The 57,671-nt window shown below is 56.3% G+C and carries 46 protein-coding genes, 2 tRNA genes and 1 pseudogene (1 of these 49 running past the window's edge); 17 read left to right on the top strand and 32 right to left on the bottom strand.

Annotated features, from left to right (window positions below):
* The 4 genes from DIT72_RS12305 to DIT72_RS12290 form a co-directional block, all read right to left on the bottom strand.
* On the bottom strand, positions 1-165 hold the 5' portion of the coding sequence (locus DIT72_RS12305; RefSeq protein WP_228260810.1) for a PQQ-dependent sugar dehydrogenase. The gene continues 1,182 nt to the left of window position 1, outside the view; only the first 165 of its 1,347 coding nucleotides appear in the window; its start codon is at positions 163-165; its stop codon lies off the left edge, out of view.
* Positions 166-455: 290 nt separating this feature from the next.
* Entirely contained in the window at positions 456-758 is a 303-nt protein-coding gene (locus tag DIT72_RS12300; RefSeq protein WP_135955547.1) for a BON domain-containing protein, read from the bottom strand.
* Positions 755-4,255, bottom strand: coding sequence for an AsmA family protein (locus tag DIT72_RS12295; protein ID WP_135955546.1), 3,501 nt, complete (start codon positions 4,253-4,255; stop codon positions 755-757). Before DIT72_RS12295 ends, DIT72_RS12300 begins: the two co-directional genes overlap by 4 nt.
* 268 nt (positions 4,256-4,523) lie before the next feature.
* Positions 4,524-5,078, bottom strand: coding sequence for a response regulator transcription factor (locus tag DIT72_RS12290; protein WP_135955545.1), 555 nt, complete (start codon positions 5,076-5,078; stop codon positions 4,524-4,526).
* A gap of 380 nt (positions 5,079-5,458) precedes the next feature.
* Between DIT72_RS12290 and DIT72_RS12285 the strand changes: the two genes are divergently transcribed.
* The gene (locus DIT72_RS12285; protein ID WP_168355055.1) at positions 5,459-8,158 is read left to right on the top strand and encodes a cytochrome c peroxidase; all 2,700 of its coding nucleotides are present in this window, start codon (positions 5,459-5,461) and stop codon (positions 8,156-8,158) included.
* 130 nt (positions 8,159-8,288) lie between these two features.
* Here the strand turns inward: DIT72_RS12285 and DIT72_RS12280 are convergent, their stop codons facing one another.
* Genes DIT72_RS12280 through DIT72_RS12260 form a run of 5 tightly spaced genes read right to left on the bottom strand, consistent with a single transcriptional unit; the run spans position 8,289 to position 11,206 of the window.
* The gene (locus DIT72_RS12280) at positions 8,289-9,236 is read right to left on the bottom strand and encodes an AEC family transporter (RefSeq protein ID WP_135955543.1); all 948 of its coding nucleotides are present in this window, start codon (positions 9,234-9,236) and stop codon (positions 8,289-8,291) included.
* An 11-nt stretch (positions 9,237-9,247) separates the two neighbouring features.
* Positions 9,248-9,523 carry an acylphosphatase gene (locus DIT72_RS12275; RefSeq protein WP_135955542.1) on the bottom strand — a complete coding sequence of 92 codons (276 nt, stop codon included), beginning with the start codon at positions 9,521-9,523 and terminating at the stop codon, positions 9,248-9,250.
* Positions 9,524-9,567: 44 nt separating this feature from the next.
* The gene (locus tag DIT72_RS12270; protein WP_135955541.1) at positions 9,568-10,167 is read right to left on the bottom strand and encodes a DUF938 domain-containing protein; all 600 of its coding nucleotides are present in this window, start codon (positions 10,165-10,167) and stop codon (positions 9,568-9,570) included.
* Between the two features lie 3 nt (positions 10,168-10,170).
* On the bottom strand, positions 10,171-10,509 hold the full coding sequence (locus DIT72_RS12265) for a branched-chain amino acid transporter permease (protein WP_135955540.1): 339 nt from the start codon (positions 10,507-10,509) through the stop codon (positions 10,171-10,173).
* Positions 10,502-11,206, bottom strand: coding sequence for an AzlC family ABC transporter permease (locus DIT72_RS12260; RefSeq protein ID WP_135955539.1), 705 nt, complete (start codon positions 11,204-11,206; stop codon positions 10,502-10,504). Before DIT72_RS12260 ends, DIT72_RS12265 begins: the two co-directional genes overlap by 8 nt.
* Before the next feature lie 116 nt (positions 11,207-11,322).
* Between DIT72_RS12260 and DIT72_RS12255 the strand changes: the two genes are divergently transcribed.
* The 4 genes from DIT72_RS12255 to pgsA all read left to right on the top strand — a co-directional run bounded on the left by DIT72_RS12255 (position 11,323) and on the right by pgsA (position 14,768).
* Positions 11,323-11,583 (top strand): YheU family protein, encoded by a 261-nt coding sequence (locus tag DIT72_RS12255; protein WP_135955538.1) that lies wholly within the window; start codon positions 11,323-11,325, stop codon positions 11,581-11,583.
* A 93-nt stretch (positions 11,584-11,676) separates the two neighbouring features.
* On the top strand, positions 11,677-12,342 hold the full coding sequence (gene uvrY, locus DIT72_RS12250) for a UvrY/SirA/GacA family response regulator transcription factor (RefSeq protein WP_135955537.1): 666 nt from the start codon (positions 11,677-11,679) through the stop codon (positions 12,340-12,342).
* Positions 12,326-14,203, top strand: coding sequence for an excinuclease ABC subunit UvrC (gene uvrC / locus DIT72_RS12245; protein ID WP_135955536.1), 1,878 nt, complete (start codon positions 12,326-12,328; stop codon positions 14,201-14,203). The genes uvrY and uvrC overlap by 17 nt, the downstream gene beginning before the upstream one ends.
* Before the next feature lie 7 nt (positions 14,204-14,210).
* Positions 14,211-14,768 carry a CDP-diacylglycerol--glycerol-3-phosphate 3-phosphatidyltransferase gene (gene pgsA / locus DIT72_RS12240; protein WP_135955535.1) on the top strand — a complete coding sequence of 186 codons (558 nt, stop codon included), beginning with the start codon at positions 14,211-14,213 and terminating at the stop codon, positions 14,766-14,768.
* A gap of 6 nt (positions 14,769-14,774) precedes the next feature.
* On the opposite strand, the gene DIT72_RS12235 is transcribed toward pgsA, so the two are convergent.
* From DIT72_RS12235 to DIT72_RS12220, 4 genes are read right to left on the bottom strand one after another with little or no spacing between them, the layout of a single operon-like run.
* Positions 14,775-15,392, bottom strand: coding sequence for an ABC-type transport auxiliary lipoprotein family protein (locus tag DIT72_RS12235; protein WP_135955534.1), 618 nt, complete (start codon positions 15,390-15,392; stop codon positions 14,775-14,777).
* Positions 15,389-16,327 (bottom strand): MlaD family protein, encoded by a 939-nt coding sequence (locus DIT72_RS12230; RefSeq protein WP_135955533.1) that lies wholly within the window; start codon positions 16,325-16,327, stop codon positions 15,389-15,391. The genes DIT72_RS12235 and DIT72_RS12230 overlap by 4 nt, the downstream gene beginning before the upstream one ends.
* 18 nt (positions 16,328-16,345) lie before the next feature.
* Complete coding sequence (locus DIT72_RS12225) at positions 16,346-17,152, bottom strand: ABC transporter ATP-binding protein (RefSeq protein WP_135955532.1); 807 nt, start codon at positions 17,150-17,152, stop codon at positions 16,346-16,348.
* On the bottom strand, positions 17,149-18,273 hold the full coding sequence (locus DIT72_RS12220; protein ID WP_135955531.1) for an MlaE family ABC transporter permease: 1,125 nt from the start codon (positions 18,271-18,273) through the stop codon (positions 17,149-17,151). The genes DIT72_RS12225 and DIT72_RS12220 overlap by 4 nt, the downstream gene beginning before the upstream one ends.
* Positions 18,274-18,455: 182 nt before the next feature.
* Here DIT72_RS12220 and DIT72_RS12215 point away from each other — a divergent pair.
* Both DIT72_RS12215 and DIT72_RS12210 read left to right on the top strand, forming a co-directional pair.
* A tRNA-Gly gene (locus DIT72_RS12215) sits at positions 18,456-18,531 on the top strand.
* A gap of 66 nt (positions 18,532-18,597) precedes the next feature.
* Positions 18,598-18,671 (top strand) — tRNA-Cys (locus DIT72_RS12210).
* A gap of 153 nt (positions 18,672-18,824) precedes the next feature.
* Here DIT72_RS12210 and DIT72_RS12205 read toward each other — a convergent pair.
* The 7 genes from DIT72_RS12205 to DIT72_RS12170 all read right to left on the bottom strand — a co-directional run bounded on the left by DIT72_RS12205 (position 18,825) and on the right by DIT72_RS12170 (position 25,845).
* Positions 18,825-19,706 (bottom strand): DUF7281 domain-containing protein, encoded by an 882-nt coding sequence (locus tag DIT72_RS12205; protein WP_135955530.1) that lies wholly within the window; start codon positions 19,704-19,706, stop codon positions 18,825-18,827.
* Between the two features lie 10 nt (positions 19,707-19,716).
* Positions 19,717-22,488: an AAA family ATPase gene (locus tag DIT72_RS12200; RefSeq protein WP_135955529.1), complete on the bottom strand. Its 2,772-nt coding sequence runs from the start codon at positions 22,486-22,488 to the stop codon at positions 19,717-19,719.
* Positions 22,485-23,078: a condensin complex protein MksE gene (locus DIT72_RS12195; RefSeq protein WP_135955528.1), complete on the bottom strand. Its 594-nt coding sequence runs from the start codon at positions 23,076-23,078 to the stop codon at positions 22,485-22,487. Before DIT72_RS12195 ends, DIT72_RS12200 begins: the two co-directional genes overlap by 4 nt.
* On the bottom strand, positions 23,071-24,345 hold the full coding sequence (locus DIT72_RS12190; protein WP_135955527.1) for a hypothetical protein: 1,275 nt from the start codon (positions 24,343-24,345) through the stop codon (positions 23,071-23,073). Before DIT72_RS12190 ends, DIT72_RS12195 begins: the two co-directional genes overlap by 8 nt.
* A gap of 5 nt (positions 24,346-24,350) precedes the next feature.
* Positions 24,351-24,785 (bottom strand): type II toxin-antitoxin system VapC family toxin, encoded by a 435-nt coding sequence (locus tag DIT72_RS12185; protein WP_135955526.1) that lies wholly within the window; start codon positions 24,783-24,785, stop codon positions 24,351-24,353.
* Positions 24,785-25,021, bottom strand: a complete 237-nt coding sequence (locus DIT72_RS12180) for a type II toxin-antitoxin system Phd/YefM family antitoxin (RefSeq protein ID WP_135955525.1) — start codon at positions 25,019-25,021, stop codon at positions 24,785-24,787. Before DIT72_RS12180 ends, DIT72_RS12185 begins: the two co-directional genes overlap by 1 nt.
* Positions 25,022-25,359: 338 nt before the next feature.
* Positions 25,360-25,845, bottom strand: coding sequence for a hypothetical protein (locus DIT72_RS12170; RefSeq protein ID WP_135955523.1), 486 nt, complete (start codon positions 25,843-25,845; stop codon positions 25,360-25,362).
* A gap of 584 nt (positions 25,846-26,429) precedes the next feature.
* Between DIT72_RS12170 and DIT72_RS12165 the strand changes: the two genes are divergently transcribed.
* From DIT72_RS12165 to DIT72_RS12145, 5 genes are all read left to right on the top strand, one after another.
* On the top strand, positions 26,430-28,145 hold the full coding sequence (locus tag DIT72_RS12165; protein WP_135955522.1) for an NADH-ubiquinone oxidoreductase-F iron-sulfur binding region domain-containing protein: 1,716 nt from the start codon (positions 26,430-26,432) through the stop codon (positions 28,143-28,145).
* A gap of 12 nt (positions 28,146-28,157) precedes the next feature.
* Positions 28,158-31,019: a formate dehydrogenase subunit alpha gene (gene fdhF, locus DIT72_RS12160; protein WP_135955521.1), complete on the top strand. Its 2,862-nt coding sequence runs from the start codon at positions 28,158-28,160 to the stop codon at positions 31,017-31,019.
* Between the two features lie 106 nt (positions 31,020-31,125).
* Entirely contained in the window at positions 31,126-34,968 is a 3,843-nt protein-coding gene (locus tag DIT72_RS12155) for a DUF3427 domain-containing protein (protein WP_135955520.1), read from the top strand.
* A 149-nt stretch (positions 34,969-35,117) separates the two neighbouring features.
* Positions 35,118-36,215, top strand: a complete 1,098-nt coding sequence (locus DIT72_RS12150) for a flavin monoamine oxidase family protein (RefSeq protein ID WP_135955519.1) — start codon at positions 35,118-35,120, stop codon at positions 36,213-36,215.
* Positions 36,216-36,414: 199 nt separating this feature from the next.
* Positions 36,415-37,815, top strand: a complete 1,401-nt coding sequence (locus tag DIT72_RS12145) for an NADH:flavin oxidoreductase/NADH oxidase family protein (RefSeq protein WP_228260809.1) — start codon at positions 36,415-36,417, stop codon at positions 37,813-37,815.
* Here the strand turns inward: DIT72_RS12145 and DIT72_RS12140 are convergent.
* The 4 genes from DIT72_RS12140 to DIT72_RS12125 form a co-directional block, all read right to left on the bottom strand.
* The gene (locus tag DIT72_RS12140; protein WP_265937502.1) at positions 37,741-38,169 is read right to left on the bottom strand and encodes a CIA30 family protein; all 429 of its coding nucleotides are present in this window, start codon (positions 38,167-38,169) and stop codon (positions 37,741-37,743) included. The two genes, DIT72_RS12145 and DIT72_RS12140, sit on opposite strands and share 75 nt — an antisense overlap.
* A gap of 46 nt (positions 38,170-38,215) precedes the next feature.
* Positions 38,216-41,296 (bottom strand): D-2-hydroxyglutarate dehydrogenase YdiJ, encoded by a 3,081-nt coding sequence (gene ydiJ, locus DIT72_RS12135; protein ID WP_135955518.1) that lies wholly within the window; start codon positions 41,294-41,296, stop codon positions 38,216-38,218.
* Positions 41,280-42,626: an MmgE/PrpD family protein gene (locus DIT72_RS12130; RefSeq protein ID WP_135955517.1), complete on the bottom strand. Its 1,347-nt coding sequence runs from the start codon at positions 42,624-42,626 to the stop codon at positions 41,280-41,282. The genes ydiJ and DIT72_RS12130 overlap by 17 nt, the downstream gene beginning before the upstream one ends.
* A 109-nt stretch (positions 42,627-42,735) precedes the next feature.
* Complete coding sequence (locus DIT72_RS12125; protein ID WP_135955516.1) at positions 42,736-43,689, bottom strand: GlxA family transcriptional regulator; 954 nt, start codon at positions 43,687-43,689, stop codon at positions 42,736-42,738.
* A gap of 92 nt (positions 43,690-43,781) precedes the next feature.
* Here DIT72_RS12125 and DIT72_RS12120 point away from each other — a divergent pair, with 92 nt between their 5' ends.
* Entirely contained in the window at positions 43,782-44,708 is a 927-nt protein-coding gene (locus DIT72_RS12120) for an alpha/beta hydrolase (protein WP_228260807.1), read from the top strand.
* 51 nt (positions 44,709-44,759) lie between these two features.
* The gene (locus tag DIT72_RS12115; RefSeq protein WP_135955515.1) at positions 44,760-45,647 is read left to right on the top strand and encodes an amidohydrolase family protein; all 888 of its coding nucleotides are present in this window, start codon (positions 44,760-44,762) and stop codon (positions 45,645-45,647) included.
* A 59-nt stretch (positions 45,648-45,706) separates the two neighbouring features.
* Here the strand turns inward: DIT72_RS12115 and DIT72_RS12110 are convergent, their stop codons facing one another.
* From DIT72_RS12110 to DIT72_RS12080, 7 genes are all read right to left on the bottom strand, one after another.
* Positions 45,707-46,543 carry a nitrilase-related carbon-nitrogen hydrolase gene (locus tag DIT72_RS12110; protein WP_135955514.1) on the bottom strand — a complete coding sequence of 279 codons (837 nt, stop codon included), beginning with the start codon at positions 46,541-46,543 and terminating at the stop codon, positions 45,707-45,709.
* 87 nt (positions 46,544-46,630) lie between these two features.
* Complete coding sequence (locus DIT72_RS12105) at positions 46,631-47,521, bottom strand: glycine betaine ABC transporter substrate-binding protein (RefSeq protein ID WP_135955513.1); 891 nt, start codon at positions 47,519-47,521, stop codon at positions 46,631-46,633.
* An 87-nt stretch (positions 47,522-47,608) separates the two neighbouring features.
* Complete coding sequence (locus DIT72_RS12100) at positions 47,609-48,340, bottom strand: ABC transporter permease (RefSeq protein ID WP_135955512.1); 732 nt, start codon at positions 48,338-48,340, stop codon at positions 47,609-47,611.
* Complete coding sequence (locus DIT72_RS12095; protein ID WP_135955511.1) at positions 48,337-49,500, bottom strand: ABC transporter ATP-binding protein; 1,164 nt, start codon at positions 49,498-49,500, stop codon at positions 48,337-48,339. Before DIT72_RS12095 ends, DIT72_RS12100 begins: the two co-directional genes overlap by 4 nt.
* A gap of 33 nt (positions 49,501-49,533) precedes the next feature.
* Positions 49,534-50,178, bottom strand: coding sequence for an ABC transporter permease (locus DIT72_RS12090; protein ID WP_135955510.1), 645 nt, complete (start codon positions 50,176-50,178; stop codon positions 49,534-49,536).
* Between the two features lie 361 nt (positions 50,179-50,539).
* On the bottom strand, positions 50,540-52,315 hold the full coding sequence (locus DIT72_RS12085) for a protein adenylyltransferase SelO (RefSeq protein ID WP_135955509.1): 1,776 nt from the start codon (positions 52,313-52,315) through the stop codon (positions 50,540-50,542).
* A 46-nt stretch (positions 52,316-52,361) separates the two neighbouring features.
* Positions 52,362-53,144: an SDR family NAD(P)-dependent oxidoreductase gene (locus DIT72_RS12080; protein WP_135955508.1), complete on the bottom strand. Its 783-nt coding sequence runs from the start codon at positions 53,142-53,144 to the stop codon at positions 52,362-52,364.
* 720 nt (positions 53,145-53,864) lie between these two features.
* Here DIT72_RS12080 and DIT72_RS12075 point away from each other — a divergent pair.
* The 3 genes from DIT72_RS12075 to DIT72_RS12065 all read left to right on the top strand — a co-directional run bounded on the left by DIT72_RS12075 (position 53,865) and on the right by DIT72_RS12065 (position 56,727).
* Positions 53,865-54,842, top strand: a complete 978-nt coding sequence (locus DIT72_RS12075) for an EAL domain-containing protein (RefSeq protein WP_135955507.1) — start codon at positions 53,865-53,867, stop codon at positions 54,840-54,842.
* A 520-nt stretch (positions 54,843-55,362) separates the two neighbouring features.
* A complete protein-coding gene (locus tag DIT72_RS18270; protein WP_168355054.1) occupies positions 55,363-55,527 on the top strand; it encodes a hypothetical protein in 165 nt (54 codons plus the stop codon).
* Positions 55,528-55,794: 267 nt separating this feature from the next.
* Positions 55,795-56,727, top strand: a complete 933-nt coding sequence (locus tag DIT72_RS12065) for a formate/nitrite transporter family protein (protein ID WP_135955505.1) — start codon at positions 55,795-55,797, stop codon at positions 56,725-56,727.
* Between the two features lie 150 nt (positions 56,728-56,877).
* Here the strand turns inward: DIT72_RS12065 and DIT72_RS12060 are convergent.
* Positions 56,878-57,671 (bottom strand): annotated as a pseudogene (locus DIT72_RS12060) (carboxylate--amine ligase); the annotation flags it as partial.

Below are 57,671 nucleotides of genomic sequence, written 5' to 3'. Positions count from 1 at the left end.
AGTGGCGCCGTTTTTCCACCCGACCGCTGGCGCAATCTCAACGGTGGGAAACAGGTTGCCGGGCGGCTCGGGCAGCGCAGGATCAGAGCCGGTCCCGGCCTGCGCCGGCAACCGTGCGTGCCCCCCGCAGGCTGACAAAAGGACAAGCAGGGGTAGCAATGCCAATGCGAATGCCGTCCTTCTGAAGGTGCCGGCCCCGGCGCTGGATTGATATAGGCGGTGCCCAGGTTCGGCCGTCGGCAATCGGTGCCGTTCAATGATACGCATCGCCGGTCTCCAGGATTTTAAATTTTCCAGATCAATAACAATACTTGGCTCACGGAAACTATTTGGTAAGTCTTGGCCGCCGCACGCTCTTTTTCAAGCAAACAGTTCGAGCAGCGGATCTTGATTCTGCTCCCGGGTAATAATGTGGATCCCCGGTGGTCTTTCGATCGTGGGCGTCTTTACGTTCCTTACTTGACGATGATTCTGTTCTCAACCTCGCTGCCCGGACTGTGCTCGCGGGCTATGGCTTCGGCCCGCTCGCGTCCATCGCCGGTTTCGACGAAGCCCTCCAGAACGATGCGACCGTTGCGGATGTCCACGTCGATGGCCGCGCCGGCGAGGCCCGGTTCCTCCAGAAGCAGGGCTTTGATCCTCACCGCCTGGGGCGAATCCTGATGTTCGAGCCGCGCGGATTCGTTAACGGGGGCGTCGGCGCAGCCGCTGAGGAGTACCACTGCCACCAGAACGCCGGTCCAGTCGTGTCGGTTCATGGTCCGCCCTCCTTGCTCCGTATCGCCTCATGGGAGCGACTGACAAGCCCTTTACAATACTCCAGATCGGGATCGGTACCCGTTGTCAGCAAGGGCAGGAGTGCAGCAATGGGACCACTGAGGGCGCCGAGCACGGCGCCGATTCCGGCACGCACCCCGAGCTCCAGGCCACTGCCATGGACGCCTGGTTCAATATCATCGAAAGTGCCGCCCAGATGAAAGGGCGCACTCCCGGCAAGAACACTGGCATCCTTTGGGTGAGCGAAGACAGAGATATCCAGGCGCTCCGTGTTCAGGTCCATCTCTCCTCCGGCCGTGAAAGTGGTGTCCAGGGTATCGATAACGAGGGTGTCCAGTTTGGCGACACCGCTGCGCGCCTGGAGGTCGGCATAGGCGCACTCGATGGGAACAGGATCGCGCCGGCGCGCCCAACTGAGAAAAGCCTGGAGAGCGTCGAGTCCGGCCAGTTCCACGAGCACGGCATCGAGGCTGCCACCGGTCATCAGCAGAAGCAGGCCGCCATCAGCAGACGCCAGAAGCTCGGCGACCGATCGGCCCTCGATCCAGAACTTGCCACGCCCTCCTATAATGCCCATGTTGTCATCGGCGAGGTTCCAGTGCCGCAGGACATCGCTCAGCTCAACCCGTCGCATCTCCACCTGCATGGTGCCGACAGGGAGCCTGCTCCCGGCATCAAGGTCGAACACCAGATCGATGCTCCCTTTGCCGATGCCGAAACTGACCGGCTCAAAGCGGCCATGGCCGTTTTCCAGATAAAAATCAATGTCCACCTTGCTCAGAGGCAGATTCCCCGCCCGCACCGACTCTCCCCGATAGCTTATGTCGGCCGCCAGGGTTTGCCAGCCTTCGCCAACAAAGGGCGTGTCGGGCAGGATGAACCGGTCCTCGTTTTTCCGGGCGGTCTGTGTTGCTCCAATGATGAATCCCAAGTCGGCAATGTCGAGGGAGGCGGAACGCAGCTCGCCCGTCAGCCGTGGCGGACGGGGCTGCGTATCGAGGCTAAGCCAGCCATCGAGGTCACTGCCGCCGATTTCCCCTTTCATGTTCTCGAACGTCCAGCGCTGGTCATTCAGCTCCAGGTTGCCCGACAGTGAGTAAGGTGGCAACTGCGGCAGCGCCACCCCCAGCAGTCGGGTCAGGCGCTGGGGATTGGGGCCCTCCAGGGTGAATTTCAGGTTCTGACCCTGAAGGGCAAGAGGGCGCAGGAGTATGCCCTGCAGCCCGATCCGGCTACCGACAATTTCGGCCTCGAGATCCACGGCATAGGGACGATCGAGATAACGGGCGTGAAGCAGGGAGTCGCCCACCAGGGAGAGCGATGCCGGGTGGCCGTCGTAGCGCCCCGTTCCATCCAGGTGAAAACGGCGAACGCCATTCTCTCCCTCGGGGGTTGAAAGCCTCAGCGTGAGGTCAGTGTCAGCCTGAGGGGCCTCGAAGCGAAGTGTTGAGGGCTCCAGCGTCACCCGCCCGATGAACGGAAGCCAGAGGTCATTGCGCCTGTCGTCGGGCAGAGTATCGCGCATCTCAAGGTGCAGCTCCCCTGAAAATCTGCCCAGCCGGTCCTCCACCGGCGTGAAGGTCTCGACCAGCCCCGCCAGCGCAATATCGTCGAAGACTGCATCGAGGCTTCCAGAGGCCGTCTGACCGGTCACATCCAGAACCAGGCGACCCGTTATTGAGCCGTCGGCAAGACCAAAGCGCAGGGGATCGACTTCCAGCCTCCCCGCTTTCAGGCCAGCCGAGAGGGCAAGGCCCTGTAAGGTGGTGCCGTCGGCTAGCACCAGGCTGTCTGCCCGCAGCGCCAACTGCCCGTTAACGCCACGCAGCAGGTCCGGCAGGGAGTCCTCTTCAATTCCGGCACCTTCCGGAAGAAGGCGGGCAAGAACAATGTGCCCCGCCTCGAGGTCAGCCTGCACCTCTGTCCGCTCGACATTGTGAAATTCCACGCTGCCAGCGACAGAGGTCCCGCCTATCTCGCCCTTGAGCCCGGTGGCAGACCAGCGTTCGCTGTCCCGCTGCAGGCGACCTGCGAGGCGAAACTCGGGCAAGGAAGGCAGCACCGGTCCTACCCATGCCTCCATATCAAGAGCGCCCGAGGCGCCGAGCGCTACATCGCCGGCGAACGTTGAGGGATTCAGCAGCGAAGCGAGGCGGGTATCGACCCGGGCTTGCAGGTTTCCGGAGCTGGCCTCGGCCTCGAAGCGATAGTCCTCATCCAGCGCGATCAGGCCGGGCAGGGGCCCTCCCTTGATCGTCACGTTCAGTGGCCTGTCGCGGAGTGTGCCTTTTATGGCAAGTCGCAGTGGCGTCGACCTCCCGCTAGATAGTGTAAGATCGAGGTCGCCATCCAGGGTGTTACCCGGGGGAAGGGCGATGCCCAGCGTGTCCATGTCCAGCCCCTCGAATGTGACCTGCGCCTCTGACGAGAAGCTGTCGAGGTTGCCGGTCAGCTCGGCGTTGGTCTCGATCCTGCCGCCTGCGATGCTGGAGATGGCGTGCAGGCTCCCATTCAGCAGTGGAGCCTGGCCAGCGGTTTCCAGCTCGAGCTCACCGGTGATCCGGCTGTTGAGGGCGGAAACCTCGATGTTGTTGAGCTGCCATTCACTGCCATGGCGCTCAAGATGTGTCGCGAATTCGAGAGCGCCCAGTGACACAACAGGAAAATCCAGCCAGCGGGCCCAGTTGGCGGTTGCCGCCACGCTGAGCCCGGCTTCTGCCTGCAGGGACTTCAGCGATGGCGGATGGGGCAGAGTGAAGGTGCTCGTCAATCGGTCCCCCTCGGAGCCGACTGAGATCTCGCCACCGAATGGCTGCGTCTTGTCCAGCAGCCTCTCGAGTGGATCGGTCCTGGCCTCCAGATGAAAGCGGCGGTCTCTGAAAGTGAGTGTCGCCTCGGTATCGAGGAACGCTTGGTTACGCTGGATCTGCAGAGACTGAATTGTCAGTTCAGCCGGGGCATCGGCCTCCGGTGCCCGGTAGCGCACCTGCGCATCCGACAGGGAGAAATGGCGGATGATCACCGGTAAAGCCGGCTCTTCATCGGACGCAGATGACTGTACGGTTTCTCTCTCCGTCGTATCCCCGGATACCCAGTTGCCGGGGGCATCACGGCGTTGTTCCAGATGGAGGGTCAGGCCGGCCATCTCGACCACATCCAACACCAGCTTGCCAGTGAGCAGGTCGATAAGCGAAGGGGAGACGCTGAGACGCCGGGCCTCGAGCATGTGCGGTGAGGTCGCCCACTGCGGGTTGCCGATCCTGATCCCATGCAATGAAATCTCCGGGCGCGGGAGAAAATCGACCTTCACGTCGCCCTCGATGGCGACAGAACGCCCGGTCGTCTGCTCGACACGTTCGATGATGAGTGGCTTGAACATGTTCCATGACATCAGCCACACGGTGACAGCGACGAGCACCATGAGCAACAAGGGCGCGAGCCACCACCAGCGTAATTTCTTTGAAGATCCGTGCGACATTGGCTCAGCGACTCCCGGTCGACGTGGCGGATAACAAGCCCTATCCTTCGGTCTCCCACACGGGATTAACGCTGAAGTATAGCCTATCGTATTACGACTTCGATGATCAGATCTCCAAGTTACTGAACACCGAGTATCGCTGGAAGGATGCTGGTGACAGCCGTGAGGCAGCCAGACCGAGGATGCTCTGGTTTAAAGCCCTGTAACTGTATTTATTCAGATAATCCCTGCGGTGCGCAGTGCAAAGACGCCAATGGTTGCCGTCACGCTACTGTTTAGACAACCCGGGATCTCCTTCCGTCCGTGGGATTTTCTGGTTCGCCAGCACCAGTAACTCGAGTCGACTGGACACTCCAAGCTTCGAGTAGATGGCTGTCAGATGGTTTCTCAGCGTGTGTTCACTGATGTGCAGATCGTTGGCGATCAAGCGTGAAGGAGCCCCCGCACGGGTGATAATGGTTTTGTAGATAAACTGCTCTCTTTTTGTCAGCCGGTCCAGGATGCTCTCGGGCTTGACCTCACCAGCTGTTAGCCCCCGCAGTATTCGGCTGGTGACCAGACGGTCGAGCCAAAGCTCTCCCTGGTGAACAGCCAGAATTGCTTTTAGCAACGCATGGTCCGGTGCCTGCTTCTGAACCACCCCTTTGAGCCCCTTCAAAACCGCTGCATCAATCTGATCGTTGGTAGCAGTGCCCACCAGCGCGACGATGGAGACATGATCAACTTGGCCTAGCAGGCTTAAACACTCCTGACCGAGGGCGGAATCCAGATCCGTCACGATGACATTTGCGTCAAGCCCGTTCGCCTTTGCAAGGCTCTCCATATCCGATATGGCACCTTCCCACTCCAGATGAGGAGCGTTTGACCAGACAAGTCTCTCCAGCCCGAGATTAAGAATCGAGCAATCGGAAACTGCCAGTACCCGTGGGGCTGATCCAGTCCTTTGTGATGCCACGTCGCTTCCTCCGAGAGGGGGAGCCGGGAGGTATGTCCTGCTTTTCTGAAAATATTTTAGTCCTTTCTGCCTACAAAGATAGGGAGACGTTCCTCAGGCACGCCCATCGGGCATTACTTAACATTATTCAGGGCTCCTCCGAAATTGCATCTCGGGGTTATTCCGGACGACCTCAGAAACGGAGTCTCGGGACGCCCTTGGAAGGAACAGAAAACCGTCAGGGTAATCAGTGTGCTGGGAGAACTGATATGGAAGCTAAATCAAGGACAGTGCGGGCCCGCCATCACCGTTTGCGGTGCGTAGTGCTGGCGTCACTGTTGGTGCTGGGATCATCGGGTACACACGCCCAGGAAGTTGCGCCCCTGAACCAGGTTACAGTCCCCGATGTGAATATGCTGGGACTGCTGGATGGAACCGGCAACGGGGCATGGTTGCAGGTTACGGAACCGGAAAGAAAGGAGGCATTGCAGGCTCTGGGCAAAGCTCTGTTCTGGGATATGCAGGTTGGCGGGGATGGCGTCACTGCCTGTGCCACCTGTCATTATCACGCGGGCGCTGACCACCGCCGTAACAATCAGCTGAGCCCGGGATTCAAGGGCGGTGATTTTGTCCTTGACCTGTTGGCGGTCAATCAGGCCCTGACCTCGCCCCACTACGATGGCGCGAATGACGTGGGTACCATGGTTGGCTTTCCGGTCAATGAATCCCATCTTCTGGCTCTGGGCTGGAGTGTTGATGCCCCGGATGGAACACCAGGTCGTGGCCCGAAAGGAAATCCGAACCAGGACATCAATGATGTGGCCTCATCCCAGGGCGTCCGGGCCGGAACCTTTGCTGGGCTGTCAGGGGGCCGGGTGGATTATGCTCTGTTGGCGGACACTGATGAGGGCTTTGACGCCCTGTTCACTGCTCTCGGTCCCGGAATACCAGCCACTGCGAGAAGGGTTGAACCGCGCAATGCTCCGACCGTGATCAATGCCATCTATAACCTGAGAAACTTTTGGGACGGTCGAGCTGATACTTTCTTTAATGGCGTAAGTCCGCTGGGATTCCGCGATCCGGACGCGAGGGTGAAAATCTATGTAGACGGGCAGATTAAGGACGAAAAACTGCTGATTCCGTTCTCATCCCTGGCCTCTCAGGCCGTTGGCCCGCCCCTGAGTGATTTCGAGATGCAGTTCGCCAATCGGAAGTTTGCCCACATAGGGCGTAAGCTTGCCGGCCTCGTACCGCTGGCCGATCAGATGGTTGCCTGTAACGATTCGCTGCTTGGAGCGTTGTCGGATTGTAGTGGTACTGGGCGGGGCCTGACCGTTACCTATGGAGGCCTTATCCGGGATATCTTTGATGAACGGTTCTGGGGAGATGGCATTGGTGCGGATGTGTGCCTGGCTGTCGATGACACCCAAAACCCGCCCGTGTCTCAGGTTGCCTGCACGGACCCAAGAACGGACTTTACGCTGCTGGAGTACAATTTCGCTCTGTTCTTCGGTCTGGCCGTCCAGGCCTATGAGGCGACCCTGTTCACGGAAAATACCATCGTTGACCTGCTGGCAGGTGGTGTGGCTACGGGCAGTGTGACCAGTGGAGCCGGGCGGCGAGCGGTCACGATTGATGTCACCGGAATGCCGCTCGAGACCTGCGTTGACTTGCTTGCAGGCAACAATAATGCAGCCGCAGTCGACAATGCCGAGCAGATTTGCACCGCGCACTATGCGAAGTTCATTCATCCTGGGGCGGTTACGGGCGCGGAGTCTGGAAATACCGAATTTCCAGTGCCTTCAGGTACAGCAATTGGCGGTTGCATGGATCCTCTGACTTGCGCTGAATCACCTAATGAAGCCGTTGCGATCAATGCGTTGTTGAGCATCGAACGGGGTGCGGGACGGTTTTTTGCAGGGGCCACCGCGTGTGCGGTCTGCCACTTCAACCCGGAATTTACCGGAGCGACTGTCTCAGCATTGACCGGATTTGGGGCGGCGCCGGTTCCGCCGCTGCAGCCGGGCCAGTTGCGCAAGGAAGCCCTTGAAGTTCCCATGGAGCGCATGATTGCTTTCAACGGGCAGGCCCACGTATACGATGCCGGGTTCTACAACATTGGTGTGCGGCCCTCTGTCGAGGACCTGTCTCTAGGCGATGCGGTAAATGGAGTACCCCTGTCTTTTGCCAGGTTGCGGGAGGCGATCCTGCTGCTGCAAAGCGGGCAGAACCTGCCCGATAATCTGGACGAAACGGCGATCAGTAAGATTGCTGAAGTAATCGCCGCGGGAGAGCTGCTGATTCCGACTTCTCCGACCGATCTCACCCCGCGGGTATTCGATCTGGCATTAGCCTGTGGACCCGGACTGGTGGGCAATGGCAATGCACAGGAGCAGCGAAATGGCGATCCCAACAATAATCCTAATACCAATCAGTGCATCCCGGACGTGATTCCCGGGGAGAAAATCCTGATGAATGGCGCGTTCAAGACCCCCGGTCTGCGCAACGTGAAGTTTACCGGTCCGTACTTCCACAATGGCGCCAAGAAAAACCTGCGACAGGTGTTGGAAACCTACAAGACTGCAGGTCATTTCCCGACGATCAATTTCAACAATCTGGATGCGGGCATGAGGATTTTTGATCTTGGCCCTACCGACGAGGCCTCCGTGATCGAGATGATGGAAACCGGTCTGACCGATTGGCGTGTTGCGCATGATTCAGGCAAGTTTGATCATCCGGAGCTGTGTATCCCTCATGGGCATGATCCTGATACCGGCCAGACGTTGCTGGTATCCATTCCCGCGGTCGGGCAAGGCGGACATGGCGATCGGCTGCAAACCTTCGAAGAGCAGCTTGAAGATATACCGGGAGCACACAGCCTGCTTGAGCCGTGCTCAATGCCGGATATAGCCGATTTGGCGGGCAGATCATTGATCGATATCCCGCTCCAGCCTGTCGCGGTAGAGTAACAGGCAAATTGCCTGAATAGAAAATCAGTGCCAGGGTGGATCGAGCTGGCAGGCGCGGTCCGCCTTTTCTTGTCCCTCCAGCGGAGGTGCTGGCCCCTGCCATTATTGCGTTGATTAGCCGCAGCGGGGCCTATATCAGCCCTGCGCCGCGCAAGATGAATACCCCCAAAGTCACAGTAATGCTGGCCATCAGGGTTGTCAGAGCCACAATGTTGGCAGCCAGGCGATCGTTGCCACCCAGTGCCTTGACCATCACGAAGCTGGCGGCTGCCGTTGGGCTGGCAAAGAACAGGAACATCAGCCCGAGTTCCCGGCCTTCAAACCCGGCCAGCCAGGCGGCCAGCGTGCACAGTACCGGCAAGGTGACCATCTTCATGGCGCTGGCACTGATGGCCAGCTTGCGATCACTGCGCATGGCACTTAACGACAAAGTTCCGCCGATACAGAGCAGCGCCAGGGGCAGGGTCAGGGAGGCGAAATAATCGCCGCTGGTCATCAGCCACGCGGGCAGGGTGATCCCGGACCAGGCAAATGGCACGGCGACTACGACAGCGAGAATGAGGGGGTTGCGCACGATATCCCGGAGAATCCGTCTCCAGCTGGCAGCTTGCCCCGGTTGATAAGTGGTCAGCACAATGACCGAGAGAGCGTTGTAGGAAATGATCACCACGCCCAACAGCAGACCGCCCGCAGAAAGGCCGTAGTCGCCGTAAAGGCTGGCGGCCAGCGCGAGGCCGACGATACCGCAATTGCCCCGGAAGGCACCCTGGACATACACGCCCCGATCAGTCACTGGCACGGCTCGTAGCGCCCAGAGCCAGCAGAAAAGGAAGCTGGCCAGGGTGGCGATTACGAAAAATCCCAGCAGCGCAGGGTTGAGGGTAGTATCCAGGTCTGCACGTATGATGCTGAGGAATACCAGGGTGGGCAGAGTGGCCCGGAATACCAGTGCAGACGCGGTATTGATGAAGGTGGCGTCTATCCAGCCCAGGCGCCTGAGGCCCAGGCCGATAAACACCATGGCGAATACCGGCAGGGTGATCTCAAGGGTATTCAGGAAGGTGTCGAGGAGCGGCATCCTGGCGGTGGTTACCGGGTCTCAAAGCCGGTGAATTCACCAGTAGCCGGGCCCTCGGTGGCGTCGACCCTGTCCACGTCGGCCGCGGGCGGGCCATCGTTACACCATCGCTGCAGGGATGCCAATGCAGTCTGCGGCCCCTCGGCTATCACTTCCACACGTCCGTCAGGCAGATTTTTCGCGTAGCCGGTCACGCCGAGTTCCTCTGCCTTCTCTGCTGCCGAGGCGCGATAGTAGACGCCCTGCACCTTGCCGCTGATCCGCATTGTCAGCCTCTGATGGCTCATGGTCTGTTTCTCCCTTTTTCCGGTAAATGCTATACGGTGACTGTCTACAGTTTACGCCACACCAGCAATCGGTTGTTGGCGGGCATCTCATGGTCACTTTCGAGCCGGAATCCCGTCTGCTCTGCCAGTTTCAGCAGGTCATCCATATCGCGGATGCCCATGTGTGGTGCCTGCATGCGGAGATGCCGATCGAACTGACGATTGCTGTCGCTGGTATGCTTTGCACCGTAGCTGAATGGGCCATAAAGGCAAAATGGCATCCCCGTTCTCATCCGCTTTGCGAGGCCGGCGAACATCGCCTCCACTTCCTCCCATGCCATGATGTGGGCGGTGTTCGCAGAGTAAGCGCCATCGATACTGTCTCCTGGCCAGATCCCGGAAGCCACATCCAGCTCAACGGGCAGACGTAGGTTGTCCAGGGCGGCTTCCCTGATTCTGGCACGGCAGTGGGCGGTGGCACCAGGACGGTCGCTTGGCTGCCACACAAGATGAGGCAGTGCCGATGCGAAATGAACGGCGTGCTGGCCGGTACCCGTGCCGATTTCGAGTATTGTGCCCGGGGCGGTAAAGGTGTTCCTGATGCGGTCAAGTATAGGCTGCTTGTTGTTCTCGCAGGCCTGGGAGAAAGGCTTGTCGGGAGCCATGGTTTACACCTGTATCAGGTTCAGTTGCAGTATAGCCATATAGACTATCGTGCCAGAGGCGATGGATAAAAGCGCGTTGCGGCGCCATAGGTGAATCGCCACCACCAGGACAGCGGGTATCAATGCGTCAAAGCCCGGAAGAGTGTTGCTCCAGGTGGCAGAGCGCTGAAGATACACCGTCGCCAGCAGCGCCATGACCGCTGCCGGGAGATAACGGCCGAGGTGCCGGACCAGAGGGTGTTCCGTATGCCTATGGAAAAACAGGAACGGAATGACACGGGTGGCGAAGGTGGCAGCGGCGGCAACCGCAATGAATCCTGCCAGATACCAGCTATCAGCCATGGCCTGCCCCCTCAGCGTCCGGGGTACGGCGAAGATTAAGGTACTGTACCAGCAATACCACGCTGACAACCACGATGGCCCCGATCAGCTGGTGTGCCTGTGGCAGAACAAGAATGGCGAGTGCGGCGGCGGCAGCACCGGCGATAACCGGGAAGGCATCGCCAAGTGCCTTGTACTGTTCGATGGTCAGGACGATGAAGAGGGCCACGAGCGCAAACTCGATACCGGTGCTGTCGAACGCAACGTTGGCGCCAAGAAGGGCGCCGAGGGCGCAGCCCATGACCCAGTAGCATTGGTTGAAGAGAGTGATGCGGAAATCCACCGCCTGCTCATGATGCCTGTCTGCAGAGCGTGCGCGGCTCGTCAGCAGGGAATAGGTCTCGTCGGTCAGGCCGAAAATCAGGTAGGCCTTGCGCCAGCCCGCCCCGTGAAACTGGCCCAGCAGGGAAAGACCGTAGAACAGATGGCGGGCATTCAGCACGAACATGGCAATGAACACCTCCAGCAGCCCGGCCTGGGCTGCCAGCAGACTGACCGCGAGAATCTGCCCGGCACCGGCATAAATCAGGATGCCCATGACCGGGGCTGCCCACCAGGGATAATCCAGTTGGGTGGTAAACAGCACACCAAAAGCCATGCCCAGAGGCAGGTAGCCGAACAGGATAGGCAGTGTCAGACGGAAAACGGATTGGTTCATATCGTGCCCGATAACTGAAAGCAGGGATGATAGAGAATCCTTTGGGTGTTGAGAAGTCGGGCCTTCTACATCCGCCTCAAACCCATTACCATTGTCGGTTTGAGGCGGAGCACACAATGACCGACGACACAGGCCAGGAGCCCCAGGCGGATCCCCGCGAAGAGAAATTCGTGGTAGACGCGGAACTTCTCCCGGACGACCAGCTAGAGGGGCTTGTCGACGAGTACTGCACCCGCTATCACGGCCTCAACGATACTGAAAACCCCATGGCGGAGCGGGAGCGGGTGAAGTCGGCAGTCCGGCGTGGGGATCTGGTGGTCTGGTTTGACCCGGTTGAAAATACGGCAAGCCTGGGCAATCCGGACGCAAGCGCGTGACCTGGTCCCGGTATTGGTGGATGCATCTACCGCCGGGCACCCTTAACCGGTACAATCCGTGAATTCCAATAAATGCCGCGTGCGAGGTGAGTTTTGATCAGGGTATTGGTTGTAGATGACCATGAACTGGTCAGGTCCGGTATTACCCGGATGCTGGCGGACAACCCGGATATTGATGTCATCGGCGAGGCCGCTTCGGGTGAGGACGCCATTGATTTTGTGCGCAAAGACAGGCCGGACATCGTGTTGATGGATATCCGCATGCCGGGTATTGGCGGGCTGGAAGCCACACGCCGGATTCTGCGCATTGATGATGCGATCCGGGTAATCGTGGTAACCGCCTGCGCCGATGATCCTTATCCCACACGCGTGATGCAGGCCGGTGCATCGGCATACATTACCAAGGGTGCCGATATCAATGAAATGGTGCGGGCCATTCGCATGGCCCATTCGGGGCAGCGCTATATCAGCCCTGAAATCGCCCAGAAAATGGCGCTCAAACAGCTTGGAGGCGGGGATGCGCTGGACGAAAACGGTGAATTGACGCTCTTTGACCGGTTGTCCGAGCGCGAAATGCAGATTGCCCTGATGGTGGTGGACTGCCAGAAAGTGCAGGACATTTCCGACAAGCTGTGCCTCAGTCCCAAAACCGTCAACAGTTACCGCTATCGGATTTTCGAAAAACTGGAAATTTCCAGTGACGTTGAGTTGGCCCTGATGGCGGTCAGGCTCGGGTTACTCGATGCCGACAAGGCCTGACTCCCAAACTGAGGCTCCGGAGGCCGGGAATGGCAGGGAGTTCGATACCAAAAGCTTCCTCAAACAGCTGACCGAAAGGCCCGGCGTCTATCGCATGTATGACGCCAGCGGCAATGTGCTTTACGTGGGCAAAGCCCGCAACCTCAAAAAACGCGTCACCAGTTATTTCCGCAAGACCGGCCTGGCCCCGAAAACCGAGGCACTGGTTTCCAGGATAAATTCCATCGAGGTCACCATTACCAGCAGCGAAACGGAAGCGCTGTTGCTCGAACAGAACCTGATCAAGACCCTGCGGCCTCCCTATAACATTCTGCTGCGGGATGATAAATCCTATCCCTATATTTACCGCTCCTCACACGATGACTATCCATCGCTGACGTTTCGTCGTGGGCGCACCAAAAAAGGTGGCGGTACCTGGTACGGGCCGTTTCCAAGCTCCGGCGCGGTCAAGGAAAGTCTTAATATTCTACAGAAGATATTCCGCGTAAGGTCTTGTAGTGAAAGCTATTTCAGGAACCGGACCCGTCCCTGTCTGCAGTACCAGATCAACCGGTGCACGGCTCCCTGCGTAGGCTTTATTACGCCAGAGGATTACCAGGAAGACATGCGTCACGCCACCATGTTCCTGGAAGGCAAGAACCCCGCCATTCTGCAGGACCTGATGGCAGCGATGGAAACGGCGTCGAAAAATCTGGAATTTGAGAAGGCCGCTGCCTACCGGGACCAGATCAACCACCTTCGCCATGTGCAGGAACAGCAGAGTGTCCACGGCGAAGGAGGCGATGCGGATGTGGTCGCTATTGCCCAGGATGCCGGCGTGGTCTGCATCGTGGTTATTATCGTGCGCGGTGGCCGGGTGCTGGGCACCAAGGATTACTTCCCGCGGTACTCCCTTGAGCAGTCCGAGGGGGAGCTGTTAAGTGCATTCCTGGGACAGTATTATTTCGGTGGCAGCGCTCGGCGGGAAATCCCTCCGGATATCCTGGTGCCGGTGGATGTGGAAGGACAGGAGTTGCTGTCACAGGCGTTGACAGAATCCGCAGGACGGGACACCCGGGTCCGCAAGAATGTGCGGGGCGAGCGCCGGCGGTGGCTGGAAATGGCCATGACCAATGCCCGTCAGACTCTGCTGTCCCACCTGGCCAGCAAAGAGACTGTCTATCGTCGCCTGCTGGCGCTGCGGGATCTGCTCGACCTTCCGGAAACCCCGTCGCGTATGGAGTGTTTCGACATCAGCCACAGCCACGGTGAAAACACAGTCGCATCCTGCGTGGTTTTCGACGAGAATGGGCCGCTGAAAAGCGATTACCGCCTGTATAATATCGAAGGTGTAGCCGCCGGCGATGACTATGGTGCCATGCGTCAGGTGCTGACCCGGCGCTACAGGCGCATGGTGGCGGGTGAGGGTAAACGTCCCGACCTGGTGTTCATTGACGGTGGTAAGGGGCAGTTGAATATTGCCCGGGAAGTGTTTGATGAGCTTGGAATTAAAGATATTCCGCTGATCGGTGTGGCCAAGGGTGTTACACGACGGGCAGGGATGGAACAGTTGATCGATGGCATGACCGGCGACCTGTATCGGGTACCGGCGGATTCCCCGGCATTGCACCTGATTCAGCACATCCGGGACGAGTCACATCGTTTTGCCATTACTGGCCATCGCGCAAGACGTGACAAGAAGCGCCGACAGTCTACCCTTGAAGGTATCGAGGGGGTGGGGCCCAAGCGCCGCCGTGACCTGATTCGTTACTTTGGCGGCATCCAGGAGCTTCGCAAGGCCAGTGTCGACGAAATGTCCAAGGTTCAGGGGATCAGCAGGAATCTGGCGGAAACCATCTACGCAGTACTGCATGACGAATAGGGACAGCATGAATTTACCAAATATCCTCACTCTTTCCCGCATCCTGATGATTCCGGTTTTCGTGATCATCTACTACCTGCCGGCCGAGTGGAGCTATCTCGTCAGTGCTGGCCTGTTTGGCCTGGCCGCGGCTACTGACTGGCTGGACGGATATCTGGCGAGAAAGCTGGACCAGAGCACACCGTTCGGGGCCTTTCTGGACCCGGTTGCGGACAAACTGATGGTGGCGGTTGCCTTGACGGTGCTGATCGAGTCCCATGGCAGTTTCATTCTTACGGTCCCGGCCACAGTGATTATCGGCCGGGAAATCGTGATTTCGGCGCTGCGTGAATGGATGGCGGAAATCGGAAGCCGTGGGAGTGTGGCGGTATCCTACATCGGCAAAATCAAAACCACGGCACAGATGGTGGCGATTATCATGCTGCTGGCGTTTCCGCCAGGTGTTGTGTGGACCTATGTGGGAACGGTATTGCTGTATGTCGCAGCCGTACTGACCCTGTGGTCAATGATTCTCTATCTCAAGGCCGCCTGGCCAGACCTGTTTCCCGAGAAGGAAGCAGGCTGATACGGTTCAGAGCTGTTCGGCTGTCCATTCAATCACCTGCCTGGCCAGTTCATCACTGGCTTTCCCAAAAGCCTCTACCACACTTGCAACATCCTCGCCGTTGGCCGGGCGGGTAACCCCGAAGTGCTTGCTCGCGAGGGTTTCGCGAGAGCGCTCGTTAATCAGTTGCAGGTTCAGTTCAAGATGGACAACCGGGTTGCCATTGCGGTGCTCTCCACCCGGGTATTCGGCCTGGAACCGGGTCAGGTCGCCAGCCAGTGTCAGGTCGCTGCGCGCCGGACTGGTATTCCCCACCACCGTTGCCAGCCGCCCGTCCTGCCGGAACGATTCGAGCAGGTAGTTGCCAACAATGATTGGCGAACGATTGCTCCAGCGGGCTCCCTCGTAGGCACGGATCTCGTGGGCATCCGGTTTGACCAGAATACGGTTGCTGTCGATCGGCGCCACCGCCAGGGGGGTGGTAACACGCAGAGTGCGGTCGACGGATTCAGCCGCCGTCTCCTGCACTGCCGGCGCCGGCAGCTGAAAAATCTGATGAGCCGGCTGGTCCGGAAACACGGTACAGGCAGTCAGTGACAGGGTGGCCGCAGCGGCAATCACTCGTCGCATCAATGGGGCTATCACGGATTAAACTCCCTTATCGGGTCGCGGCCCAGCAGCAGGCCTGCCGGATCGTCTTCAAAGCGGTAGACGACATTGTTGAGGCTTCGCAGGGTGTTGCGCAACTCCCGCATAGCGGGAGCCAGTTCTGCCGCACCCCGCATGCCCTGGTCCAGAGCGCCCTCATTCCTGGCTGTAAGTTGCTCCAGCCTGGTGGTGGTGGCCTCCAGAGAGTCCATGGCGCTCTGGGCGGTGGTAAATAACTGCCGGCCTTCGTTGTCCAGCAGAGAATTGGCGGTAAGGCCGAAGCGTCGGAAGGTTTCCAGTGTAGCCTCGGTCTGACCGCTGAGCTGATCAAAACTGGCTACCAGCCTGCTCAGCTCTTGCCGCTGTTCCAGCAGGCCTGATGATATGGCCTCGATGTTCTCCAGGCTATCGGTGAGGTTGCGGGCATTTTCCGGCGAGATCATGGCATTGGCGTTCGACAATACCTCATCAAGTTTGGCGAAGAGTTTTTCGCTGCTGGCCATGAGTGTATTCAAGGCTGATGGCTCAGCCTGAATTTCAGGGGGGGACTTACGGTCGCCGTCCAGCGTACGGCTTTCGGGTTTTCCGCCCTTGAGTTCAATGCTCATGCTGCCGGTAATATTGGTCAGGGCGAGGCCCGCCCGGGTGTCTTCCTTGATAGGTACATCGCTGTAAACGCGGATAAGAGCCCTTACGTTGCGGGGATCCTCCGGATCGAGCCTGAGTTCGTAGACATCGCCCACCTCGATACCGCTGTATTTGACAGGGCTTCCTTCGGTCAGCCCGCTGACGCCACGATTAAAGATAACCTCGTACCACGAATACTCACGGTCTGCGCTGGTCTTGCCCAGCCAGAGTGCGAATAGCAGGGCGCTGGCCAGAAAGATCAGGGTGAACAGTCCAATCAGGACGTGATGTGCTCTGGGTTCCATCTCAGCATTTCTCCCGGTTCATTCAGTTTCCCCGCTGTTCGCTGTCCTTGTATGTTGGGCAGCCCGCCCACGTGGGCCATGGAAATAATCACGGATCCAGGGGTCGTCGGTGGATTCAACGGTCTCCAGTGTGCCGTCAACAAGTACCCGTTTATTGGACAACACTGCCACCCGGTCGCACGTGCTGTACAGCGTATCCAGGTCGTGGGTGACCAGAAACACGCTGAAGCCCAGCGCGTCCCTCAAGGTAACAATCAAGCGGTCAAACGCGGCCGCACCAATGGGGTCAAGTCCGGCCGTGGGCTCATCAAGAAACAGAACTTCCGGATCCAGCGCCAGTGCCCTCGCCAGTGCAGCGCGCTTCACCATGCCGCCGGAGAGCTGGGCGGGAACCATGGTGTATGCGTTTGCGGAGAGGCCAACCAGCGCCAGCTTCACCCGCGCCAGATGTTCGGCGTCTTCCCGGGACAGCCTGGCGTGTTCGATCAGCGGCAACGCAACATTTTCCTGCAGTGTCAGCGACGAAAAAAGGGCGCCACTCTGGAATAACACACCAAAGCGCCGCTCGACCCGGGACCGTTGATCCGGCGAGAGCGCCTGTAACTCCTGGCCAAAAACCTCAATGGCTCCTGAATCGGGCTGAACAAGCCCCACAATACTGCGTAACAATACAGACTTACCGGTTCCGGACCCGCCAACGACGCCCAGTATCTCGCGACGGTAGAGATCGAGATCCAGATTTTTGTGGACCTCGTTGTTACCAAACCGGTTGCAAAGCTTCCGGACCCTGATAACGATATCCTGTTGCGAGGACTGTTCGCTCACCAACCCATCTCCATGAAGAAAATTGCAGCAATGGAGTCCAACAGGATTACCATGAAGATCGACTGTACCACGGCAGAGGTGGTGTGCTCACCGACGGATTCGGCACTACCGGCTGCCTTGAAGCCCTCCAGGCAGCCGATCACTGCGATAACAAAGGCGAATACCGGAGCTTTTCCGATCCCCACCAGGAAGTGTATCGTGCTCACATCGCTCTCCAGGATGTTGACGATCTGGGGTATGGAAATATCCAGGACAATCACGCACACCAGTGAGCCGCCGACGATGCCACTGACCATGCCGACAAAGGTCAGTATCGGCAGGGAAATAACCATCGCCAGTACGCGGGGTATCACCAGAAGCTCAATCGGGCTGAGCCCGAAGGTACGCAGGGCGTCGATTTCCTCATTGGCTTTCATGGACCCGAGCTGTGCCGTAAAAGCACTTGCAGTGCGGCCGGCCAGGAGAATGGCTGCTAACAGCACGCCAAATTCCCGCAGGAAGGAAAACGCCACCAGGTTGACGGTGTAAATGGTCGCGCCGAAGTCATCAAGAACGGTGGCGCCCAGAAAAGCGACCACGGCGCCCACCAGAAAGGTAAGCAGGGCAACGATAGGCAATGCGTTGAGCCCGGTCTGGTGGATATGGGCGACCAGGGGTGTCACCCGCCACCGCCAGGGGGTGGGCAGAATCGCGGCCATCGTAGCAAGGATCTGCCCGGTAAAGCCCATCAGCAGGCGTTGCTGGCCCCAGTAATCCGCGACCTGTTGGCCAACCCTTGCAAGAAAAGCGGTTATTACAGATTCGTTCTGCGGCAGATCCTCGTCCGGCGCGGCCATGGCATCGGCGACCAACCGTAACAGGTCCCGGCGCTCGGCAGGCAGTTCAGATGCCTCGTCAGTCAGCTCCGCTAACCTTTGGGCCCCCAGGAGATCGGCCAACAGTGAGGCTCCTGCTGTATCGAGCGCTGCAATGGACGTGAGCTCCGGGCAATGGTCGTTCGCTTTCTGCGATGCCAGTGCAGCTGTTACCTCCTGCTTTAATCTGGCGTAGTTCGGCAGTGTCCAGTCGCCAGTGATGACGAGGCGATCAGCGTGATACTCGAGCTGGCCGGGTGAGGGCATCTGAAATTCCTGTGTCTGTGTTCAGGAAATGTCGTTGTGTGTTCCTGATACTAGCGGAAATTCTATCATTGGACTGCCTGTTCTTTGTGTGAAAAACGATCGGAATCTGAAGTAAAACAGAAAGTTGAAAAAAGTGGTTGACGAAAACAGTCGAATCCGTAGAATACGCTCTCGTTGATCAAGCGGGAATAGCTCAGTTGGTAGAGCACAACCTTGCCAAGGTTGGGGTCGCGAGTTCGAATCTCGTTTCCCGCTCCAATCGACACAGTCTCTCAATGCCCACCTGAGAGCATAAAAGTTACGAATCCCCTTCGGACTTTTCCCGGCGCGGTGGCAGAGTGGTTATGCAGCGGACTGCAACTCCGTTAACGCCGGTTCGATTCCGACCCGCGCCTCCATTTTTCACGATTAAAATCAACACATTACCTTTGTCGATTTTAGTTGCATTCCTGACCCAAAAAATACCCAAATTAAACCCAAAATATTATCCGCTTCAATGCATGGCAGAAGAGCGAATCACCGAATGCGCAAAGCATCTTGAACAAGCTTGGTTAGCTGTCGGATGTGACCAGAAAGACAGCCTCTTGTTCCAATGCTTTACCGCTTAGCTTGAGCGCCTCAAAAAGCTCCAGCACCTCCTCTGGCTCCTGATAGGAACCTAATTTCCCCTCGGCGTTGGCGACATATTTAAGAGTATTGCGCCACACTTCAGGATCGCCATAGCGTTGCAGTTTTCGTTTCCAGTCAGGCATTAGCCATAGTTCGATGTTTTCACCTAGCGCTATCCGCAGGCGAGCGTAGTTCTCGAGACCAACGCCATCATAGTCTGGAAAGAAAAGAATCCGTGGGCTTCGCATTTTACCGCATAACCACTCTACCAGCCGTTCGCTGATCTGGCCCTGATAATAGAGTACAGACCCATGCAGGTCCTTGGGCACCCAGCTGGTGTCGTCCAGCAGGCTCTGATTTTCCACCAGCCACAAGGGGCTGTCTGTGGTCAGGGAAGTTTCCACCTGACCGATATCGATGGCGAGGGCGCCGGCGAGATATGTCAGTTGCCATAAATCGAGTGCCTTTTCGTCACACTGCCACGTTATGCCTGGGGTTGTTGCTTTCAGTAGCCTGTAAGAAGCCTCGTGCGAGTTCTTTCGACCTTTTGTGGACCGGGTAAGCCCGAGGTTTTGTGCCCGAATTGGCACCGCCTGGTTGTCTAATTCAGCATCAGGTCTTAACTCCCGCAGGTTCTGCATAAAGACTGGTGGGTTGCTGATCCGGTAGACAGTGCCGTTGCCCTGACGCTTCTTGGTTATGCAAGCGGTCCTGATAATGAACTCATCAAGCACCCGTTTTTGTGAGGGGGTGAACCGTGAACCGAGGCATTCTCCGCCGGAATCCTCAAGTTTGATCAATGCTTCTCTGAGCGATCTGTTCATTGATGGAAGCTCATGCCTTGACAGCCTCAAGCGGCTGCAGAATCTGCCAGTGCTTACGGCTGATATGGTTCATGCCGTTGCTCATCTGCTGGATGGGCACGCAGTAGTGGGCGGTAATCAACGGCGAAGGCGAAGCAAACATTAGTGCGAAACCGAATTCGGAAGCTGTTTTGATCAGGCTTCTCTGGTTGGCGGCATCCAGCGCCAGGGCTTCGTCCAGGTAGCACAACGCCTGGACATTGCGGGTCTTGTCCTGCATCAGGTGCAGCATGGCCAGCCCGGTGACCAGCTTGGCCATCAGCACGGTGCCGTTGGAGGCTGCGCTGTCGATGTCATCAAAGCTTTCGATGGCCTGGTTCTCTTTGCCCAGTTCGAAGGTGAGACGAAACAGATCGGCAACCTTCAGCCCATGGCGAGCGCTACCTTCGTCGATCAGTAACTGGCGGGCTTGGTCCAACTGTCGGTCGTCCAGTACGCTGGTCTGATTGAATAGCTCGAAGGATTCGCCAGATTCCACTTTTTCTGACGTCTGGATCAGCAGGTCGATGGCTTCGACAAGGTGACTCTCGTGAACCGGCTGAATGCGGAATACCTTGAGGTCTGACAGTTTTCTGCGGCTGATCAGTCGGTTGAATTCATGCATGGCATTTTCGAACGACTGCAGGTTGCCGCGAAGATCCCGGAGGCTGGCCGTCACAGTGACCACGGCACTGCGGGCTTTCTTTTCCAGGGCTTCTGCTTCCCGGGCCAGATGGTGGCGAAACTCTACCATCAACCGGATTTCCTCTTCCGGATTGGGTGCATACTGGAACTTGGTCAGGCCACTGCTGTGGAGGGTGATGCGCCGGTGGTGCAGATCCCGGTCCAGGTCCTTCAGTTGATAACAGTCCCGCTGATAGTCCCGCAGCGTTTGCGCCAGTTGGTCGAGCGGTAGCTCCGTGTCGCCAACCCAGGGAGTATGGGGCAGGTCGGAGAGCCAGTTAAACTGGTCGTCTGAGTCGCCACGGTTCTGACGGATGCGATCTATTTCCTGGTGAGCGGTGTCCAGGGCCTGTCTCTTGTTGATCAGTTCCTGAATCTGATCCCTCAGCGTTTGCTGCTGTGCGCTGGCCTGTGTCTGGGCTTGATCAATCTCCGCCAGCTCCTGCCTGGCTACCTCCATTTCTTTTAAGCGATCCGGGCGGGATTTCTGAAGTTGAGTCAGCTCGTCAAACTGTTCCAGATCTTTTTCCAGGCTTTTTACTTCCTGCTCCAGTTCTGCCTTACGCTTCTTCTGGCTCTCCATTTCCCGGCTGGCTGCCTTCTGTTCCTGCAATTGCCGGAGCCGGCCCTGGCAATCCTCAATCAGTTGGGCAATCTCTTCTGCTGATCGCTGTTCATACTGTGGTGCCTGGTTTGCAACAGACAGATTCAGCCCGGGGAGTTCAAACCAGTCTTCGGGCATATCTTGCAGCCATTGTAGAAGCTGCTGAGACTCGAGTTGATAGTCCCCAGGGGACAGGGTAAGCAGTTGCCGGTTGAGCCCCCGGTTGAGAACACTGAGCTGCTCTTCGGAGAGGTGTTGTTTGAGCGTGAGGTAAAGGTTGTCCGACAGCGTTTCCTGTTCCTTGCGGAGTGCCGAGAGCTCCTGTTCCTCGCGCCGGAGCTGATGGTCAGTGGCGACAGCAGACTGTCCATGGGCATTGGTGAGCAGGGCGATCTGACGGTCGCGTTCTTCGGTAGCGCTGGCAAGTTGCTGCTCGAGCTGGCTGCGATCATGGATTAGAGTGAACCGGTTCTCCAGTTCGTCACAGCGCTGCTCATTCTTCTTCAATGCCGCCAGCTGCTGATTGAGTTCACTCTGGCGACGGGTTTGATCCCTGTCCCTCTGAAGCAAGTCCGCCTCCTGCTTTTGCAGGTTCTGATGCTGATGCTCGAGGCTTTCGCTTTGTGTCTGGTAATGGTTTTGCCAGCGTTGCAGGCCATCATCGATCAGCGGTCGTCGGGCAATGATTCGGCCTCTGGTGGCGAGTCGCTCGTCCTGTTGCCGCTCCAGCTCGTCGATCAGGGTTTGCTGGTTATGGGCTGCCCGATATTGTTCCCGGTCCTGGTTTACCTCAGCGAAGGCCTTGTCCCATTCCTGTTTGAAATCCACCACTGAGTCCGGCAGCTGGCGGCTGAAGATCTGCAGCAGATGACGTTTTACTTCGCCGGAACTGAGTTTGTCCAGGCGCAGGGTCCGGGTGAGAACCTGACGGTAAGCGTTGGCATCCTTGCGGTTCTCCAACCGGAACACGGTAAATTCGGAGCTGGTCTGTCCCCGCCTGCGGGCACCGCCGTAGACCATCTCGGCAAAATCAGCGGATGAGTAGAAACTGGCCGTCCGCCCGTGGTGAGCCAACTGCTCCAATAACTGTGGTTGTGTCACCAGCTTGCCATTGTCCAGCCTGTACTCCTCGATATGCAGAGGGCCCTGATAGGCAAAATAATTGTAGTCATGGCTAACTCCCTTGCCCACACACCCTAGCACCACAGAGCCAGATTCAGGCAAAGTGACTTCCAGCAGGATATAACTGCTGTTGGATGGGAAGTAGAAACGTCTCGCCTTGTCTTTGTCGTGGGCGCCAAAATCCAGGTGCCGCTTGTCGATAATCAGCAGGTATTGCAGGGCATTAATCAGGCTGGTCTTGCCAGTATTGTTGGGGGCAATCAGAGAAACTGACTCATCCAGAGGGAGCTCTGCTCGCTCATAGCCGGCGCTGTTGAGAAGTACCAGCTGCTGGAATCCGTAATCGGAACTCATAGGGAATTATCCTCGTCGTCCTGATCGCCTGCCCAGGACACATCTTCATCCTGATCCACCTGGCTGGCCAGTTCTTCGTAATGATCCAGGTAACGACACACAGCAGGCAACAGCTGCCAGGCTCCGCCATCGTAACGGGCAAAGCCGAAGTTTTCTGCGGTTCTCATCAGGCTCACCAGGCCGGACAGATCCAGCTCTTCTGCCTCCAGCAAGTCCTGGTGTTGCTCGAAAACCGTTGTCAGCAGGGTTTGATCGATTCGCCAATGCTCGAATTTCATCAGCGGAATACCGGCATCCGCTTGAGTATCAAAGATGACCATGAACAACAGCGCCAGTTGTCGTGTGGCTTTGTTGGTATTGCTGCTTCCGTCGTCCTGATGGAACCAGGCGAAGCCCCGGCCATCAAGGCGAAGGTCAGAACCCAATGCGCTAAAAATGGCGGTATAGTCGTCTAGGTTGCGCTCAAGTTCTTCCCATAACACCGGCTCCGCAATCCGGTTGAGGTGCCGGCCCCGGTTGAACCAGCGAAAAAGCAGGGCCAGATTCGGCAGGTTGTTGGCGATTTGCTGGAATTGGCTGGTATTACTCACGGATTTTGCTCATCGGTTGTGTCAGACGATAGGGCCAGTAATGCACTGAAACCTGGGAAAGGGCGGATGTTGTAGGCTGCGCTTCCAGCTCCACCTCCCATAGGTCCTCCCGTGCCAGGTCATGATAGAGCCGCAGAAGAACCTGGTCAGGTAGGGAGGGGTAGTGATGCTTCAGCCACTCAAGCAGGTTGCTGACTGGGAGTGCATCGGATAACTGTCGTCGGAGCTGGTCTTCGTCAATCCACTCAGCAATGGTTATGGGCGCTGCATCCACTTCGTCCGGGAACTCCCGTTCACTGGGCTCAAACTTCCTGGCTTCGGCCATGATTGTTTTCACCTCGTCGCCTACAGACACACTCCGGCTCTGATTCACGCGCCACACCGGCAGCCAGGAATGACCTTGGCGTTTGCGAAAGGTGCGGTTGAGTCCTTTTTTGCGAACCTGTCCCAACAGCCGACTGATGGCTGAGGAAAGATTGTTATGCTGGCGTGCTTCTTCTCGGAGGGGTAACAGAATATCAGCACACTGCTGAGCCGTGATTCGCCCCAGTCGGCGTAGTTCCTTGGCCTGATAACCAACGTGCCGGAGACGGTTGAGATGGCTGTAGAGTGCGCCTTTGGTGACCAGGCGATTGTAGCCGAGGTCGAGGGCGTCTTCCGCTGCGGCGAGGTGGTGGTAGAAAATGCCGGAAGGTCCGGAATCCATCATCTCGTTCATCGGTTCAACATACTGATCGTAGGCGTCGAGGACGGACTTGTAGCGTTTTGCTATGGGAGCCCGAGTGTCTGCTGACTTTGCTTGCTCGGCCAGCTCGGCAATCGCATGGCGGTCCTGCTCCAGCTGGCGGGCAATATCTCTGAACAGGGTAGAAAGTCGGTTAATAGCCTGGGTCTGCTGGCCGGTATCTCCGGCTTCGATGCCGGCGGTGAGAGCCTCAGTCGCGCCACGAATTGCTTCGATGCGCGCCTGAATGACTGAAGACAGTCCCAGTTCGTGTTCATGCGTCAGGCCACGCACAAACTCAAGTACATGGGCATTGACCACGAAGCTTTCAGAGCGACTTTGAACCTCCAGCACGCCACTTGCCAAAAGCCTGCGTAGAGCATCCCTGACTTGAACGTCGTCCAGGGCCGGTTGAGCCTGGCGAATGGCAGCAAGAACCTGCTCTTCGGAGAACGCCGGCATCTCCCGGGTGGCCCGCACCAGTGCCTCGACAGTTTCCCATTGCTCAAAAAGTGTTCGAGTGAGGTGTTTTGGGCTAGGCATGGTGCTCAGTCGCCCTTTGAAGCAAGGCGGGCGTCTAAGCCAAAGAAAACGGCCGCGTTCACCAACGCTTCATCCTCACTGATTAGTTGAGCCTGGTGATGTTCTGCGCATGCCAAGTGCAGTGCATCCAACGTCCTCAAGCTTGTCTTCCTTGTGCCAATCCAGTGGCTGGCCCGTTTATAGTGGGCCGTTTCAATGGGGCACAGGCTGAAGCGCCCATGGCTGACGTCATCATGGAATGCACTTTCGATCCGGTTCGCCTGGGGTTCGCTGAGCTCTCCCATCCGAACCCATCGGGCCAGTGCGCTTGCCACCTCGACTTCCGTCAGATGACTGATAAGAACCGGCTGGGTTTGCGACTCAAGCAATGTCTGAACTCGATCGCTAGCGTGCTCTTGTCTGTAGTAGGGGAGAACGGCGCTCGTATCGAAGTACAACATCAATAGCGCTCTTCATCTCTTAGTTCCCGTACCGCTTGCGCAGAGTTTTCCCTGGCAGGTGGCAGAGATGCTCTGAGTTCCGAACGGTCTGGAAACTGGATCTTTTCGGGCAGGGCCGCGGTCAGGCGTGCGGCAGGTTTACCGTGGCGCAGAATTACAACCTCTTCTCCTGCGGCCACAGCGTCCAAAAGATTTGAGAGCTTTTCCCGGGTTTCCCGAACATTGATCGTTTGCATGATTCTCACCCTATGCGTGTACACAAATAGTGTACTCCCAGTAGAAGTTCCATAGCAATCAGGACCGTCGAAGAATTTTCGATTTTACCTCGCTCACTCAGATACTTTCTGCTCCCGCTCAAATCTGATCGTTGTCCTCGCCCGCTTCGGCGGCTTGATCAACCGATAATGATTACGCATAGCTTCCGTTTCATGACCGTCTTTGTCATCTTCTCCCTGGCTCAGGAATTCTTCAGTCAGTCCCTTCTTGCAAGATCGCTGAGGTGATACATGCCGCCATAGCCGGCTTTCTTGCAGGCATCTCTCCATGCGGCATGCATCGTCCTGTGTTTAACTTGCTACCGATTCTGGTCTTGTGACGAGCAAAGCGGATAATCTCCACGATCAACGGGTTTGTCGTAAAGCTCGCCCCGGCTTTCCTTCAGATTAAACACGTCGATCGGCTGTTGACTCATCATATAGATGAGATCACAAATCTTTGCGCGCCAGGTTCCGTCCATGTCGCGTTTGTTGTGGCGGTGAACGCATAAATGCTCCGTGATCTTCCGGTAGGCTTCATCGGGGATCAGCACTTTGCGCTTTTCTTCGGCTGCCTTACGGATATCAATCATCGGATTTCTGTCAATAAGACCTTCCTGAACGGCATGGAGGAAGACACGGTTCAACGTGTTCTTGAGGCTATTGTAACGTGTCGGCATCGGCAACCATGGGGAGAGCAGTTTACGAATCTTGCGAAGAATTTGAGGGTCGGAAAGAGGAAATCTTGCGTCGTCACTCTGTTCCAGCTGCCGGGCGTCGCTTGCGTAATCAACTCTGGTTGGCATAGCGACAGGCGCTCCTTTGTTTGGTCCTCGTCGGGATAGGGCTCGGCACTCCGACCAAACTATGGGCTTGCCTTTTACTTGATGGCCAAGGACCTCCGTTCTCCATTTCTTCAGGTAGTCCTGGAGAAGGATGTGATCCCCTTTACTTGCCGGTGTCGAAAAACTATTCAATTTTTCAGCGAGGGAGTTGGTCTGCCACTCATGGACTTCTGCTTCCCACGATTGGCTAAGTACCGACCACCGCCTAATTGCGACGTTTCGATCCTTCGTTCTCAAACTGCCACGTTTTTTGGTTGTGGAATGGACCGCAAAGTAGACGCCATCCTCGCTCAGATAGAGACCGGGGTACCTGTGCAGCGTGGATTTTCTTTCAGAGCGATATCTCGGGGCCATGTCAGACCCGCGCCTCCATTATTTATTTCCCCAATATTCCTCACATTGAAAGCTTCAGCCGAGGAGCAATTCCCTATCCAACCAGCTTCGGATCTCTAGCGCCGGGATAGCCGGATGTGTTTCAATGATTTCTAGATAGTCAGGCCAGCCAACAAGGCTGTCTTTTGTACCTCTGGGCCTGGTCAAAAACAATGAGTACAAACGAAGAAAAGCCCAAACGCCGGCGCTCTGCCCTTCGTGGCCGGCAACTGCAGTCGACTGTACTGTCGGAGCTGCGGGACCTGATCGGTGACGAACGTAGTGATTCGTCATTGCGCCAGCGCGATCGTCTGATCGAGCACCTGCATGCAGTGCAGGACGCTTACGGTTACCTCTCCATGCCCCTCCTTCGCGCCCTGGCCGCCTTCATGAATCTGCCAATGGCCGCCATTTATGAAACGGCTACCTTTTACGCCCATTTCGACGTTATTCACGACGAGCAAACGCCACCGCCGGAGATAACTCTGCGGGTGTGTGACTCGCTCTCCTGTCAGTTGGCCGGAGCAGAAGCGTTGCATCAGGCGCTATCGGATGGGGCTGATCCCAAAACGGTGAGGGTACTGCGCGCCCCCTGCATGGGTCGCTGCGAAACGGCGCCCGTGGTGGCCGTTGGACATCATCATGTGCTGAATGCCAACGCCCGGAGTGTTGAGGCCGCGGTAGAGCAGGGGCAGGTTCAGCCAGAGGAAATTTCCTGGCAACGTCTGGCGGACTATCGGTCGGCCGGCGGTTATCAGTTGCTGATGGATTGCCGTGAAGGCCGGGTGAGCATCGAATCACTGGCGAAGGAACTCGAGCATGCAGGCCTTCGCGGCCTCGGCGGCGCCGGATTTCCCACCTACCGTAAATGGCAGGCGGTGCGGGCTGAGCCGGGGCCACGCTATGCGGTGATCAACGCCGACGAAGGTGAACCGGGCACGTTCAAGGATCGCTATTACCTGGAACGAGAACCCCACGTATTCCTCGAGGGCGCGCTGGTTAGCGCCTGGGCGGTTGAGGCGAAGGCCCTATACATTTATCTGCGGGACGAGTACCCCGGGCTGCACAGAGTGCTGACCGAAGCCATTGCCGAGCTGGAGTCGGCCGAAATCGTCGAGCCCGGTTTTATCATCCTGCGCCGTGGCGCCGGGGCCTATATCTGCGGCGAGGAATCCGCCCTTATCGAGTCACTTGAGGGCAAGCCCGGCAAGCCACGCCATCGCCCGCCGTTCGTTGCCCAGAAAGGGCTCTTTGGCCAGCCCACCCTGGTCAATAACGTCGAGACGGCTTACTGGATCCCGCGCATCCACGCCATGGGCGCTGACTGGTTCGCCAGCCAGGGGCGGCATGGGCGCCGCGGCCTTCGCAGCTTTTCGGTCTCCGGGCGGGTCGCGACGCCCGGGGTTCATCTCGCTCCCGCCGGCATTACTCTTAATGAACTGATCGAAGAATACTGCGGCGGCATGGCAGAAGGGCACCAACTCCTAGCCTATCTGCCTGGCGGGGCTTCCGGTGGCATACTGCCAGCCAGCAAAGCCGACATTCCCCTGGACTTCGACACCCTGCAGGAGCACGGCTGCTTTATCGGCTCCGCAGCCGTAATCGTGCTGTCGGATCAGGACGATCTGGCCGACGCGGCTGCCAACCTTCTGGGCTTTTTCGCGGATGAGTCCTGCGGGCAGTGTACTCCCTGTCGTGTGGGCACCGAGAAAATGCTCACGTTGCTGGAACGGGATACGTGGGATGAGGAGACGCTCCAGCAGCTGGCCAGAGTGATGGTGGATGCTTCCATCTGCGGTCTGGGCCAGGCTGCACCGAACCCGGTACTGAGCCTGCTGCGAGACTTCCGCAGCGAACTCGCCAGCAGCAACCTGATCGCCAAAGGTTAGGGGGAGGCAGCCATGAACGATGCGACCACAAGCTTTACCCTGACACTGGACGACGTTGAAGTTCAGGCCTACCCCGGCGAAACCCTGTGGCAGGTCGCCAAGCGCGCCGGCGAGACTATCCCGCATCTTTGCTTCAAAGACGTCCCGGGATACCGCGCGGATGGCAATTGCCGCGCCTGCATGGTGGAAGTGGAGGGCGAGCGGGTGCTTGCCGCCAGCTGTATTCGCGAGGCAGCGCCCGGCATGGTGGTGCGAAGCGCAGCCTCCGCCCGTGCCCAGGATGCCCGCAGAGCGGTGCTGGAATTGCTGCTGGCCGATCAGCCCGAGCAATCGCAAAGCCCGGACCGATCCAGCCACCTGTGGCATACGGCGGATCAACTGGCCATCGATGCCGATGCAGTGCGCCAGCGCCTCCCGGCCCGCTCAGAGCGCGACGAGCCCACGGTTCACCACGTTGCCCCAAGATCGGATTCGCTGACCCACGCCCGAGGCCACGACGCCACTCATTCAGCCATGAATGTTAATCTGGATGCCTGCATCACCTGTGGCTTATGCGAGCGTGCCTGCCGCGAAGTGCAGGGCAACGACGTTATAGGCCTGGCGCACCGTGGTGCTGCGTCCAAGGTGGTGTTTGATTTCGATGACCCCATGGGAGACAGCACCTGCGTTGCCTGCGGCGAATGTGTGCAGGCCTGCCCTACCGGGGCGCTGATGCCTGCGACCCTGATCGATGCTCAGGGCTGCGGAGACTCCGCCACGGCCGATCGCACCGTCGACTCCGTTTGCCCCTATTGCGGGGTGGGCTGTCAGCTGACCTATCACGTTAAAGACGAGCCGACTCAGACAGGCGAGCACCAGGGGCGCATCCTTTTTGTTGAAGGCAGGGATGGCCCATCCAACCAGGGCCGGCTCTGTGTGAAGGGCCGTTTCGGCTTCGATTACCCCTCGCACCCGGCACGGCTCACCCGGCCGCTGATCCGCCGTGAGGGCGTACCCAAGGGGCTTGACCCTGACTTTGATCCGGCTAATCCGTTAACCCACTTTCGAGAGGCAAGCTGGGAAGAGGCACTGGATCTTGCGGCAAACGGGTTAACCCAACTGAAAACACAACACGGACCGGATGCGCTTGCCGGCTTCGGTAGCGCCAAGTGCTCCAATGAAGAAGCCTGGCTGTTCCAGAAGCTGGTGCGCACCGGTTTCGGCTCCAACCACGTTGACCACTGCACACGGCTTTGCCACGCCAGCTCTGTGGCGGCGCTGATGGAATGCCTGGGCTCTGGCGCAGTCACCGCCTCCTTCATGCAGGCACTCGAGGCCGACGTGGTGATCCTTACCGGCTGCAACCCGGCGGTGAACCACCCGGTGGCCGCGACCTACTTCAAGCAGGCAGCACGAAACGGCACCAGACTGATCATCATCGATCCCCGGGGCCAGGCGCTGGATGCCTATGCATGGCGCAGCCTGCGTTTCTCGCCGGGTGGCGACGTGTCACTGTTTAACGCCATGCTCAATGTGATTATCAGCGAAGGACTCTTTGACCAGGCCTACATTGATGCCCACACCGAGGGCTTCGAGGCACTGGCCGCCAGTGTCGCGGATATGACCCCAGAGGTAATGAGCCCGCTCTGCGGCGTTGAGCCAGAGGTCATTCGCGAAGTGGCCCGCGCTTACGCGGAGGCCGAGAGAGCGATGATCTTCTGGGGCATGGGCATCTCCCAGCACGTGCACGGCACCGACAACGCCCGCTGCCTGATCTCCATGGCACTGACCTGTGGCCACACCGGCCGGCCCGGCACCGGCCTGCATCCTTTGCGCGGGCAGAACAACGTGCAGGGCGCATCCGACGCTGGCCTGATCCCGATGGTGCTGCCCGACTACCAACCGGTCGGGGATGCCCAGCTGCGCGCCGCTTTCGAAGAACTCTGGAACACCGAACTGGACCCGGAACCCGGGCTCACCGTGGTAGAGATTATGGATGCCATCACGGCGGGGACGATCAAGGGCATGTACATCCTCGGCGAGAACCCCGCGATGTCCGATCCCGATCTGACCCACGCCCGGGCCGCGCTCGGTGCCCTGGAACACCTGGTGGTGCAGGACCTATTCGTCACCGAGACCGCCCAGTTTGCCGACGTGATCCTGCCTGCGACAGCCTGGTCGGAAAAATCAGGCACCGTCACCAACACCAACCGGCAGGTGCAAATGGGCCGTGCCGCGCTGTCGCCACCCGGGGAGGCAAAGCCCGACTGGTGGATTATCCAGGAAATTGCCCGGCGTTTCGGACTGGGTTGGGACTACCACGGCCCTGAGCAAGTGTTCGCTGAGATGAAGCAGGGCATGCACTCACTGGATCATATTTCGTGGGCCCGCCTGGAACGCGAAGGTTCCGTGACTTATCCATGCCCCGCCGACGATGCCCCTGGGCAGGACGTTGTCTTCTCGGATGCCTTCCCACGCGCCGGGGGCCGGGCCAGGTTCTCTCCAACCCGGCCGCTGCCGCCGGACGAGCCAGTGGATGAGGCCTATCCCATCGTGTTACTCACCGGTCGATTACTTGAGCACTGGCACACCGGCGCCATGACCCGTCGCAGCCGGGTACTGGACGAGCGGGAGCCGGAAGCGGCCGCGTTTCTGGCGCCCGCAGAGCTGGCCCGCCTGGGCGTGGCAATGGGTGATGAAATCCAGATTGCCACCCGGCGCGGCAGCATCACCCTGACGGCGCGGGTGGATCAGACAATGGCCGAAGGCATGGTGTTCGTGCCCTTCGCCTTCGTGGAGGCGGCCGCCAACCTGCTCACCAACCCGGCGCTCGACCCGGACGGGAAGATTCCGGAATTCAAGTACGCAGCATGTAGATTGAGCCCGGCATTATAGGCTGCTTGGTGTAGATAGCACCCAAAAGTCTGTTGGCCGCGTCCTGTCCGCCTGGTAGCCTGGTCCAGATATACTTCAGGCTAATTAGTCGCATGGGAACCACTTAATGACGGATACGCTGGCCTATTACAACAACAATGCCGATGCGTTTGTGGAATCAACGTTTCAAGTCAGCATGGAAGAGCTTTACCAGGCGTTCCTGCCGCAAGTTCGCGAAGGTGGACACATTCTTGATGCGGGCTGTGGCTCTGGCCGGGATGCGTTGTTTTTTGATCATAAAGGTTACCGTGTTTCCGCCTTTGATGGTTCAGACGCCATCGCCTCTTTAGCCCGCGAAAAGACCGGTTTATCGGTTCAGCATCGCTATTTCACGGATATCCACGAATCCAGTACTTACGATGGTATATGGGCTTGTGCAAGCCTCCTGCATTTGCCCCTTGCCGAGGTACCCGAAGCTATTGGCCGGTTGTGGAATGCCCTGAAACCGGATGGCGTTTTCTACATGAGTTTCAAGATTGGGACGGGGGAACGCAACCACAATGGCCGGCACTTTACTGATGCTGATGAATCGCTTGCCCAGCAGTGGATCCAGGACCTGCCAGGATTCGAATCCTCTCGGTTGTGGCGCACTGACGATCAACGTCCCGATAGGCATGAGCAGTGGTTGAACATTCTTTTGACCAAGGTGCCGGCTCCACAGAATAAGCTAACTACGGGCGGTGCAGAACATCATTTTCTGCCGAAATTGTGCCAGGCAATTAAAGCTGCTGACCGAATAGATATGGCCGTAGCGTTTGTGAAAACTACTGGCTTGAATCTGTTGTTCCCGGATTTAGTGAGCGCGCTGCAGCGAGAATCTGATCCGGCCCGTATCCGCATCCTCACAAGCGATTATCTGGATATCACCGATTCGGAGGCGCTAAGAAAGCTTGTCCTGTTGCATGACCATGGAGCTCAGGTACGTGTTTACCAGAGCCAGGGGAGTAGCTTTCATTTGAAAGCCTACCTCTTCGCTGGCCATGTTCAGAATCACCAAATGTGGGGCAGGGCGTTTATCGGCTCTAGCAATATCAGCCGACAAGCGCTTCAGGACGGGCTGGAATGGAATTATCAGGTGGATTTCCCTCCCGACCCTGGGTACCTCGAGGCTGCCAGCAGGTTCGAGGAACTGTTCAAACACCCAAATGTTGTGCCGCTCACTGATAACTGGATCGATGAGTACGAGAAACGAAGGAACCCACCAGAAAAGTCGCTGGAACCGGGAAGTGACGAGAAACAGGAAGTACCAACACCTAATGAAGTGCAACAGGAAGCACTAGAGGCACTGGATCTGACTCGCGTAGAAGGCTACCGAAGGGGTTTGGTCGTGTTAGCAACGGGTTTAGGTAAAACCTGGCTATCCGCCTTTGATGCCGTTCAAATGGGAGCCCGTCGGATTCTTTTTGTCGCCCACCGCGAAGAAATTCTTTATCAAGCGGCTGAGACCTACTTGCGGATCAAGCCGAATAGCCGCGTTGGTTTTTACATGGGTAAGCAGCGCGATCGAACAGTGGACATCCTTTGTGCTTCGGTGCAAACACTCGGCAAAGAAACGCATCTGGATCGATTCGACCCCCGGCATTTTGATTATATCGTGGTTGATGAATTCCACCATGCCGCAGCACCCATCTATCATCGGCTTCTGAGTTACTTTGCGCCGCAATTTCTGCTGGGATTGACGGCAACCCCAGACCGGACAGACCGCTCGGATATCCTTTCGTTGTGTGACGACAACTTGGTTTTCGAGTACCCGTTGTTTGAAGGCGTCAAAGGCCAATTCCTGGTGCCTTTTCATTACTACGGCATCTACGACGAGACGGTCGACTATACGGAGATCCCCTGGCGCAACGGGAAGTTTGATCCCAATCTGCTTGCCAATAAGCTGGCTACTTATGGACGCGCCAAACACGTGCTCAAGGTATGGAGTGAAGAGAAGCAAAGCCGGACATTGGCCTTTTGCGTTTCACGGGTTCATGCCGATTTTATGGCGAGCCGGTTTGCAAAAAAAGGAATCAGGGCGGCAGCCGTTCACGGTGAATCTGAGATGTCTCGTGGCGAGGCCTTGGAGAAGTTGGAAAATGGTCAGCTGGATGTAATTTTTTCTGTCGACCTGTTTAACGAGGGCGTCGATCTGCCCGCCATTGATACGGTGCTGCTATTGCGCCCGACGGAGTCCAAGATCCTGTTTCTTCAGCAAATTGGCCGGGGCCTACGGAAAAGCGTCTCCACAGGGAAAGACAAGCTTGTGATTCTGGATTTTGTGGGTAACCACCAGAGTTTCCTGCATAAACCTCAGGCCCTCATTGGCCAGGCGATGAATCACCGACAATTAGCCGAGTTTGCCAGGAAAGCTGAAAAGAATCAGTTGGACCTGCCAGACGGATGCTTTATCAATTACGATCTGGAGGTGATCGACTTCCTGAAAGGTCTTGATCATCAGGGCGCTGAAAAAGACTATCAGGTATTGAAAGATACATTGGGTCGTCGTCCAACACTTACCGAGTACTATCATTTCGGCGCCAGTATCGCTAAAACTCGCAAGCTGCACGGAAGCTGGTTTGGATTGGTTCGGGACATGGAAGATCTCACCGTGATTGAGACAGAACTCTTGTCCCGCTACGAAACGTTTTTGCTGGAAGTTGAGACGACGGCCATGAGCAAATCATTCAAAATGATATTGCTGGACGCGTTCCAACAGTTAGGCGGATGGCGTAGTCCACCAAAGCTCTCGAAACTGGCCCACGCATCCTGGGAGACATTGAAACGCCGCCCGAGGCTGTATCAAGAAATTGCTGTTTCAGTAAAGGACGTTGATGGTTCCTCGGCACAATGGCAGCAATACTGGAAGAAGAACCCTGTCGATCATTGGACCAATAAGTCTCCAGCTGTTTTTGAGATTGAAAACGATCAATTTAAGCCAGTTATTGAGCTGGAAGGTGATGAGATACCGCCTTTCGAGGAGATGGTGCAGGAGTTAATTGATTATCGCCTGGCCTCCTATGAAGCACGGCAGTCTGCCAAGCAAGAACAGTCGTCGTCTGAAAATGTAGTCCCGATTACTCCTTCTGGAACGGAGTTGCCTTACTTCCCATCCTTGAAGATCGCTTGTGGCCACTTTAGAAACAGTCACGCTGAGGAGCCGGAGTACAGATCCATCGGTTTGGGACACGGGCGAATAGAGCCAAATCGTCATTTCATTGCCAGAGCATCCGGTAACTCCATGAATGGCGGAAAGCAGCCGATTCAAGATGGTGATTATCTGTTGCTTGAGCAGATTAACCCCAATCAGGCTGGATCGATCACTGGGAAAACGCTCGCGATTGAACGGATGGATGAGGCAGGCGACACACAATACCTTCTTCGGACGGTTCGTAAATCCCCCGTCGGTGAATATCGGCTCGAAGCTGCTAACCCAGAGTATGAAGACATTATTGTCACTCCAGAGCTTCTCGAACAGTTTCGAACGTTCGCACGCTTTTGCGAGATTATAGATCCATTGGAAATGGCTGTCGGACAGGAAATCCCGAGAGAGGATATTCCGGAGTTATTTGGAGCGACTTTTAATCCTGGCAATTGGCAAAGTGGTCACGTCTTTCTGAAAGATGCCAATGCGCATATTTTGTTGGTGACGTTAAACAAGCAGGGTAAAGGCGTCCAGCACCGCTATGTTGATCATTGGATCGATGAGCGAACATTTCATTGGCAGAGCCAGAACTCAGCTACGCCTCAAAGCAAGCGCGGTCGGGAACTGATCGAACACAAAAAGCTTGGGCTCTCAGTGAACCTATTTGTCCGCGAGAATAAGCTGCGTAATGGCAAAGCTGCGCCCTTCACGTATTTTGGTCCAGTTGAATACCAGAGCCATGAAGGTAGTAATCCAATGAGTGTGATATTCAAGCTCAGGAGTTAGGCGTTCAATTTCAATCGTTACGGTACCGTCCGCGCTGAAGCATTTCATTATCGGGAGAAACAGCCCCAGGCTCAAAGATCGCCTTTGCGCAGACCACGGTTAGAACGGAGAATTGCCAAAGCATCACGATCACCATGGGAAGTTTATTCATGCAAAACGTGCGCATCGCCGTTGTTGGCGCCGGTCTGGCGGGTTTATACGCCGCATATTCTCTTGAGAAGAAGGGCATCAAAGACTATGTCATTCTAGAGGCCAGGGAGATTCTTGGTGGGCGGATTGCTTCTACGATCCACTCTGATGGTAAACCGGATGTGTCAGGCGTTGGGGGCTTCGATCTCGGGCCCTCCTGGTTCTGGCCCGCATTCCAGACCGATATGGCGCGACTGGTAGATGAACTTGAACTAGAGACCTTCCAACAATTTGAAACCGGCGACATGCTTCTGGAGCGTTCATCGAATCAGCCGCCTGAGAGAACACGTGGGTACGTCAATTCTCCGCCATCTATGCGAATCGCCGGTGGCATGTATACCCTCATTGATGCGTTATACCGGCGGATTGATTCAGCGCGTGTAGTGAGAGGCCGGGCGGTCCGCCACCTGCGCATGTCAGAACCACATGTCGAGTTAGTGAGCGAAAATGCGAGAGGAGAAACCTTTAGCCATTTTGCAGAACATGTGTTGTTGGCCATGCCGCCCCGATTAGTTGAGTCTCAACTTACGTTTTCGCCTGCCTTGCCGGACGTGCTTGCAAGACAGTGGAGAGAGACAGATACCTGGATGGCCCCTCATGCAAAATATATTGCCGTGTTCGACCAGCCTTTCTGGCGAGATCAAGGGTTATCCGGAGAGGCTCGAAGTGCAGTTGGGCCAATGGTTGAGATCCATGATGCTTCTACTCAGGGAGGGAAGGCGGCATTGTTTGGTTTCCTGGGTGTGCCTGCTGACGTGCGCAGTCGTGTTTCTGAGGAAGAGCTTATTACTGCTTGCCGCACACAGTTCGTGCGACTGTTTGGTTCGCAAGCGGAGAATCCAGAGGCAGAATTTATCAAGGACTGGGCTAAAGAGATTTACATCGCCACCGACACGGATCAAAGATCCTCTGGCGATCACCCTATGCCTGCCTTGTCGCCGAGCTCAGGTGCATGGGCTAACCGGGTAACCGGAATTGGCAGTGAGTGGTCACGTGAGTTTACGGGGTATCTGGCCGGCGCTATTGATGCGGTAAATCGCGGTTTATATTCTTTTTAGGAATGTTCGCGGAAAGGGGCAGAATGGTGAACTGCATGATCCAGCTCATGGTACTCTTCAAACAATTTCGCGAAATGATTGTTGGTGGTTTTCAGGTGATGACCAGTGACAAGCCGCGCAGGCGTAGGCATTTTCGCTCATGATTGGCTTGACTTTTTAACCCGGAAATTCCCACATTCAAAACCATCAGGATGAAGCTATGCCCCAATCGCCCCTCGGCGAACCTCTGAAACTGCCCTGCGGTGCAGTCCTGCCCAACCGAATTGCCAAGGCAGCCATGACCGAGGGCCTGGCAGACGACCAGCTACACGCCACCCACCGCCATGAAACCCTTTATCGGCGCTGGTCCGATGGCGGGGCAGGGCTGTTGATTACCGGCAATGTGATGATTGATCACCGGGTGCTGGAGCGGCCGGGTAACGTTGCGATTGATCCGGCGCCGGCAGAAGGAGAGCCTGAGGGTATGGCGCAGTTGCGTACCTGGGCTGAAGCGGGCACCTGCAACGGTAACCATTTGTGGATGCAGATATCCCATGGCGGTCGGCAGTCGCCGCGTTACGTTACCTCGCGCCCAATGGGACCTTCTGCGGTGCAGCTATCGCTGATGGGCAACTATGCCCGCCCACGGGCACTGACGGAGCCGGAGATTCTCGACTTTATCCAGCGCTTTGCCAACGTGGCCCGGATCGCGAAAGAGGCGGGTTTTACTGGCGTTCAGGTGCATGGGGCTCATGGGTATTTGCTGTCGTCTTTTCTGTCGCCGGTCACCAACCAGCGCACTGATCGCTGGGGTGGCTCGCTGGAAAATCGCGCCCGTTTCCTGCTTGAGGTGGTGCGGGCGACTCGCGCAGCTGTGGGGCCGGAGTTTCCGGTGGCGGTAAAGCTGAATTCCGACGATTTCCGCAAGGGCGGGTTCACGCTCGATGAGTCTGTGAGCGTGGTGCGCTGGCTCAATCAGGAGGGTATTGATCTGCTGGAGGTTTCCGGCGGCACCTACGAACAGCCGCGGCTGCTCGGGTACAGTGGTGATGCCGATACCGCGAGTGATGGGCCGGCCATGCGGCGAAGCACTCGCAGGCGGGAGGCTTACTTCCTGGATTACGCCCAGACGATTCGTGAGGTGTGCGATTGCCCGATGATGGTCACCGGTGGATTCCGGACGCGCATGTTTATGGAAGAGGTGGTTGCCAGTGGCGAAACCGACGTGATTGGCCTTGGCCGACCGCTCTGCACGGATCCAGATACGCCCAGGGATCTGCTTGAAGGGCGCATCGATAAAACCGTTTGCCACGAAGATCATGTCAAGCTTGCCCAGCGGGGATTTTTCTCACCCGCCAGTCCGCTGATGCCAATCAAAATAGTAAATGTGCTGGGCGGGCAGGCCTGGTACTACCAGCAGATTTTCCGGCTGGCGGATGGCGAAGAGGCTGATCCGGACCTGGGTATGCTCAAAGCCGTCGGGGCCTATGTGAAGGATGAACTGAGCCGGGCCCGTCGGGTGAAGAAGTCCCGCTCTATTTCAAGATCAGAACAGAACCCAATCCTGCATCCTCCGTCGAAATTCACCAACCTGCCGTCCGGAAACGAAAAGGCTGACTGAGGCCAGGTGTTCAAGATCCAATGGTTCCGCATCGGTAATTGTCTTGCCGCGCCATGTAGGAACGAAATCACTGAACGGCAGTTGTATGCGGCTCCAGTCTTCCGTATCCGGTGTAAACGCATGCTGGTACACAATGCTGCGCCTGTCCACGCTGTTGCGAAGGCCGATCTTGTAGGTCCTTCCATCGCCCCGGGTAAGAAGTTCGATGCCGGTGTAGTGAGAGGCATCGAACGGTTCCGGCAGGTCCGCTTTGACGGAGGCAAAGCCGCCGCCGTTATCCAGTCGGACAGTACCGTGAAAGATGCCAACGCCGTCCTCAGTGCGAGCAACAGTCCCGTCAGATCGCCCTCCCATCACTCGGTCACCGAGGGGCAGCCAGATCAACTGGCATCATTCGGTGTTAGTCGGCTTTCTGGCCTTCCTCATTACTGACCGCGAACATCAACCGGTCCCTGAGATATTCCAGAGGGTGCGGAACGCGAAGATTTTCCATCCGCTGTACTTGCGACCGGCAAGAATACCCGGTTGCCAATAACACAGTATTGGCTTCCATGGCGGTGACTTTTTTGTGCCATGAGAGCTCATAGATTTTCCGGGAAGTAGCGATATTCCGTGATTCGTGGCCATAAGTACCGGCCATTCCGCAGCAACCCACGTTCTCTACGCTCAAGGCAATCCCTAAGGCCGCAAAGACGCGCTGCCACTGCACCATGCTGTCACCGACATTGGTTTTTTCAGAACAATGGCCGAGCAGAATAACGCTTTGGCCGGGCTGGGTAGTGCTTTTGCGAGCAAACTGTTCTGTACGCTGAGCAAGAAACTCTTGTAAAAGCATCACAACTGGCACGTCAGACTCAGCGTACTTTCGATATTCCGAGCGAAAGGCAAGAGTCATGGAAGGGTCAATTCCTACCAATGGGATGCCGAACCGGGCGTGAGCTCTTAATGCCTCGCTGTGCAAATTTGCCGTTTTTCGGAACTGTTTGAGGAACCCATGTACATGTAGCGGTTTACCATTGGGATGGAACGGCAGCAGCCAGACCCGAAAGCCCAGATGCTGCAGGGACTCGAGGATTGCTGCGAAAGTATCTGTTTCAAAATAACTGGTAAACGCATCCTGAACGATGATCAGCGACCGCTTTCTTTCATTTTCATCCAGCTCCCTCAGTTCTTCTTCACAAGCCATAGGTATGCCGAGTCCAGCGGCTGCGTCGAGAGGCGTTCGCTTTGCCAGCAGGGGAACATCGACCATCCCGAGCTTCCGGATAACTGCCTGGACAGGAAGCCAGTTCATCAGACTGTTATAGATTGGCCGGCATAGAGGGTTAGCGATTAACGGAATCAGTTGTTCGAGGCGCCCAATCAGATGATCTTTGACCGGCCGAAGGTAGCGTCCATGGTATAGGTGAAGGAATCTTGCACGCGCCTCCGGAATATCTACCTGGACCGGACATTGACCGGAGCAGGACTTGCAGGAAAGACACCCGTCCATGGCTTCCCGGACTTCGTTGGAAAAATCGTACTCACCACGGTTTCGCGCCCTTGTGTAGCGTATCCGGCTAAGGAGTACTGGCAGAGCAGGGCGTGGATCTGAGCTCGCTGCCAGCGCTTCGGTGTCAACGTCCTGCTGCCCGAGCAACCTGAGCCACTCGCGGATCAGGGACGCTCTACCTTTGGGTGAGTGCCGGCGGTCACGAGTGGCCTTCCATGACGGGCACATGGCATCATCTGGATCGAAGTTGTAGCAGGCGCCGTTTCCATTGCAATTCATGGCGTCCGACTGATTGCGACGACTGGCCGTTGGTATCATACGGTCCAGTTTGCCCCTTTGTCCTGGCTCGTCCAGTCTTATCAGCGGGATGCTGGCATCGGGAGTTGCGATCTTGCCGGGATTAAGCTGGTTGTATGGATCGAAGGCACGTTTGATCGCCTGCAATTCCGGATACAGATCTCCGAAAAATCCTGGCGCGAACTCGGAGCGGAAACCTTTACCATGCTCGCCCCAGAGCAATCCGTGGTATTTGCGGACCAGAGTAACCACTTCTTCAGTGACACGTCGGACAGTGACAATGGTCTCTGGGTCCTTAAGGTCCAGGGCCGGGCGGACATGGAGTACGCCGGCATCGACATGTCCGAACATCCCGTAGCTGAGCCCTTCTCGGTCGAGGACATCGCGAAACTCACTGATAAAGTCAGCGAGATCTTCGGGAGGAACAGCGGTGTCTTCCACAAAGGCTACTGGTCGGGCTTCCCCGGATGTCTTGGCAAGGAGACCGACCGCACGCTTACGCATTTTCCAGATCTGACTGACGGCATTTTCTCCCAGGACCACCGAATACTCACAGGCACGGCTACGTTCCGGGCTATCCAGCATGTCGGTAAGCACATCTATGGCCTGACGGACCTGGTTTTCGTCGTCGCCGGTATATTCAACAAGGTTTACACCACGTACCGGAGATCCTTCTCCCACCCGGAAATAAGATGCCACGTCCTGCCAGGCAATGTCTGTCTGTGCCAGTGCGAGAACCTTGCTGTCGATGGTCTCGATCGAGGCTGGTCGTGCTGTCATCAGCGTCTGTGCATCCCTCAGGGAGGCGTCGAAACTGTCATACTGAACCACCACCATAGCCTGGTACTTCGGAATGGGTAGCAGGTTAACTTTGGCCTCGACGATGAAACCGAGGGTCCCCTCCGAACCACAAAGAACGTTGTTGGCATTGATCCGCCCGGCATCATCGCGCAGGTGGGCCAGGTCGTATCCCGTAAGGCAACGGTTCAGCTTTGGAAAGTGCCTTTCGATATCCGTCTTTCGGCGATCCCAGATGTCAGAGAGTGTCCGGTAGATTCCGCCCGCCAGCGTGGGTTCCCCTGAAGCCTTCTCCTCCTGCCCGGCGTCAAGTGCCCGCGTGTGCAAAAGGTTCCCGTCCATTAACACGGTTTCCAGTTCCACGACATGATCGCGGGTCTTGCCATACATGACCGACCCCTGTCCACTGGCGTCGGTATTGATCATCCCGCCAATGGTTGCCCGGTTGCTGGTGGAAAGCTCCGGGGCAAAAAACAGGCCGTGGGAGCTTACAGCCGCATTGAGCTGGTCCTTGACCACACCCGCTTCCACGCGAGCCCAGCCTTCGGCGGCGTTGATCTCCAGAATCCGGTTCATGTGCCGGGACAGATCCACAACAATGCCGTCAGTCAGCGATTGACCGTTAGTTCCCGTGCCGCCTCCTCGTGGGCTGAGGACGATATCCCTCCATTCGATTTTTGACGCAAGACAACCGAGCCGTTGCACATCAGCCTTGTCCATCGGGAATACGGCGGCCTGTGGCAGTACCTGATAGATGGAGTTGTCAGTTGCAAGTACTGTCCGGGTGGCAAAGTCGGGCGTCATCTCACCATGGAACCCTGAATGCTTGAGGGCCTTCAGGAAAGCGAGATAACGGGACTGGGTCTGGTTTATGTGCTCAAGTCTCGGCAGCATGCGTGCTGATAATTTCCTTTGGTGGGATGTTTTGAATGGGGTCGCTCAGTTGCGCCAAAAGATCAGTGACCGGTCGATTGGGCAGGGCGTCTACGATGCTCTCGAGGATATCCGCCCGAGAGCCAATGACAGGTTGTGCTAGTTCGTGGAATTTGCTGACAAGCCCGGTTCGGCCTATCGGATTGCCTGGCGTTCCCAGCGCCTCGAACCGACTACTGACTAATTCCTGACCGTTGGTTAGTTGGATGGTTACAGTAGCGTAGCGCCTGGCAGGGAATTGGCGGGAGAATTCAGGCGATTCGAGAAGACGTATTTTTCTCGCCAGTTGCGTGACCTTCGGGTTCTCAAGATCGCCGGTTACTGAACGCTGGTCAACTGAGCCACGGTAAAGGGCGCAGGCAACAGCCCAGGGCAAACTGTATTGGGCTTCCTCAGTGCTTCTCGGGTGGGGCGTGTGTAGCCGAACCGCCTGGTGAAAGCTGGTGACGCGAACCTCCTGGATCTCGTCAGCATCGGCAATACCGGGCCGCAGCGAAAGCGATGCCTCTATCGCAGGCTGAGCCCAGTAACACACCGGATAGCGTTTGAAATACGTGTCCAGGAAATACCAGTGGGTTCCCAGGTCGCGCCATGTGTCGGACTGTGCCATTAGCACCGCTGGTGCTCCGGTAAAGCCTGCTCTGCCTAATAGTGCAGAGGCAATTCCGGTCATAGCACCCCAGCCAGAGCCATCCTTGAGCATGGTGGGGTGTTCGATGCAGCGCATCATCTGGCTGCGGGGCCCGTAGAATTCTGCGATGCCCAGAGCCTCGGCCACCTGCTTTGCAGACAGGTTCATCAGGCGAGCTGCTACGGCTGTGACGCCAAGACAGTTCCAGGCTCCGGAGGTATGATAATCGCAGGCTGAGTTATGAAGACTGATGCCGGCCCGGATCGCGATCTCATAACCGATGGCCAGTTCTCCCAGGAACCGACGCCCCGATAACTCCTGAGTTTCGGGGAGAGAGAGCATTGCCGGCAGTATGGCGACACCGGCATGGCCCTTGGTCAGAACATGGCCGTCATGGGCATCCAGAGCGTCGATGAGCCAGCCGCCATACAAGGCAGCACCGGTACTGGACGCAGAGCCTTCGGAAAACAGGAGCGGTTGGTTGCCGGGATACTGATCCAAAACAAAGTGCCTACCTATCCCGGCCAGAGTGGTGTTCGTGGCGCCTGCTGCCACGCCAATCAGATCCAGCAGACAGGTCTGAGCCAGGTCATAGACTTCGGGTGGTAACGCTGTTGAGTCAAGGGCAAGCAACTGGGCCGGTAAAGACAGGTCGGACATGGAAGGCTCCCGGTTTTATTATGCTCCCATCATTGGTGTTCCCGCTGTTGTGGACAGCAAAAAAAACGACACCAGTTTGAAAAAAGGCGACAACTTCGGCACAGCTTTCTTAGAGCTTCTGCCTCTGTTCTCGGGGTGTTAACCCAAAACCTCTGGAATAGCAGCGGGTAAAATAGGAGGTAGAGTTGAAGCCACAGGCGGTTGCTATCTGGGTAATGCTCATAGTGGACTGCAGCAGCAAGTGCTTGGCCCGTTCCAGTCGAAGCTGCATATAGAAGGCGTTAGGTGTAGTGCTCAGGTAAGTCCGGAACAGCCTTTCCATCTGACGGGTCGACAGCCCCACCTTTTCGCCGATCTCGGTGCAGGTCAGTATCTCCTCGGTCTGATTCTGCATGAGCTGGATAACTTTGATTAGCCGCGGATGGCTGGTGTTATGCCGGAACTGGAGCTCCATTCGCTGTTGCTCGTTTGCCGGGCGAATATGGGGGTGAATGAACTGTTCGGCGCACCCCATGGCCAGATCTCCGCCATGCTCAAGAGCAATTTTCTGGCACATCATGTCGAGACTGGCAAGGCCTCCGGAGCAAGTCATGATATTGCTATCGATTTCGTATAGCTCTCCGGTGATGTTCAGTCCGGGGAACTCTTCCTCAAAACTTTCCTTGTTCTCCCAATGGATTGTACAGCGGTGATTTGACAACAAGCGGGCCCGGGCCAGCAAGAGGGAGCCCGTGGATGTGGCGCCGAGCGCTACGCCCCTGCGCGAGAGCTGGCGCAACCACTCGAAGAGCTTCTTGTCCCGGATTTCTGTGGTGCCGATTCCCGCCACTACGATCATCATGTCGATATCGTCGGTTTCGTCGAACTGGCGGTCTGGACTTACAGGCAGGCCGTTGCTGGCCGCCACTGGCTGGTTGTCCTGGGAAAAGATGTGCCATTCGTACAGTGAGTGTTCGCTCAGCCGGTTTGCCGCACGCAATGGCTCCAGCGCAGCGACGAACGAGAGCATGGAAAACTGGGGCACGGCGAGGAAGCCGATTTTCTGAGTTTTCGGGTCTGTCATAGGGCAGCCTGAGCGGAATGTCGCTTTCTTTATGCATAATGGCGTTTTATTAAATTTTTGTCGATCGGGATTTTCTGATGATGGGAGGCGTAATGGTTAACAACAACGCCCATTGGCAGGAACCCGACATGATCGAACAAAAAGTGAAATTCCAGAGCGACAAACTGACCCTCGACGGCGCATTCTTCAAAAATGAAGAACACGACGACCCCGCTCTGCCCATCGTCATCGTATGTTCCGGTTTTACCGGACAGAAAAATATCCACCCGGAACGTTACGCCCGTTTTCTTTCCCGTAAGGGTTTTACAGTTTTCGGCTTCGATTACCGTGGCTTTGGTGAGTCAGAAGGTGAGCGTGAGCGCGTTCTCATCGAAGAGCAGGTGCGAGATATCGCCAATGCGGTTGCCATAGTTGCCGAGCGTGCTAAAGAAGAGGAGCGCAAAGTGGTGCTGGCGGGCTGGGGTATGGCTGGCGGCCTGGTACTGGATGCATTTCGCATCTGCGAAGACCAGGTTGATGGCCTGATTGCCATGAACGGCTTCTTTGACGCTGTCCGTGTTCAGAAGGCTCAGCGGGGCGAGCACGGATGGAAGCAGTTCCGTGCCTTTATGACCGCTGAGCGTCTCCGTCTGGCGAAAGGTGGAGAGCCGAATGGTATCGACCCGTTCGACATTTACCCGCTGGATCCTGTTAGCCGCGAATACGTCTATACCGAACTGGTAAAGGCACCCGGCTATGGTGTGACGTCCACCTTCGATTTCGCGGATTCTTTGATCAGCTTCTGTCCGGAGGCACATCTTGATGAGAGGTTCGCGCAGATTCCGTTGCTGATTGCGCATGGTGCCGAGAATGATCTGCATCCCGTCACGGAGGCCCGCTCACTCTATGCACGTTACCCCGGCCCGAAACAGCTGTTCCTGCTGGAAGGCGGTGGCCACACAGAGTGGATGCTGGACGACAATCCCAAGTTCCAGGCCTTCGCCGGCAAAATCGCCGACTGGATCACTTCCACATTCTGATAGCTCCTGCGTGGCGGCCTCTGGCCGCCGCGCTCATTTTGAGTAACCGATATGAGTTCCGAGATTCCCTTCTGTAAGGCAGCTCGTACACCGGTTCGGGGGCCGGAGATGGCTGTCCCGGCCAGAAGCTGTGACACCCATGCCCACGTCTTTGCCCACTGCGCGGACTACCCTTTTGCCCTTGATCGCACTTACACACCACCAGAAGCGTCCCTTGAGGACTACCTCAAGCTGCACCGAATTCTCGGTATCGATCGGGGTGTTCTGGTTCAACCCAGCGTCTATGGCACCGATAACAGCTTGCACCTGCATGCGCTCAGGCAACTGCGAGAACAAGGGCATGACTACCGCGGTGTTTGCGTGGTCGATCCTGAAATAACAATCGCTGAACTTGAAGAACTTCATGAGGCCGGGTTCCGGGGTGTGCGGATGAACCTGTTGTTTCGGGGCGGCCTGCAGTGGAAGGAAGTGCTGAAGCTGGCGGATCGAATTGCCGGCATGGGCTGGCACCTTCAGTTTCTGATCAATGTCGCTGACTGTGATGACATCATGGACCGGGTCGCCGCTTTGCCGGTCCCGGTGGTGTTCGACCACATGGGGCATATGCCTGCAGCTCTGGGCGTGGAGGAACCGGGGTTTCAGAAATTGCTCAAGCTTCTGAAAGACAACAAGGCTTGGGTGAAGCTTTCAGGTAGCTATCGGGTGACCATGCAGGAGAAGTATCCTTATCCGGATGTAACAGCGATTGCCGCAGCATTGGTGGCCGCTAACGCAGACCGGTGTATCTGGGGCTCCGATTGGCCTCACCCCCATTTCCCCGGGCTGATGCCGGATGACACCGACTTGCTGGAAGACCTGCGGGTCTGGGTGAAGGACCCTGACATCCGGGAACGAATTCTGGTATCCAACCCGTCCCGTCTGTATGACTTTAACGACTGAGGCATTGAGCAAAAGGTTTCCGGGCGGCCCTGGCCGCCCTTTTCTACGCCCCCCCGGCCTCAGTAATGATCTTCCAGAAGCCGCCGGATCAGTCGGGTGTTGGAGTCCCGAACCGTGGGCATTTCGAAGCGAGCGCGATCGATGGCACGCTGGTCCAGTTCCGCCTGAATAATACATTCGCCGTCGTCCGCGGCCGCCAGGATCTCGCCTTTCGGACCCAAAATGCAGCTCCCACCCCAGAACCACAAATCCTCCTCATGCCCGTAACGGTTGGCCATCAATACCGGCGTGCCGTAAATCATGGCGTAGAAACTGACGTTGATTTTCCAGTTATCCTCGTTGGAAAAGTTCTCGCTTACCACTCCTGAAGCCGAATTGATCGGGGCCAGCATCAGTTCGGGTTGCTTGAGGAAAGCACAGTGGGTGAGGGCGGGGTTCCAGAGGTCCGCACATATCAGGCATGAAGATTCCCAGTGCTCGCGAAGTGCCACGTTGCCAATCTGGCTACCTGAATGGAACCATTTGCCTTCGTCCAAGCCACCATAGGTAGGCAGGTTGATCTTACGATGCACATGGATAACTCTGCCGTCCCTGAGGTAAGCCATGGCGTTGTACAGTTCACCCGCCCGGGCCCGCTCTACAAAACCTACTACAAGAGTGATGCCCTTTGCATGTTTTGCGAGGTCGAGTAGAGCCGGGTCATCACTGCGCATGGCGACACTGGGCGCATTGCGGCCCACCTGGTAACCGGTCAGGGACAACTCGGGAAACAGCAGTACTTCGGCACCGTTTTGCCTTGCTTGACTGGCGTACTCACGATGCCTTTCAAGGTTGGCCTCCACATCCAGCAGCTGACAGTTTATCTGGGCGACGGCCACATTCAGGTTGGTAATCATGTCGAACTCTCTGTGATTTGCGTGCAGATCTAAACAAGGAAGCCCCATGACCCGATAAAAGGTGCACGGGGCAGTACCGGATTTCGATCAGATCAGATCATGTTCTGCGAGGAAATTGCGGGCAACTTCTCCAATGTCTTGTCTCTCAACGTCTACCCGGGCATTCAGGCGAGCCATGACTTCATTATCCAGGAGACCTGAAAGCTTATTGAGCTGCTCCTCCAGTTCCGGATTTTCCTCCAGGGTCTCCTGGCGGATTACCGGAGTGACTGCATAGTCAGGGAAGAAATTACGGTCATCTTCTAACAGGACAAAATCAAAGGCCGGGATACGTCCGTCAGTGGCAAATACCAGGGCCACGTCAACCTGGCCCTCTTTCAACGCTGAGTAGGTCAGGCCGGAGTCCATACGCTTGATCTGATCCCTTGGCAGTTTGAAATCATAAGCTTTTGCAAACGGGCGGTAGCCATCTTCGCGGGCATACCACTCGGCGTTGCTGGCCAGTACCAATTCCTTACCGTTGTTGATGGCGGTGGCCATATCGCTGAGGGTTTCAATACCCATTGCTTCGGCTTCTGAAGCTTGCATTGCCAGAGCATAGGTATTGTTGGCATCAGACGGGTCCAGCCAGACCAGGCCCTTCTCCATGTCAAGCTCACGTACCTTTTCGTAGCCTTCCTGGCGTCCGAGTTTTTCTTTGACGTCGTTATAAACAATCAGACCGGTACCTGTGTATTCCCAGTAAATGTCGACCTGGCCATTTTCCTGGGCTGAGCGTAGCACGGCACTGCCCATGCCAGCTCGGGTATCCACATCATACCCTTCGGCACGAAGGTACTGGGCGGTCATAGATGTCAGCAGTTGCTGTTCGGTGAAATTCTTACCGCCCACCACGATGGTTTCTGCGGCTGCAACACCGCCAAAGGTCATGGAAATGGCGACGGTGGCAATGGATGCCAGTTTTTTCAGAGTTTTCATGGGTTTATGCTCCAGATGACTTTTGTTTTGTGGCGACTCCGGGTGAAGTAGCCGGTTTCTTCAATGCCCGAGCCGTCTGACACGGCTTCAGGCGCGAGATGGGTTAATGCCCCGGGGAACCATCAGAAAGGCGCATGCGGCAACCAGGATGTCCACGGTGATGGCAAGGAGCGCGGTCATCAGTGCGCCTGCAAGCATCATTTCAGTATCGAACAGGTCGATGCCGGTAAAGATCAGTTCTCCGAGGCCACCACCGCCAATCAGGAAGACCAGCGGTACCGTTCCAACGTTAATAGCCAGGGCAGTCCGGATTCCTGCAAAGATCACATTGGCTGCGTTGGGTATCTCGACACGCAACAGCATCTGGCCTGCAGACATGCCAATGCCCGAGGCGGATTCTTTCAGGTGGGCGGGAATGCCCAGCAAACCGGTGTAGGTATTTCTGACAATCGGCAAGAGGGAGGCAATAAAGAGACCGAAGACGGAAGGCACAAAGCCGATGCCCAGAAGACTCATAGACAGTGCGAGGATCGCCAGGGTGGGTATCGTCGTGCCGATATTCAGTCCCTGCATGGCCCACTCGGATACCTTTATGAAACGCGGGCGGCTCAGTACGATGCCCAGAGGCAGGCCGACTGCGATTGCGAGGCTACCTGATATGATCGTCAGCTGAATGTGCTGATTGGTCAGGTAAACTATGTCTTCCCAATAATACAGCATGCCGTCGATCAGGCCCGAACGCTGGAGGTAGACACCCAGCAGGAAGACGCCAATCAGTACCGGCAACTGAAAAAAACGGGACGTTCCGAGCCCTTTCATGGCGCCACCCGCGCGTGTTGCAGATTTTGCTCTTTAGCATGAGAGGATTTGTAAGTGGCGCCCAGATGGTGGGTAATGCCGCGCTGGGTAACAACTCCCATTAGCTTTCCATGCTCGGATACGCATGGAAGCCAGGTCGCATCGTGGGTGAACATTTTCGAGGCCACCGTGCGGAGATCATCCTCGGGACGGACAAGGGTGCGCAGATTGTAGCTGTGCTGACCACAATTGCCCTTTGTGGTGGTGGCTACGCTGCGGGACACGTAGCCTACCGGCCGCCCATCGCCGTCAACGACAATAATAGCCCGCTCGTAGCCCGCATCGGTCATGCGTTGTAGGGCTGTTGCGAGGGAATCTTCGGCAGTGACAACACTGGATTCGGTTTCAAGTACCTCCGCGACGGTAACCAGTTGCAATCGTTTTAATGCGCGGTCCCGCCCGACAAAGCCCTTCACAAAATCATTAATGGGATGCGAGAGAATATCGTCTGGCGTGTCGTACTGAATGAGCTTACCTTCTTTAAAGATGGCGATACGGTCGGCCATCTTAACCGCTTCATCAATATCGTGACTCACGAACATGACTGTCTTTTTGAGTTCCCGGTGCAGCTTCAGGAATTCGTCCTGGATTACTTCCCGGTTTATGGGATCGATCGCGCCAAAGGGCTCATCCATCAACATTACAGGGGGGTCGGCGGCCAGAGCCCTGATCACACCAATTCTCTGCTGCTGGCCGCCGGACAGCTCGTTCGGGTAGCGCTTCAGGAAAATGGCGGGGTCCATCGCGACCATTTCCAGTAATTCCGAAGCGCGCTTCAGGTAACGGCTTTTGTCCCACCCAATCAGCTTTGGCACGATTGAAATATTTTCCTCGATGGTCATGTTCGGAAACAGCCCTATCTGCTGGATCACATAACCAATGCTGCGGCGCAGAGACACAGTGTCCTGCTCGCTGGTGTCTTTTCCGTTGATCAGGACCCGTCCAGATGTCGGAGTGATAATCCGGTTAACCATTTTGAGGGTGGTTGTCTTGCCACAACCTGAAGGCCCCAGGAGAACGCAGATCTCTCCCTGCGGTACTTCCATGTTGATATGGTCGGCGGCACTGACCACGCCGCGGTCTGTATCAAAAATCTTGGTCAGGTTGTCGAGTGTAATCATGTTTCGTTTCCCGATTTTTGTTTTTGCGAGAGGTTAGAGGCCCCTGGGGGTCAATTTGCGCTGCAGTAACAGTAGAGATCGATCAGCGATGATAGCCAGCAGACTGACTGCAATGGCTCCAACCACCAATTGTCGGGGATCGCTCTGGGATATTCCCCGACTGATCAGAACGCCAAGTCCGCCGGCGCCAATATAAGCGGCAATAGCCATTACACCGATATTCATCACTACCGCTGTTCGTACACCCGCCATGATCAATGGCACAGACAGCGGGATCTCAACCTTTTGCAGGCGCTGGCCGCTGGTCATACCGATGCCACGGGCAGCCTCCCGAAGGCCCGGGCTGACATTATGGATCGCAGTGTAGGTGTTTCGTATGATGGGGAGTTGGGAGTAAAGCAACACTGCGATGACCGCAGGCAAGTACCCGATACCATGCCCTATGGTGGACAATATTGGGATCATGATCCCGAATAGCGCGATTGAAGGGATGGTAATCAGGATCGAGGCAACATAAAGCACGACCGTTGCAACTCGCTCATTCTGGGTAATCGCGATGCCAATCGGGACGCCTGTCAGGGTTGCCAGCCCTACGGCGACTCCCACCAACGCGATATGCTCCAGGGTGAGCTTGCCAAGCAGGTCAAGATTGGTCATAACGAAATCAAGAATTTCCACAGCGGAGCCCTTTTTGTGAGTTGTAGTAGGCAGAAGTCCACGTTTTCAAACACAGTAAATCAGGTGGGAGTGAGCAGCACTTTAAAGAAAGCGTCGTTAAAGTGAACAATAGCGACTGAGGCTAACATCAAGATTGAAAAATCAACCTGCCTGAAGTGGGACTTTAAAGTTGCCGATAACGATTGATTTTGGCTTACCGGGACTTTTATCTCTGTTGATGACGCTGCTTGGCAAGCCTGCGCCCAGGATTGTTGAATGAACCGATGTTTCACAGGCTTCGTCGACTCCGGAAGTCGAAGTAGCAGTGTGCTGGCAGGACTCAGGTAACGTCCTTCGATCAACTTTTCCAGTACTTGTTCGGTCAGGACGAGCAACTGTAATGGGACAGTCCACCGACTTCGAATAACCTCGACGGCTTCAGCCTGTAGTATTTTCCCTCGATTGCTTTCGATTGTTCGGCGTATGGCTGCGTCATGACTTGCTGCAACTCCCGGAGTGGAGCGTAGTTGCCCTTGGACGCCTGCTGATAAGCGGGTGCAACAAACCACTCCCGCATACTGTATTTTGGGTTGACGAGTTTCATCTGGTTGGAAAGCTCCTCGCGAGAACGGGACGGCAAAGAGTTTGCGTCGGTGAGGCTACCGATGCCAGTGAGCCTTTGCCATTTGGCGAGCCATGCTGACCAGCGCTTTTCCATCCTTTCGGAGGCTGCCTCTTGCTTCAATGATCTTAACGCCCCTGTACTATTCAGTTCTTTATAAAAGCTTTTCTTGAGGGGGCCGATGTCGTCAGGCACGGTCGAGAGCTCGCGGAAAAAGATGGTGTAATCCACGGGCGTTTGCACCATCAGCGTTTCAAGCTCGCTGAACAAGTCTGCGTGAAACGCATCAAGCCCAAGTTTGGCAGCCCACATCGCTTCCATTTGCGCCTGCATCACCTTTGAAAAATCGCTTCGAATCTCGTCGAGCTGCCACAGGCAGTCCTGATGCGCGGTCAGCAACGGCCGTAAAGCCGAACAGAACATCTGGAAGTTGCGCTCTGCCGCCGCCGGCTGGTTCAGGAACGAGAAGTGATGCCCACCGCCTGTCCATGGCTGGTAGAGGGGGTTGAAGACCTCGCAGAAACCGAATGGTCCGTAGTCGAGTGTGAAGCCACCGACCGCGCAGTTATCACTATTGAAGTTGCCCTGGCAGTAGCCGACGCGGATCCAGTTAGCCACCAGAGAAGTGAGTCGGCTGCGGAACTCGCGCGCAAGCAATACCACCTTTTTTTCGATGTCCAGTTTATGGTCGATGACGTCACCGTATTCTCGATCAATCAGGTGCAATACAATCTTTTCCAGCTCTTCCATCGCTCTGGGGTGTGCTTTATTCCGGGCACGACGGGCGAAGAGTTCGACTTGGCCCACCCGGATGAACGAGGGGGCAACGCGCGTAGAGATGGCAACCGGCTCTGAGATCAGCCGGTCTGGATTCAACGAACGCGAGCCTTCCGAGTACCACGGACGCTTAACTTTCTCCGTTGTCGAAACGTACAGGCTCAGAGACCGGGATGTTGGCACCCCGAGCGCATGCATATGCTCCTGTGCCAGGAATTCCCGCACACTCGAGCGCAGAACCGCCCGGCCGTCGGCGCCGCGGCAGTATGGCGTCCGGCCGGCACCTTTGAGTTGCATTTCCCATCGCCGACCGTTGATGACGGCTTCAAGCACGGAGATTGCCCTGCCGTCGCCGTATCCGTTGCCGGTCTGGAACGGGCACTGCTGGTTATATTCGGTGCCATAGATGGAAAGGGCGTAACCACAGGCCCAGCCGACCTTGCGCATTGGTTCCGGAACGGATGAAAGGTCGCCAGAGAACACGCGGACGAAGTCAGCCGACTGCGCCATGCTGTCGGCGAAGCCGAGTTCCTGAAACAGGTCCTGGCTGTGGGCGACGTAATCGGGGGCTTCGATTGGCGTAGGATCGACGGGGACATAGTGACCGGTGAAGACCTGGCGCGGGGCGTGGTCATTTCCGCCAGCATTCGCGTCGGGGTCGCAGTTCAGACGATCCATCAGCGAATAGTCTGCCAATTGTGCGAGGTCTTCAAGGGTCGTAACGATAGAGATAGTTTCCCGGGGCAGTCGGTTTTTCATACGGACGTTCTCGTTGATTTCGAAGTGGGCCATCTGATCAGGGCTGTTAACGACGGACCGGCGCCATGCCCAGGTGAGCGCCGCCGTCGATGAGGATGGTTTCCCCGGTGGTCAGGTCGCCCCCGATGATCAGGCCGAGGCAGACGTCGGCTACGGTTTCCGGTGAGGCGGTATCGTGCAGGGGCGAGGCACCCTTGGTCTTCTCCAGTAACACGTCGTACTTGTCTTCGCCCAGGCCTTTTTTCAGCCATTCACCCTGTACGAAACCGGGACAGACGGCATTGACCCGGACTTCCGGGCCCATGATCCGGGCCAGGGAGCGGGTCATGGTTACCAGAGCGCCCTTCGAGGCGGCATAGGCAATGGAACTGCCGATACCAGCGAGACCGGCAATGGAAGCCATGTTGATGATGTGCCCGGAACCATTGGCCCGCAGGGCTTTCTCGGCGGCACGGGTCATCTGGTAGGGCCCCACGGTATTGACGGCGTACAGGTCGAGGAAGTCCTGTTTGTCGAGGCCCTCGAGGTTGGCGTGATCACAGAATTTGGTAGTGCCGGCGTTGTTTACCAGGATATCAACACGGCCCAGCTGGTCCAGGGTGGCGTCCACCAGGGCGCGGCAGTCGACGTCTTCCGCCACATCGGCACGCATTACCAGGGTTTTTACGCCGTGCTTCTCGCAGTCGGCGGCTACTGCCCGGGCGCCGTCCTCATTGTTACTGTAGTTGATCGCCACGTGGCAGCCGTGTTCGGCAAACAGGCGGGCGATGGCGGCGCCGATACCGGAGGAGGAGCCGGTGACAATGGCGACGGAATCTTTGAGTTTCATGGCAAGTCCCTTCCTGTGGTTGTTGGTTTGCAGAGGTGGCGCAGGATTCATCCATGAAGTCTGAAAGCGGTATCTTCTCTCGATCTAGGGATCACATCAATTGCTGTCGGTACCTGGTGGATTGAAATCAGGCCAGCAGGTGCAGGCCTGATCAGGTAATCGGCAATCGAAGCGGGGGAACTCAAATAATCACCCAAAAAATGAAAACGTAACTTATTGAGTGGAAACGTTTTTATAAAAAGTGAATGAGCGCAGTCTTACTTGAAGAAACCTCCGCTAAGATACTGTATTTGCACATAAACCCTGTTCCTGTGGCTCGTTCTGCAACTCCGTTCACGCCGGTTCGATTCCGGCCTGCGCCTCCATTTTTAAACGATTAAAATCAAAATCATACCTGTACTGATTTTAGTTGCATTCCTGGCCCAAGAAACCCGGATTAAACCCGCAATATCATTACGCTCGTCACGAACTCAGCATCGCGTATTCAGTACTTTTTAGCGAGCGCAGGGCAGAGAAGCACTGTTTTGAAAAGACCATCAGTTAAAGGTCTCGCAGTAGGTGAACGAATTAGCCAGACGGGACACTGGCACAACCGCCAACTCTGGATCCTGAAGAACCACACTGTCCGTCTGTTACCGCACATACGGAAATCGGCAGTTTCTGATAGCGTGTTTGCGAACAGATTGCTAAGCATGCCGAGTATCACGGAGGACGCCTCTCATGATAAAGCTGGTGCAATTGATCCAGAGCGAAATGGAGCAACTGCCTGAAGACTGGCAAGAAGCCGCGCTGGACATTAACGGGAATCGTGGCAGCGATCATGTCATACAGGCCCTGCCAATAGCCCACCTGGTACAGGAACTCCGGCGCCGGGTTATAAGAGCCTCGATCGCGCAGAGCGAAGCAGAGCGCCTGTTGTTGAGCAGAGAGCTGGATGATGCCCTCAGGGAGGACCAGCTGGAGGTTTACTACCTGCCTGTAATCGACATCAGCACTGGTACCATAGCGAGGGCAGAAGCTTTGCTCCGTTGGAATCATCCGTACAAGGGACTGTTGACTCCGGCTGCTTTTCTCGGGATTGCCCAACAAAACGGTATGGCAAACTGCATTACCCTCGACGTACTGGAACAGTCGATTACCTGTTCAAATCGGTGGCGGGACCTGAGTGACAAGGCCTTTCCCATCAACATCAACGAATCACCGGCCTCGTTTGTTACCCCAGACCTTATGGACCAATGGCGGGCGCGGCTGACAGAAATTGGCCTCAGTGGGAGCCACATTAGCCTGGAACTGTCGCCGACTTCCCTTAACAACATTCATGCCTGCGCTTTCAATCCAGTCAGGAGCCTGGGTCTGGCAGGTTTGCGGCTACACCTGGCAATCGATCAGTTGGGTACCGAACCGTCTGCATTTGAAGGCCTTCAGGAGTTCAAGGCGGACTGTGTCAAGGTAGACAGAGAGCTGATTAATGACGCCGCGCAGGGTGGTGACAGCGACCGCATACTGGAGAGTACAATCGCCATAGCCCATGCGATAGACGCCCAGGTAGTTGCAGAAGGCGTTGAAAACGATGAGCAGTTGCAATACCTCTCCCGTTGCGGCTGCGACTATGCCCAGGGCTTCCAGGTTTCGATGCCTCTGCGCCAGGATGACTTCGAGGTATTGCTGGAACGGAATCGCCAGAAAGAGACTGCTTGACGTCGTTCGCTTCAAGGCCTGTTTTCCGGATCTTTACTAAACAAAAATAATACCCAAAGATGGTATTTAAAAAATACCGCAATAATTTTCGTTATGATAACGTCGATAACGGCTCTGATGTTCTGCTAAAATGACTCGCTTCCCTCAAACTGTCCGGCCGATCGGGCCCACTTCAAATAATCTGGTTTTTAACCGAGAAACCTGCTTTTTATGGCAAATAAAGACTTTATTATCCAGCGCATTTACATTTATGCCGGGCGGGAGTTCGATCCCATTGTGGATAAACAGGTGGTGGAGGTTTTGCGGTCAAAATTCGATATTCACCTGCCACAGAGAGCATCAGTAAATCAGTCGCTGGCATCAGCCATAAGCGATCATGAAATAATACGTCTCATATTACAGTACCGGACAATAGAGTAAGAGCCTCATTTGATTATTTACTGCAACAATATTTTCCTGTTTCAGGCATAATAGGCCACTGAAGTTAACGAACAAACCAACGATCAATCCGGAGAGCATAATGAGCAATAAACTCATAAAAGACACAGTTACTACCGCTAAAATTGAAGAGCAGACTGCTGCGTTTTTAAAGTCTGGCGGGTCTGTTGAGTATGTAGGCAAGGGTAAAAGTGGGCAAATTGTCTCTGCAGGTTCCAAGCAGATTAACCTGAAAAGTGGCCGATAAGTTTAACGACAGATACCGAAAACAGCTGATAAGTCTATCAAATAACGTCTTTTGCTTCGGATACGGATGATCTCAACAAGATCGTTCGTTGATCCGCCTTCCTTCTATGCACGCTCCATGTATCCCTTGTATGAGAAGTTTACCCCTTCTTCGGGCTTTCGTTGTGTCGGAATTCAGTATCTCAGCTATCATAATTACAAAGACAACTTTCCAGCAGGCTTGATCTTTCAGCAAAAAAGCGTTTCTGGATGGCTAAAGGACAGTTGAATGAGCGACGGGGAAACCAATCGGGACACTTCCTCCGAAAAGAAAGCCAGGGAGGCCGCAGATGAGCAGGAGTCTCGCGCCAAGGCCCAGGATCGCGAATCCCGTGAACAGACACCGACATCGAGCGAAAAGTCACTGACTCCGAAAGAACGGGATGCCGTCGCTGAACATGGCAAACTATCGTCGCTGACTGTCTACTCCATCATCATGCGCGAGGGCGAATCGGAGCTACAACGCCCGAAAATTTCGCTCTGGTGGTCGGGTGTGGCAGCGGGCGTCGGGATTTCCACCTCGGTCCTCGTCGAGGGAATAATCCGCTCCAATCTGGGCTCATATCATCCCTACCTGATGTTGATTGAAAGCCTGGGCTACTCGTTCGGGTTTGTCCTCGTGATCCTGTGCCGGCTTCAGCTGTTCACCGAGAACACCATCACCGTCGTGCTGCCGGTTCTGGCCCAACCGACTCGTAATCGGTTCTATTGCACTGCGCGCCTTTGGGCAATTGTCCTCGCGGCGAATTTGTGTGGCACGTTTATTACCGCCGCCATCGTTGTCCACGGTGGCATCCTTTCCGCGGACACCTTCGTGGCGATTCTGGAAATATCGCAACACCTGGCTACGTTGACGCCGGCCGAAACACTTTTGCGCGGTATTCCATCGGGCTTTTTCATAGCTGCCATAGTCTGGATGCTGCCTTCCGCGAAGGGCTCCGAAGTGCTCGTTATCGTCATGTTTACCTGGCTTATAGCAGCGGGCGACTTTACCCATGTAATTGCCGGGTCAAACGAAATTTTCACTCTGGTGCTCACCGGGGACATGAATATCTTTACCGCCATGGTCCACCATATTTCCCCGGTACTTGTCGGCAACATCCTTGGCGGTACCTGTTTGTTCGCAATGCTGGCCTATGGCCAGGTTCATGAAGAGATGTGATGCGAAACCTTGAAGCGGCGGCCTGATGTACCCAAGCAGTCCTTCGATTATTTCAAGTCACAGCGTTGATAGGCCAAGAGCGTAGCGGGCTTCTTGAGCCCGCTACGCTTCCCTCGGTCTCTGGCCGAAAATATCAGCGAAAATCTGGCTTTATACGTAGAAGTCCAGATCCTCCTGAGCTTTCAGCAGATCCCGCATCGTGATGGGGTCGTCACCAAAGAAGAACACCAGGCCCCAATGAGTGCCGAAGGCTGACCGATCCGGAACGGTCTCTTCTGTCGGCTCATGCAATTCGTGTGACACGAAATAGGGATGCTCAATGGTTTCCTTGGGCATTTCCAGCTTGCTGACTACGCGACGGCGTGGGTACACACCGAAGCAGCCCGCATAGCCTTTCGCACCCTCCACTTCCTTGGGGAAAAATGCAGCCACTTCCTCTTTCGTGCTTTTGGGATCGAATACCAGCATCGATGCCTGATAGGCGTTGAAGCCGTAGGCCATCTCGATAAGCTCGAAGGCCTTGAATCCGGGTGGCCGGTAAGCAACCTCACCAAAGTACATTTCGCCGTCTGCGGTTACAAAGTACTCGGGGTGAATCAGGCCGAACTTGATATCAAAGGTCTTGATCAGCAATTCGATCTGCTTGGTAATGGCGTGGCGCCAGCTCTCGAGTTCCTTTGTAGCGGGCACGAACACAGAGTAGCCCAGCGTTACATACTCGGAAATGTTGAGGAACTGGATCTTGCCATCGTGGATCCACGCTTCAACCGCAAATTCCCAGCCACTGAGATGGCTTTCCATCAGCAGGGGGTATTCCTCGTCCGGAATCAGGTCAATTTCTTCCAGCGTGCGGATCATCCGGTGGCCAAGGCAACCGGCCTTGTCGAAGGCCTTGACGTGAATCGGGTCGTCGGGGTCACCGTCCAGTTTGAGCAGAGTCTGGT

Source organism: Marinobacter orientalis, assembly GCF_004792665.1.
GTDB classification, from domain to species: Bacteria; Pseudomonadota; Gammaproteobacteria; order Pseudomonadales; family Oleiphilaceae; genus Marinobacter; species Marinobacter orientalis.
This window is presented reverse-complemented; position numbering and strand designations above follow the sequence as displayed.

Bases quoted from the DNA above. Each gene is read 5' to 3' on its own strand.
- DIT72_RS12300 (WP_135955547.1), bottom strand. From the start codon at position 758: ATGAACCGACACGACTGGACCGGCGTTCTGGTGGCAGTGGTACTCCTC.
- DIT72_RS12295 (WP_135955546.1), bottom strand. From the start codon at position 4,255: ATGTCGCACGGATCTTCAAAGAAATTACGCTGGTGGTGGCTCGCGCCC.
- DIT72_RS12290 (WP_135955545.1), bottom strand. From the start codon at position 5,078: ATGGAGAGCCTTGCAAAGGCGAACGGGCTTGACGCAAATGTCATCGTG.
- DIT72_RS12285 (WP_168355055.1), top strand. From the start codon at position 5,459: ATGGAAGCTAAATCAAGGACAGTGCGGGCCCGCCATCACCGTTTGCGG.
- DIT72_RS12280 (WP_135955543.1), bottom strand. From the start codon at position 9,236: ATGCCGCTCCTCGACACCTTCCTGAATACCCTTGAGATCACCCTGCCG.
- DIT72_RS12275 (WP_135955542.1), bottom strand. From the start codon at position 9,523: ATGAGCCATCAGAGGCTGACAATGCGGATCAGCGGCAAGGTGCAGGGC.
- DIT72_RS12270 (WP_135955541.1), bottom strand. From the start codon at position 10,167: ATGGCTCCCGACAAGCCTTTCTCCCAGGCCTGCGAGAACAACAAGCAG.
- DIT72_RS12265 (WP_135955540.1), bottom strand. From the start codon at position 10,509: ATGGCTGATAGCTGGTATCTGGCAGGATTCATTGCGGTTGCCGCCGCT.
- DIT72_RS12260 (WP_135955539.1), bottom strand. From the start codon at position 11,206: ATGAACCAATCCGTTTTCCGTCTGACACTGCCTATCCTGTTCGGCTAC.
- DIT72_RS12255 (WP_135955538.1), top strand. From the start codon at position 11,323: ATGACCGACGACACAGGCCAGGAGCCCCAGGCGGATCCCCGCGAAGAG.
- uvrC (WP_135955536.1), top strand. From the start codon at position 12,326: ATGCCGACAAGGCCTGACTCCCAAACTGAGGCTCCGGAGGCCGGGAAT.
- pgsA (WP_135955535.1), top strand. From the start codon at position 14,211: ATGAATTTACCAAATATCCTCACTCTTTCCCGCATCCTGATGATTCCG.
- DIT72_RS12230 (WP_135955533.1), bottom strand. From the start codon at position 16,327: ATGGAACCCAGAGCACATCACGTCCTGATTGGACTGTTCACCCTGATC.
- DIT72_RS12220 (WP_135955531.1), bottom strand. From the start codon at position 18,273: ATGCCCTCACCCGGCCAGCTCGAGTATCACGCTGATCGCCTCGTCATC.
- DIT72_RS12205 (WP_135955530.1), bottom strand. From the start codon at position 19,706: ATGAACAGATCGCTCAGAGAAGCATTGATCAAACTTGAGGATTCCGGC.
- DIT72_RS12200 (WP_135955529.1), bottom strand. From the start codon at position 22,488: ATGAGTTCCGATTACGGATTCCAGCAGCTGGTACTTCTCAACAGCGCC.
- DIT72_RS12190 (WP_135955527.1), bottom strand. From the start codon at position 24,345: ATGCCTAGCCCAAAACACCTCACTCGAACACTTTTTGAGCAATGGGAA.
- DIT72_RS12185 (WP_135955526.1), bottom strand. From the start codon at position 24,785: ATGTTGTACTTCGATACGAGCGCCGTTCTCCCCTACTACAGACAAGAG.
- DIT72_RS12180 (WP_135955525.1), bottom strand. From the start codon at position 25,021: ATGCAAACGATCAATGTTCGGGAAACCCGGGAAAAGCTCTCAAATCTT.
- DIT72_RS12170 (WP_135955523.1), bottom strand. From the start codon at position 25,845: ATGCCAACCAGAGTTGATTACGCAAGCGACGCCCGGCAGCTGGAACAG.
- DIT72_RS12165 (WP_135955522.1), top strand. From the start codon at position 26,430: ATGAGTACAAACGAAGAAAAGCCCAAACGCCGGCGCTCTGCCCTTCGT.
- fdhF (WP_135955521.1), top strand. From the start codon at position 28,158: ATGAACGATGCGACCACAAGCTTTACCCTGACACTGGACGACGTTGAA.
- DIT72_RS12155 (WP_135955520.1), top strand. From the start codon at position 31,126: ATGACGGATACGCTGGCCTATTACAACAACAATGCCGATGCGTTTGTG.
- DIT72_RS12150 (WP_135955519.1), top strand. From the start codon at position 35,118: ATGCAAAACGTGCGCATCGCCGTTGTTGGCGCCGGTCTGGCGGGTTTA.
- DIT72_RS12145 (WP_228260809.1), top strand. From the start codon at position 36,415: ATGCCCCAATCGCCCCTCGGCGAACCTCTGAAACTGCCCTGCGGTGCA.
- DIT72_RS12140 (WP_265937502.1), bottom strand. From the start codon at position 38,169: ATGGGAGGGCGATCTGACGGGACTGTTGCTCGCACTGAGGACGGCGTT.
- ydiJ (WP_135955518.1), bottom strand. From the start codon at position 41,296: ATGCTGCCGAGACTTGAGCACATAAACCAGACCCAGTCCCGTTATCTC.
- DIT72_RS12130 (WP_135955517.1), bottom strand. From the start codon at position 42,626: ATGTCCGACCTGTCTTTACCGGCCCAGTTGCTTGCCCTTGACTCAACA.
- DIT72_RS12125 (WP_135955516.1), bottom strand. From the start codon at position 43,689: ATGACAGACCCGAAAACTCAGAAAATCGGCTTCCTCGCCGTGCCCCAG.
- DIT72_RS12120 (WP_228260807.1), top strand. From the start codon at position 43,782: ATGGTTAACAACAACGCCCATTGGCAGGAACCCGACATGATCGAACAA.
- DIT72_RS12115 (WP_135955515.1), top strand. From the start codon at position 44,760: ATGAGTTCCGAGATTCCCTTCTGTAAGGCAGCTCGTACACCGGTTCGG.
- DIT72_RS12110 (WP_135955514.1), bottom strand. From the start codon at position 46,543: ATGATTACCAACCTGAATGTGGCCGTCGCCCAGATAAACTGTCAGCTG.
- DIT72_RS12105 (WP_135955513.1), bottom strand. From the start codon at position 47,521: ATGAAAACTCTGAAAAAACTGGCATCCATTGCCACCGTCGCCATTTCC.
- DIT72_RS12100 (WP_135955512.1), bottom strand. From the start codon at position 48,340: ATGAAAGGGCTCGGAACGTCCCGTTTTTTTCAGTTGCCGGTACTGATT.
- DIT72_RS12095 (WP_135955511.1), bottom strand. From the start codon at position 49,500: ATGATTACACTCGACAACCTGACCAAGATTTTTGATACAGACCGCGGC.
- DIT72_RS12085 (WP_135955509.1), bottom strand. From the start codon at position 52,315: ATGAAAAACCGACTGCCCCGGGAAACTATCTCTATCGTTACGACCCTT.
- DIT72_RS12080 (WP_135955508.1), bottom strand. From the start codon at position 53,144: ATGAAACTCAAAGATTCCGTCGCCATTGTCACCGGCTCCTCCTCCGGT.
- DIT72_RS12075 (WP_135955507.1), top strand. From the start codon at position 53,865: ATGATAAAGCTGGTGCAATTGATCCAGAGCGAAATGGAGCAACTGCCT.
- DIT72_RS18270 (WP_168355054.1), top strand. From the start codon at position 55,363: ATGAGCAATAAACTCATAAAAGACACAGTTACTACCGCTAAAATTGAA.
- DIT72_RS12065 (WP_135955505.1), top strand. From the start codon at position 55,795: ATGAGCGACGGGGAAACCAATCGGGACACTTCCTCCGAAAAGAAAGCC.